At 49.4% G+C, this 57,671-nt stretch carries 56 protein-coding genes (2 of these 56 running past the window's edge); 16 read left to right on the forward strand and 40 right to left on the reverse strand.

Annotated features, from left to right (window positions below):
- The 10 genes from BTJ40_RS16285 to BTJ40_RS16330 all read right to left on the reverse strand — a co-directional run.
- Positions 1-1,168, reverse strand: the 5' portion of a protein-coding gene (locus tag BTJ40_RS16285) for an aspartate kinase (RefSeq protein WP_108734082.1). 65 nt of this gene lie to the left of the window's left edge; the window shows 1,168 of its 1,233 coding nt (coding positions 1-1,168); it begins with the start codon at positions 1,166-1,168; its stop codon lies beyond the left edge, outside the window.
- A 132-nt stretch (positions 1,169-1,300) separates the two neighbouring features.
- On the reverse strand, positions 1,301-3,910 hold the full coding sequence (gene alaS, locus BTJ40_RS16290; RefSeq protein WP_108734083.1) for an alanine--tRNA ligase: 2,610 nt from the start codon (positions 3,908-3,910) through the stop codon (positions 1,301-1,303).
- A 72-nt stretch (positions 3,911-3,982) separates the two neighbouring features.
- Positions 3,983-4,330 (reverse strand): histidine triad nucleotide-binding protein, encoded by a 348-nt coding sequence (locus tag BTJ40_RS16295; protein WP_108734084.1) that lies wholly within the window; start codon positions 4,328-4,330, stop codon positions 3,983-3,985.
- Between the two features lie 4 nt (positions 4,331-4,334).
- Positions 4,335-4,520: a Trm112 family protein gene (locus BTJ40_RS16300; RefSeq protein ID WP_108734085.1), complete on the reverse strand. Its 186-nt coding sequence runs from the start codon at positions 4,518-4,520 to the stop codon at positions 4,335-4,337.
- Between the two features lie 132 nt (positions 4,521-4,652).
- Positions 4,653-5,492 carry an alpha/beta hydrolase gene (locus BTJ40_RS16305; protein WP_157954123.1) on the reverse strand — a complete coding sequence of 280 codons (840 nt, stop codon included), beginning with the start codon at positions 5,490-5,492 and terminating at the stop codon, positions 4,653-4,655.
- A 32-nt stretch (positions 5,493-5,524) separates the two neighbouring features.
- A complete protein-coding gene (locus BTJ40_RS16310; protein ID WP_108734087.1) occupies positions 5,525-6,535 on the reverse strand; it encodes a class I fructose-bisphosphate aldolase in 1,011 nt (336 codons plus the stop codon).
- Between the two features lie 48 nt (positions 6,536-6,583).
- Positions 6,584-8,062, reverse strand: coding sequence for a glycerol kinase GlpK (gene glpK / locus BTJ40_RS16315; RefSeq protein WP_108734088.1), 1,479 nt, complete (start codon positions 8,060-8,062; stop codon positions 6,584-6,586).
- 100 nt (positions 8,063-8,162) lie between these two features.
- Positions 8,163-8,648 carry a regulatory protein RecX gene (locus BTJ40_RS16320; protein ID WP_108734089.1) on the reverse strand — a complete coding sequence of 162 codons (486 nt, stop codon included), beginning with the start codon at positions 8,646-8,648 and terminating at the stop codon, positions 8,163-8,165.
- Positions 8,649-9,683 carry a recombinase RecA gene (gene recA / locus BTJ40_RS16325; protein ID WP_108735301.1) on the reverse strand — a complete coding sequence of 345 codons (1,035 nt, stop codon included), beginning with the start codon at positions 9,681-9,683 and terminating at the stop codon, positions 8,649-8,651.
- A 173-nt stretch (positions 9,684-9,856) separates the two neighbouring features.
- Positions 9,857-10,369, reverse strand: coding sequence for a CinA family protein (locus BTJ40_RS16330; protein ID WP_238152032.1), 513 nt, complete (start codon positions 10,367-10,369; stop codon positions 9,857-9,859).
- A gap of 691 nt (positions 10,370-11,060) precedes the next feature.
- Here BTJ40_RS16330 and BTJ40_RS16335 point away from each other — a divergent pair.
- Positions 11,061-13,094 carry a glycoside hydrolase family 16 protein gene (locus tag BTJ40_RS16335; RefSeq protein WP_108734091.1) on the forward strand — a complete coding sequence of 678 codons (2,034 nt, stop codon included), beginning with the start codon at positions 11,061-11,063 and terminating at the stop codon, positions 13,092-13,094.
- Between the two features lie 531 nt (positions 13,095-13,625).
- Positions 13,626-16,340 carry a discoidin domain-containing protein gene (locus tag BTJ40_RS16340; protein ID WP_108734092.1) on the forward strand — a complete coding sequence of 905 codons (2,715 nt, stop codon included), beginning with the start codon at positions 13,626-13,628 and terminating at the stop codon, positions 16,338-16,340.
- A 147-nt stretch (positions 16,341-16,487) separates the two neighbouring features.
- On the opposite strand, the gene BTJ40_RS16345 is transcribed toward BTJ40_RS16340, so the two are convergent.
- Positions 16,488-16,922, reverse strand: a complete 435-nt coding sequence (locus BTJ40_RS16345; protein WP_108734093.1) for a GNAT family N-acetyltransferase — start codon at positions 16,920-16,922, stop codon at positions 16,488-16,490.
- 30 nt (positions 16,923-16,952) lie between these two features.
- Here BTJ40_RS16345 and BTJ40_RS16350 point away from each other — a divergent pair, with 30 nt between their 5' ends.
- Positions 16,953-17,558, forward strand: a complete 606-nt coding sequence (locus tag BTJ40_RS16350; protein WP_108734094.1) for a tRNA-uridine aminocarboxypropyltransferase — start codon at positions 16,953-16,955, stop codon at positions 17,556-17,558.
- Between the two features lie 35 nt (positions 17,559-17,593).
- Here the strand turns inward: BTJ40_RS16350 and BTJ40_RS16355 are convergent, their stop codons facing one another.
- Together BTJ40_RS16355 and BTJ40_RS16360 are read right to left on the reverse strand one after the other, a co-directional pair.
- Positions 17,594-18,364 (reverse strand): sulfite exporter TauE/SafE family protein, encoded by a 771-nt coding sequence (locus BTJ40_RS16355; RefSeq protein WP_108734095.1) that lies wholly within the window; start codon positions 18,362-18,364, stop codon positions 17,594-17,596.
- Between the two features lie 3 nt (positions 18,365-18,367).
- Complete coding sequence (locus BTJ40_RS16360) at positions 18,368-19,156, reverse strand: TauD/TfdA family dioxygenase (protein ID WP_108734096.1); 789 nt, start codon at positions 19,154-19,156, stop codon at positions 18,368-18,370.
- Positions 19,157-19,712: 556 nt separating this feature from the next.
- On the opposite strand from BTJ40_RS16360, the gene BTJ40_RS16365 reads away from it, so the two are divergent.
- A complete protein-coding gene (locus tag BTJ40_RS16365; protein ID WP_108734097.1) occupies positions 19,713-20,381 on the forward strand; it encodes a FecR family protein in 669 nt (222 codons plus the stop codon).
- A 275-nt stretch (positions 20,382-20,656) separates the two neighbouring features.
- On the opposite strand, the gene BTJ40_RS16370 is transcribed toward BTJ40_RS16365, so the two are convergent.
- From BTJ40_RS16370 to BTJ40_RS16440, 15 genes are all read right to left on the reverse strand, one after another.
- Positions 20,657-21,124, reverse strand: coding sequence for a hypothetical protein (locus tag BTJ40_RS16370; RefSeq protein WP_202862818.1), 468 nt, complete (start codon positions 21,122-21,124; stop codon positions 20,657-20,659).
- A 5-nt stretch (positions 21,125-21,129) separates the two neighbouring features.
- Positions 21,130-21,966, reverse strand: a complete 837-nt coding sequence (locus BTJ40_RS16375) for a glycoside hydrolase family 12 (protein WP_108734098.1) — start codon at positions 21,964-21,966, stop codon at positions 21,130-21,132.
- Positions 21,967-22,628: 662 nt separating this feature from the next.
- Positions 22,629-23,528, reverse strand: a complete 900-nt coding sequence (locus BTJ40_RS16380) for a hypothetical protein (RefSeq protein WP_157954124.1) — start codon at positions 23,526-23,528, stop codon at positions 22,629-22,631.
- Positions 23,521-23,913 (reverse strand): hypothetical protein, encoded by a 393-nt coding sequence (locus BTJ40_RS16385; protein ID WP_108734100.1) that lies wholly within the window; start codon positions 23,911-23,913, stop codon positions 23,521-23,523. Before BTJ40_RS16385 ends, BTJ40_RS16380 begins: the two co-directional genes overlap by 8 nt.
- 167 nt (positions 23,914-24,080) lie before the next feature.
- A complete protein-coding gene (locus BTJ40_RS22825; protein ID WP_238152033.1) occupies positions 24,081-24,977 on the reverse strand; it encodes a transposase in 897 nt (298 codons plus the stop codon).
- Complete coding sequence (locus BTJ40_RS22830) at positions 24,947-25,672, reverse strand: transposase (RefSeq protein WP_238152034.1); 726 nt, start codon at positions 25,670-25,672, stop codon at positions 24,947-24,949. The genes BTJ40_RS22825 and BTJ40_RS22830 overlap by 31 nt, the downstream gene beginning before the upstream one ends.
- A 128-nt stretch (positions 25,673-25,800) precedes the next feature.
- Positions 25,801-26,217 carry a hypothetical protein gene (locus BTJ40_RS16395; RefSeq protein ID WP_108734101.1) on the reverse strand — a complete coding sequence of 139 codons (417 nt, stop codon included), beginning with the start codon at positions 26,215-26,217 and terminating at the stop codon, positions 25,801-25,803.
- A gap of 82 nt (positions 26,218-26,299) precedes the next feature.
- Complete coding sequence (locus tag BTJ40_RS16400) at positions 26,300-26,575, reverse strand: hypothetical protein (RefSeq protein WP_108734102.1); 276 nt, start codon at positions 26,573-26,575, stop codon at positions 26,300-26,302.
- Positions 26,576-27,010: 435 nt separating this feature from the next.
- Complete coding sequence (locus BTJ40_RS16410; protein ID WP_108734104.1) at positions 27,011-27,631, reverse strand: hypothetical protein; 621 nt, start codon at positions 27,629-27,631, stop codon at positions 27,011-27,013.
- A gap of 62 nt (positions 27,632-27,693) precedes the next feature.
- Positions 27,694-28,083 (reverse strand): DUF6678 family protein, encoded by a 390-nt coding sequence (locus BTJ40_RS16415; RefSeq protein WP_108735302.1) that lies wholly within the window; start codon positions 28,081-28,083, stop codon positions 27,694-27,696.
- Between the two features lie 35 nt (positions 28,084-28,118).
- A complete protein-coding gene (locus BTJ40_RS16420; protein ID WP_108734105.1) occupies positions 28,119-28,493 on the reverse strand; it encodes a hypothetical protein in 375 nt (124 codons plus the stop codon).
- A gap of 555 nt (positions 28,494-29,048) precedes the next feature.
- Positions 29,049-29,537, reverse strand: coding sequence for a GNAT family N-acetyltransferase (locus BTJ40_RS16425; protein WP_108734106.1), 489 nt, complete (start codon positions 29,535-29,537; stop codon positions 29,049-29,051).
- 68 nt (positions 29,538-29,605) lie between these two features.
- Positions 29,606-29,962: a hypothetical protein gene (locus BTJ40_RS16430; RefSeq protein ID WP_108734107.1), complete on the reverse strand. Its 357-nt coding sequence runs from the start codon at positions 29,960-29,962 to the stop codon at positions 29,606-29,608.
- A 565-nt stretch (positions 29,963-30,527) separates the two neighbouring features.
- A complete protein-coding gene (locus BTJ40_RS22370) occupies positions 30,528-30,863 on the reverse strand; it encodes a hypothetical protein (protein WP_157954126.1) in 336 nt (111 codons plus the stop codon).
- 99 nt (positions 30,864-30,962) lie between these two features.
- The gene (locus BTJ40_RS16440) at positions 30,963-31,430 is read right to left on the reverse strand and encodes a hypothetical protein (protein ID WP_108734109.1); all 468 of its coding nucleotides are present in this window, start codon (positions 31,428-31,430) and stop codon (positions 30,963-30,965) included.
- A 330-nt stretch (positions 31,431-31,760) separates the two neighbouring features.
- On the opposite strand from BTJ40_RS16440, the gene BTJ40_RS16445 reads away from it, so the two are divergent.
- On the forward strand, positions 31,761-32,840 hold the full coding sequence (locus tag BTJ40_RS16445) for an integron integrase (RefSeq protein WP_108734110.1): 1,080 nt from the start codon (positions 31,761-31,763) through the stop codon (positions 32,838-32,840).
- Positions 32,841-32,899: 59 nt separating this feature from the next.
- On the opposite strand, the gene aroC is transcribed toward BTJ40_RS16445, so the two are convergent.
- On the reverse strand, positions 32,900-33,976 hold the full coding sequence (aroC, locus tag BTJ40_RS16450) for a chorismate synthase (protein ID WP_108734111.1): 1,077 nt from the start codon (positions 33,974-33,976) through the stop codon (positions 32,900-32,902).
- Positions 33,977-34,149: 173 nt separating this feature from the next.
- Positions 34,150-35,073 (reverse strand): 50S ribosomal protein L3 N(5)-glutamine methyltransferase, encoded by a 924-nt coding sequence (prmB, locus tag BTJ40_RS16455; protein ID WP_108734112.1) that lies wholly within the window; start codon positions 35,071-35,073, stop codon positions 34,150-34,152.
- A 380-nt stretch (positions 35,074-35,453) separates the two neighbouring features.
- Between prmB and folE the strand changes: the two genes are divergently transcribed.
- Positions 35,454-35,996 carry a GTP cyclohydrolase I FolE gene (folE, locus tag BTJ40_RS16460; RefSeq protein WP_108734113.1) on the forward strand — a complete coding sequence of 181 codons (543 nt, stop codon included), beginning with the start codon at positions 35,454-35,456 and terminating at the stop codon, positions 35,994-35,996.
- A 53-nt stretch (positions 35,997-36,049) separates the two neighbouring features.
- Positions 36,050-36,394: a 5-carboxymethyl-2-hydroxymuconate Delta-isomerase gene (locus tag BTJ40_RS16465; protein ID WP_108734114.1), complete on the forward strand. Its 345-nt coding sequence runs from the start codon at positions 36,050-36,052 to the stop codon at positions 36,392-36,394.
- Here BTJ40_RS16465 and BTJ40_RS16470 read toward each other — a convergent pair.
- The 7 genes from BTJ40_RS16470 to BTJ40_RS16500 all read right to left on the reverse strand — a co-directional run bounded on the left by BTJ40_RS16470 (position 36,391) and on the right by BTJ40_RS16500 (position 43,813).
- Positions 36,391-37,356 (reverse strand): alpha/beta fold hydrolase, encoded by a 966-nt coding sequence (locus BTJ40_RS16470; RefSeq protein ID WP_238152035.1) that lies wholly within the window; start codon positions 37,354-37,356, stop codon positions 36,391-36,393. The genes BTJ40_RS16465 and BTJ40_RS16470 overlap by 4 nt on opposite strands.
- 34 nt (positions 37,357-37,390) lie before the next feature.
- Entirely contained in the window at positions 37,391-37,843 is a 453-nt protein-coding gene (gene sixA, locus BTJ40_RS16475) for a phosphohistidine phosphatase SixA (RefSeq protein ID WP_108734115.1), read from the reverse strand.
- Positions 37,844-37,970: 127 nt separating this feature from the next.
- Positions 37,971-38,453 (reverse strand): DUF4389 domain-containing protein, encoded by a 483-nt coding sequence (locus BTJ40_RS16480; protein ID WP_108734116.1) that lies wholly within the window; start codon positions 38,451-38,453, stop codon positions 37,971-37,973.
- 13 nt (positions 38,454-38,466) lie between these two features.
- On the reverse strand, positions 38,467-39,498 hold the full coding sequence (locus BTJ40_RS16485) for an NAD(P)H-dependent glycerol-3-phosphate dehydrogenase (RefSeq protein ID WP_108734117.1): 1,032 nt from the start codon (positions 39,496-39,498) through the stop codon (positions 38,467-38,469).
- 247 nt (positions 39,499-39,745) lie between these two features.
- Positions 39,746-41,665 carry a molecular chaperone HtpG gene (gene htpG, locus BTJ40_RS16490; RefSeq protein WP_108734118.1) on the reverse strand — a complete coding sequence of 640 codons (1,920 nt, stop codon included), beginning with the start codon at positions 41,663-41,665 and terminating at the stop codon, positions 39,746-39,748.
- Positions 41,666-41,766: 101 nt separating this feature from the next.
- Positions 41,767-42,969 carry a serine hydrolase gene (locus tag BTJ40_RS16495; RefSeq protein ID WP_108734119.1) on the reverse strand — a complete coding sequence of 401 codons (1,203 nt, stop codon included), beginning with the start codon at positions 42,967-42,969 and terminating at the stop codon, positions 41,767-41,769.
- A gap of 241 nt (positions 42,970-43,210) precedes the next feature.
- A complete protein-coding gene (locus BTJ40_RS16500; RefSeq protein WP_108734120.1) occupies positions 43,211-43,813 on the reverse strand; it encodes a peroxiredoxin in 603 nt (200 codons plus the stop codon).
- 314 nt (positions 43,814-44,127) lie between these two features.
- Here BTJ40_RS16500 and BTJ40_RS16505 point away from each other — a divergent pair, with 314 nt between their 5' ends.
- Positions 44,128-44,358 carry a bacterioferritin-associated ferredoxin gene (locus tag BTJ40_RS16505; RefSeq protein WP_369974257.1) on the forward strand — a complete coding sequence of 77 codons (231 nt, stop codon included), beginning with the start codon at positions 44,128-44,130 and terminating at the stop codon, positions 44,356-44,358.
- 1,174 nt (positions 44,359-45,532) lie between these two features.
- Positions 45,533-46,024: a bacterioferritin gene (bfr, locus tag BTJ40_RS16510; RefSeq protein ID WP_020412720.1), complete on the forward strand. Its 492-nt coding sequence runs from the start codon at positions 45,533-45,535 to the stop codon at positions 46,022-46,024.
- A gap of 111 nt (positions 46,025-46,135) precedes the next feature.
- On the opposite strand, the gene grxD is transcribed toward bfr, so the two are convergent.
- The gene (gene grxD / locus BTJ40_RS16515; protein ID WP_108734122.1) at positions 46,136-46,468 is read right to left on the reverse strand and encodes a Grx4 family monothiol glutaredoxin; all 333 of its coding nucleotides are present in this window, start codon (positions 46,466-46,468) and stop codon (positions 46,136-46,138) included.
- Positions 46,469-46,784: 316 nt separating this feature from the next.
- On the opposite strand from grxD, the gene BTJ40_RS16520 reads away from it, so the two are divergent.
- The 6 genes from BTJ40_RS16520 to BTJ40_RS16540 all read left to right on the forward strand — a co-directional run bounded on the left by BTJ40_RS16520 (position 46,785) and on the right by BTJ40_RS16540 (position 55,010).
- The gene (locus BTJ40_RS16520) at positions 46,785-47,969 is read left to right on the forward strand and encodes an aspartate aminotransferase family protein (RefSeq protein WP_202862819.1); all 1,185 of its coding nucleotides are present in this window, start codon (positions 46,785-46,787) and stop codon (positions 47,967-47,969) included.
- Between the two features lie 21 nt (positions 47,970-47,990).
- Positions 47,991-48,905 carry an ornithine carbamoyltransferase gene (gene argF / locus BTJ40_RS16525; RefSeq protein WP_108734124.1) on the forward strand — a complete coding sequence of 305 codons (915 nt, stop codon included), beginning with the start codon at positions 47,991-47,993 and terminating at the stop codon, positions 48,903-48,905.
- An 807-nt stretch (positions 48,906-49,712) separates the two neighbouring features.
- Positions 49,713-52,652 carry a ribonucleoside-diphosphate reductase subunit alpha gene (locus tag BTJ40_RS16530; protein WP_108734125.1) on the forward strand — a complete coding sequence of 980 codons (2,940 nt, stop codon included), beginning with the start codon at positions 49,713-49,715 and terminating at the stop codon, positions 52,650-52,652.
- 203 nt (positions 52,653-52,855) lie between these two features.
- Positions 52,856-52,990 carry a hypothetical protein gene (locus BTJ40_RS22960; protein ID WP_255422748.1) on the forward strand — a complete coding sequence of 45 codons (135 nt, stop codon included), beginning with the start codon at positions 52,856-52,858 and terminating at the stop codon, positions 52,988-52,990.
- Between the two features lie 74 nt (positions 52,991-53,064).
- Complete coding sequence (locus BTJ40_RS16535) at positions 53,065-54,309, forward strand: ribonucleotide-diphosphate reductase subunit beta (protein ID WP_108734126.1); 1,245 nt, start codon at positions 53,065-53,067, stop codon at positions 54,307-54,309.
- A gap of 314 nt (positions 54,310-54,623) precedes the next feature.
- Positions 54,624-55,010, forward strand: a complete 387-nt coding sequence (locus BTJ40_RS16540) for a DUF2750 domain-containing protein (RefSeq protein ID WP_108735304.1) — start codon at positions 54,624-54,626, stop codon at positions 55,008-55,010.
- An 82-nt stretch (positions 55,011-55,092) separates the two neighbouring features.
- On the opposite strand, the gene BTJ40_RS16545 is transcribed toward BTJ40_RS16540, so the two are convergent.
- Complete coding sequence (locus BTJ40_RS16545; RefSeq protein WP_108735305.1) at positions 55,093-55,623, reverse strand: redoxin domain-containing protein; 531 nt, start codon at positions 55,621-55,623, stop codon at positions 55,093-55,095.
- Between the two features lie 71 nt (positions 55,624-55,694).
- On the opposite strand from BTJ40_RS16545, the gene BTJ40_RS16550 reads away from it, so the two are divergent.
- A complete protein-coding gene (locus BTJ40_RS16550) occupies positions 55,695-56,609 on the forward strand; it encodes an alpha/beta hydrolase (protein WP_108734127.1) in 915 nt (304 codons plus the stop codon).
- An 85-nt stretch (positions 56,610-56,694) separates the two neighbouring features.
- Here the strand turns inward: BTJ40_RS16550 and BTJ40_RS16555 are convergent, their stop codons facing one another.
- Positions 56,695-57,671 carry the 3' portion of a hypothetical protein gene (locus tag BTJ40_RS16555; protein WP_108734128.1) on the reverse strand. It continues 241 nt past the right edge of the window, so 977 of the gene's 1,218 nt are visible here — the last part of the coding sequence; the start codon falls outside the window, past its right edge — the gene reads right to left on this strand; it ends in the stop codon at positions 56,695-56,697.

Below are 57,671 nucleotides of genomic sequence, written 5' to 3' on the forward strand. Positions count from 1 at the left end.
GCTCATCAATAATCACCGAGATCTTAATTTCAGAAGTGGTGATCATTTGGATATTGATATTGTCTTCACCCAGGGCGCTAAACATACGACTTGCCACATTTGCATGTGAACGCATACCAACGCCAACAATGGAAACCTTCGCGATCTTGTCGTCTGTGATCACCTCTCGGGCTCCAAGTTCCGCAGAAACCCTTTCCAAAACATCGCGAGCCTTAGTCAGGTCATTGCGATGAACGGTAAAAGTGAAATCAGTCGTACCATCGACAGCACTAATATTTTGGACAATAACGTCGACTTCAATATTTTCAGCGCCAACCGGAGCCAGGATTCGGCATGCAACCCCAGGGGTATCCGGTACTCCACGAATAGTCAGTTTTGCTTCATCGCGGTTAAACGCGATACCGGATACAACAGGCTGTTCCATATCGTTATCTTCCTCATCCAGGCTAATCAGGGTTCCGTTACCCTCTTCAAAAGTTGAGAGTACGCGCAGGGGAACCTTGTACTTACCGGCGAACTCTACGGCACGGATCTGCAGCACCTTAGAGCCGAGACTGGCCATTTCCAGCATCTCCTCAAACGTGATGCGATCCAGTCTTCGCGCACTGTCGACCACGCGCGGATCAGTGGTGTAGACCCCATCCACGTCGGTATAAATCTGGCACTCGGTAGCATCTAACGCCGCAGCCAGTGCCACACCCGTCGTATCTGATCCTCCACGCCCCAAGGTGGTGATATTGCCTTCGTCATCCACCCCCTGAAAACCGGCCACAACAATGACCTTGCCTTCATCGAGATCTGTGCGCATCCGCTCCACATCGATACTTTGGATACGAGCTTTGGTATGAGCGTTGTCCGTAAGAATTTTTACTTGCCCACCGGTGTAGGAACAGGCGTCATAACCACGCTTCTTCAGGGCCATGCTCAAAAGGGCAATTGTGACCTGCTCTCCAGTGGAAACCAGAACATCCAACTCTCTGGGATCTGGTTTCTCCTGGATTTGATAAGCGAGATCAATCAAGCGATTAGTTTCACCACTCATGGCGGACAAGACGACAACCATGTCATGCCCTTGAGCGCGAAACGCGGCAACTTTATCGGCGACACCTTCAATACGCTCAATAGAGCCCACTGAAGTCCCGCCATATTTCTGCACGAACAAACTCATAACTTACTGTGTTTCCTTAGCTCCACAACAAGTACGCTTCCTGCCCAACTCGTGCAGGCGCGCACTTAATCACCAAACCACTGTGAAATCAACTTAACTACCCATTCAGGCCACTAATTTGACAAAACTTAACTAGTTTAAGGATTGCTCTATCCAATTTGGCACTTCTTTCAGCATATTAGGGAGCTCTGACACATCGGTTCCCCCGCCCTGGGCCATGTCTTTCCGACCACCGCCTTTACCGCCCAACTTACCAGCGGCGAAGCGCATAAGGTCGCCCGCTGAAAGGCGATCTGTCAGGTCTTTGGTCACTGCCGCCACCAGTGCTACTTTTTCATCTCCCGGAGCCGCCAGTAATACAACACCACTGCCGAGCTTATTCTTCATTTGATCCGCCAGATCTCGCAGCGACTTGGCGTCGGCACCATCAATAGAAGTTGCCAGCAACTTAAAGCCAGCCAAATCGATCGCCTGAGCGGAGAGGTCTCCACCAGCACCACTGGCCAGCTTGGTTTTAAGCTGGGCAATCTCTTTTTCCAGTTTGCGATTATTGAGCAAGAGCTGCTCGACCTTGTCCGCCAGCGAATCCGGGCGCGCTTTAAGTAAAGTAGCGACATGCTCCAGGCGCTGTTGAGCCTGATCGAACAGGGACATTGCGTGAGCGCCCGTTACCGCTTCGATTCGACGCTGACCGGAAGCGATGCCGCTTTCCCCAACAATACGAATCAGTCCAATATCGCCTGTGCGCTTCACGTGAGTACCGCCACACAGTTCAACGGAGAATGCCTTGTCATCGGTTTTACCCATTGAAAGTACACGCACGGTATCGCCGTACTTCTCGCCAAACAGGGCCATAGCACCCATAGCTTTTGCGGACTCAATATCGGTTTCGCGGGTTTCGACCAGGGTATTTGCGCGAATTTGGCTATTCACCAGAGATTCAATCGCGTGCAATTGCTTTGCCGTCACCGCTTCGGGGTGGGAGAAATCAAAGCGCAGGCGCTCGGAGTCCACCAGGGAGCCTTTCTGCGTTACATGCTCGCCCAGCACTTTGCGTAAAGCAGCGTGCAACAAGTGAGTTGCAGAATGGTTCAGAGCGGTGGACTGGCGAACATCTTCAGAAACGGTCGCTTCAAGGGTTTCCCCTACAGCGACACTACCCTTCAATACCTTGCCGCTGTGTAAGTGGTGGGCGCCCTGCTTGGTACAGTCGCGCACTTCAAAGCGGGCATCGCCAGCACGCAAATAGCCGCTATCGCCTACCTGACCACCGGACTCTGCGTAGAAGGGTGTCCTATCCAGTACAACTGCACCCTCTTCACCTTCTTCAAGGCGCTCGACCTGTTCGCCACCTTTGACAATAGCCAGGACTTTGCCGCTCGCCTCAGTCGTGTTGTAACCGAGAAACTCAGTGGCTCCATCCAACTCGAGGACATCTGTATAGTCCTGCTTGAATTTACCGGCGGCACGGGCTCTCTGGCGCTGGGCTTCCATTGCGGCCTCATATCCATCCATATCCAGGGACAGGCCGCGCTCACGGGCGATATCCTGGGTCAGATCTGTAGGAAAGCCATAAGTATCGTGCAGGGTAAATACCAACTCACCGGGAATCTCACTGCCCTCAAGAGAGGCCAGAGCATCCTCCAGTAGCGCCATACCCTTATCCAGGGTCTTGGCAAACTGCTCTTCCTCTTTGCGCAATGCTTTCTCGATCAGCTGCTGCTTCTCACGCAACTCGGGATAGGCATCACCCATCTGCTCGGCGAGCGCCTCTACCAGCTTGTAGAAGAAGATTTCTTTATGCCCAAGCTTGTGGCCATGGCGCACGGCGCGGCGAATAATACGGCGCAGCACAAATCCGCGCCCCTCATTGGAGGGCATAACGCCATCAGCAATCAGGAATGAACAGGAGCGGATATGGTCGGCAATCACCCGCAGGGATTTCTCTTCCAGGTTACTGCAACCGACCACTTCACCCGCAGCTTTAAGCAGCGCTTGGAACAAGTCAATTTCATAATTGGAATGTACATCCTGCATTACGGCGGCAATACGCTCCAGGCCCATGCCGGTATCCACCGATGGTTTGGGCAGTGGGTGCAGTTCACCATCAGCGGTGCGCTCATACTGCATAAATACCAGGTTCCAGATCTCAATATAGCGATCGAGGTCATCGTTATCGGAACCGGGGGGGCCGCCGGGCACATCTGCACCGTGGTCGTAGAAAATCTCAGAGCTGGGGCCGCATGGACCAGTGTCACCCATCTGCCAGAAGTTATCCTCGTCAAGGCGGGAGAAACGCTCGGCACTCACCCCCATCTCTTTCAGCCAGATATCAGCCGCTTCATCATCGCTGATATGCACAGTTACCCAGAGACGCTCTTCGGGCAGACCCAATACCTTGGTCAAGAACTCCCAGGCAAAACGAATCGCTTCGCGCTTAAAGTAATCGCCGAAGCTAAAGTTGCCAAGCATTTCAAAAAACGTGTGGTGACGTGCGGTATAACCGACATTTTCAAGGTCGTTATGCTTACCCCCGGCACGCACACAGCGCTGCGAACTGGTGGCGCGATTGTAGGAACGCTTTTCCTGCCCCAGGAAGGTGTCCTTAAACTGCACCATGCCGGCATTGGTGAATAACAGCGTCGGGTCATTGCCCGGAACCAGGGAACTCGAGGGCACAATGGCATGGCCCTGCTCAGCAAAATAATTCAGAAAGGCGTCGCGAATCTGTGCGCTTTTCATCCGGCGTAATTCCACTTCGTTAGTTGAGTTTTATTTGATTGGCATCAGTGACACGGTGTCACTTATGTTCCACTACCGTGCCAGCCCCTGTTCGGGCATTCTTTTTTGAGCAAGCAGGTGAACATGCAGGTGAAATACGGTTTGACCTGCGCTTCGACCGTTATTAACTACCAGTCGATAGCCCTCGAGTCCCAGCTTGCGCCCCAATTCTGCTGCCACCCACATAAGGTGGCCGAGCAGGGATTTATCCTCAGCCCGAGCAGCAGATAAATTCACCAGGGGTTTGCGTGGGATAATGAGGAGATGGGTCGGCGCTTGTGGCGCGCGATCCTCAATAACGACACATTGGTCGTCCTCGTAGATCATCTCAGCAGGGATATCTCCCGAGATAATTTGACTGAAAACGCTGGGTTCACCCATAGGTTTACTTTTCCAGCTTTTCCTCGGCTGTCAGCTGCCGCGCTTCCGATTCCAGCATGACCGGTATACCGTCCCGCACCGGATAGGCCAGGCCGCTGGCCTTGCAGACCAACTCCTGAGTGTCCTCCCGATATTCAAGCGGCGCTTTACTCACCGGACATACCAATAGGCTCAGCAACTTCTTATCCATGTTCCACCCCACTATTTTCCCCCAGTAATACATCCGGGGGGCAAAAATGACCGCGTATCATACAATGCTTCATACGCTTTTACACGGTATTCGCCATAGCTTCTGCTGCGCTATTTTCTGGATTTACATTTTTTACCCTTGTGTGACAGCAGTGCGCTCTGCAGACACGGAATTAAGATGACTGAGTAACAGCTCCCGAGCCAGACGCCCCTCCTCTACCTCATTAAACACCTCATGGTAGGACCTGGGGAAACAGTGTAGCTGCTTGTTTTTTGAGCTCATTCTCCCAAACCACTTGCGGCTTAGCTCTGCATCAACAATACGATCCGATTCCGGCAATAACAGCAGGCAAGGCACAGTCACCCTACCCAGCTGGCTGGATAGAAATTCCCGCTCTCGCAAAAAAGTCTCAAACCAACGAAGGGAGACACCGTGATGCACCAGATCATCACTGATGTAATTCTTAACAACCTCTGGGTCTCGGGATACCCAATGGCTATTTATTTGACTGGAAAGAACCAGCCCTGGAAACCAGCGAGCGGAAAACAGTGCGAACCATAATAAAAGCCCCCTGGGCTCGCTTTTACCGCGAAAGCCCGGTGCAGAAAGATTCAGGCTATCGACAGATTTATATCGAATAGCGCAGCCACAAGCGATAACAGCCCCCATACTATGCCCAAGCAGGTGCAAGTTAAGGCCAGGGTTTCCACTTCTTACCAGGGCAACAAATTCATTCAGATCTTCACTATAAAGAGCAAAGTCCTCAATATGACCGCGCTTTCCTTCCGACAACCCATGACCATAGTGGTCCAGGGCATAGACACTGTATCCAGCTCGATTCAGCTCCTCTGCCAACTCCCTGTAACGCCCGCTGTGCTCTCCCAACCCATGGGAAATAACAACTACACCAGATGCTTCCTCAAGCCACCAGCGCCGGTAGTGCAGCGTCACCCCCCTTGTGACAAATTCCATTGCGACCTCCTTACTCATTATTATTTTGCTTGTTACTCCAGGGTTTCACGATACCTGCCCAACATTGCCAAGTGATTCATTCGGGATCGCTTAAGTAGCGCCTCCTGGGCTGCCGCAATATTTTCCGCGCGTCCCTGCCAAGCAGCGAGCGCCGGCTCCTGTAGTGCGCGACCATATGAAAAGCTCAACTGCCAAGGTCCACCTCCCTGTTGATTCATTGCATTGAGATTTGCGGTAGCCTCTTCCGGTCCCTGCCCCCCGGAAAGAAAATTAATTCCCGGCACGGCTGCAGGCACCGCTCGCCGCAAACTGCGCAGGGTATATTCCGCCACCTGCTCGGGGTCGGCCGACTTCGCTTCCGCACCCGGAGTTACCATACTGGGTTTAAGTAACATCAACTCCAGTATTACCCCATGCTGATGAAGGGCGTGAAACACAGAGTGCCAAACCCGTTCATTAACCGCTGCACTGCGCTCTATATCATGCTCACCATCCATCAGAACTTCAGGCTCCACAATGGGTACTACCCCCTCGGTCTGGCATACGGCCGCATAACGGGCCAGCATCTCAGCATTTGCGGTAAGCCCGAGGCGCGTGGGGTTGTGATGGCCGATAGGGTAGACTTCGCGCCACTTGGCGAAGCGGGCCCCTTGTTTTTTGTATTGCTGCAAGCGCTCTGACAGCCCGTCCAGACCGTAGGTGATCATATCTCCGGGGGCTCCGGGTAAAGGCCCCTTGCCCTTGTCCACTTTAATACCCGGTAGTATTCCCTGTCCGGCTGCGATTTCGGCTAGGGGCTGACCATCAACATCCTTTTGCCCCAGGGTTTCCTCAAACAAAATAACGCCACTGATACATTCACCCAGCCCTTTACAGGACAGCAACGCAGCGCGGTAGTCGCGCCGGTTCGCCTCGGTGGAGTCCACCCCAATCGAGGCAAAACGTTTAGCGATAGTACCGCTACTCTCATCTGCAGCCAGGATACCTCTTTGGCCATCGACCAAGGCTGCTACAGTCTCCTGCAACATATCAATCTGTGACATTTCTTCCCCTCCCTTGGGTGATTACGCTAAGAGGATAGGCGGCTCTTCCTAAAAAGCTTTGCAGGCTTTCACCGCCCTCCGCCAACCGGTTAACAACTGATCCCGCTCTGCCTGAGTCATTGCCGGCATAAAATCTCTCTCAATTTCCTGCAGACATTCTGGCAATTCCTGTGGCCGCCAATTGCCACTGCCAATACCTGCCAGCAACGCAGCACCAATAGCCGTGGACTCAATCTGGCGAGGTCGCTCTACACGTAAAGAGGAAATATCTGCCTGGAATTGCATCAGAAAATTATTGGCACAAGCGCCTCCATCCACACGCATATGGGTAATCGGTAAACCCAGGGCCTGCTCCATCAAGCGGGCAAGCTCATCGCTCTGGTAAGCGATAGACTCCAAAGTTGCACGTACCACCTCAGCTCGACCAGCTCCGCGACTCAAACCACAGATAGTCCCCCGCGCCGATGGATCCCAGTGTGGCGCACCCAATCCACTAAACGCAGGTACCAGGTAAACGCCGCGGGTATGGGGAATACTCTGAGCGATAATTTCGGTATCCACCGCCTGCTGGATCATTCCCATCTCGTCGCGCAGCCACTGTATCGCGGAACCCGCCGTGAAAACTGAACCTTCTACGGCATAGGCCGGCCTGCCCTGAGCATCGCAGGCCACTGTCGCCAGCAACCCCTGGGGCAACTCCGGGCGATCCTCACCGGCAAAAGCCAGCATAAAGCAACCGGTTCCATAGGTGTTTTTGATACTACCGGGCTCGGTACAACCCTGGCCAAACAGTGCGGCCTGCTGATCCCCCGCAACGCCACAGATCGGAGCCGATGCACCGAGAAAGGCATGGGGGTCCGTATCGGTAAAGTGACCGGCCGACGGCAGGATTTTGGGGAGGATGGATTCCGGGCACTGGAAAAAATCCAGCAATTCACTATCCCAGGTTTTATCTTTTATGTTGTACAGAAGGGTGCGGCTGGCATTGGTGTGGTCAGTAAGATGAGCCTTGCCACCGCTCATTTTCCAGATCAGCCAGCTATCTACAGTACCGAAACACAGGTCGCCATTTTGCGCCCTGGTCAGTAAATCCGGGTTGCGGCGGAACAGCCAGGTCAACTTACTCGCGGAAAAGTAGGCATCCAGCAATAGGCCACTGCGCTCTCGCAACCAATCAGACCTGCCAAGCTCCCCCAACTCCCGGCATACCTCTGCCGAGCGCCGGCACTGCCATACAATTGCAGGGAAAACAGGCTCGCCGGTATATCTATCCCAGAGAATGGTGGTTTCACGCTGATTGGTAATTCCCACCGCCGTGATATCGGATGCACGGATGCCGGCGCGCTGGAGTGCTGCAGCACAGACCCGCAGAGTTACCGACCAGACCTCTTCCGCATCCTGCTCAACCCAGCCAGGCTGGGGGTAGTGGTTGGGAATTTCGGAGTAACTGCGGCCAATCAGGTTACCCTTACTATCGAAGATAAAGGCCGTAGTACCGGTGGTTCCCTGGTCAATAGACAGGATCATAGGTTTCTCGCGCTTATTCTTTTAATCTCTTACTGCGCCTGAAAAAACGGCCGAAGGCTATCGACCAGTTATCCGGGCAGCAGTCAGAGTATAAGCCCGATTAATTGCCGTCCAGCGCCCAGCCAATCGCATCTGCGGAAAAGCCCCGATAAGCCAGGTATCTCTGGCGCCGCGCCCGCTCCTTCACCCACTGATCCCGTGGAAGCTCAGCCCCCATTGGAGCCCGATATTTTCTCTGTAGTATCTCCGCTGCCAGCTCAAACCAGTCCACCTCCAGTTGATCCAGTGCCTGAGCAACCAATTCACTGCCCACACCTCGCTGTTGGAGCTCCTGGCGAATGCGCATCGGCCCCAGGCCGCGCTGGACACGGGAACGGGCAAAAACTTCGGAAAAGCGCTGGTCGGATTGGTAGTTAAGTTCCTGCAGGCGCTCAAAGAGCGTATCGAAATCGGCGCTGGGGAATTTTGCCGCGAGCTTCTGCCTCAATTCATAACGGGAGTGCTCGCGGCGGGTCAGCAGCTCAAGCGCCGCGCTGAAGAGCGCTTGAGCTGGATCAGCGGAAAAATCCGCTTTTGAGTACGGCATTTACTCTTCCGGTAATTCCGCAGCCTCTTCAGGAGTGGCCGGGACTAAATCACCGAGCAGCTGCGCGCGCAGCTGGCCTTCAATCTCATTGCGAATATCGGGGTTATCGCGCAGGAACTTGGTGGCGTTTGCCTTGCCCTGACCGATCTTATCGCCCTTGTAGCTGTACCAGGCCCCGGCTTTATCCACCAGCCCCATCTTCACACCGTAATCGACAATCTCACCAATCATGTTGATGCCTTCACCATACATGATCTGGAACTCGGTCTGTTTGAACGGAGGAGCTACCTTGTTCTTAACGACTTTCACTCGAGTTTCGTTGCCCACTACTTCATCGCCGTCTTTAACGGAACCGATACGACGGATATCCAGACGCACAGAGGAGTAGAATTTGAGGGCGTTACCACCAGTAGTGGTTTCGGGGCTGCCGAACATAACACCGATCTTCATACGGATCTGGTTGATAAAGATCGCCAGCGTATTGGTGTTCTTGATATTACCAGTGAGCTTACGCAGAGCCTGGGACATCAGGCGAGCCTGTAAGCCGACGTGGGAGTCACCCATTTCACCTTCGATCTCAGCGCGCGGGGTCAGGGCCGCTACAGAGTCCACTACCAGTACATCAACAGCACCGGAACGCACCAGCATATCAGCTACTTCCAACGCCTGCTCACCGGTATCCGGCTGGGATACGATCAGCTCATCGACATTAACACCCAGTTTTTCAGCGTAGATAGGGTCGAGGGCATGCTCAGCATCTACGAAAGCACAGGTACCGCCGTTGCGCTGGGCCTCGGCAATCACCTGCAGGGTTAGGGTGGTCTTACCGGAAGATTCAGGTCCATAGATTTCAACAATACGGCCGCGCGGCAGGCCGCCTATTCCCAGGGCCACATCCAAGCCGAGGGAGCCGGTGGAGATTGCAGGGATACGCTCGCGCTCCTTATCTCCCATACGCATCACAGTACCTTTACCGAACTGACGTTCAATCTGAGATAACGCCGCCTTTAGTGCCTTGTCTTTATTGGAATCCATGACCATTCCCGTATTTCTGAGCTGTATTGATGGTGGCAAGCTTAACGAAGGATTACTGTATAGGCAACCAGTAAATCCATAAGCTGAGTACCAGCTCCAGGCTGAGCTTGCCACCTATGGAATAGAGGTCTGTAGCTGAGATGAAAGGGGAAGAATTGCCCCAGTGGATACGCTCAAACCGGATGCTCATGGATTATCGACAACATCCCCTTCAGTGCCTTCACCACTGTCTGCGATTGCACCTCAGCTCGATTACCGTTAAATAAAAAACACTTCGCATCGATCTGCACCGGCTCCTGCCCCTCCGCATGGGCCCAGGCAATCCAAACAGTGCCGACCGGCTTCTCGGCAGTACCGCCATCGGGCCCGGCAATACCGCTTACCGCTACGGCGAGATTGGCATCCATCATCGCCAAAGCTCCACAAGCCATCTGCCGCGCAACCGGCTCGCTCACAGCACCAAATTGCTTGAGGTCATTGCTGTCGACGCCTAAAACATTGTGTTTGATGCGGTTGGCATAACTTACAATTGATCCATCAAACCAGTTAGAGGCACCGGCAATAGAGGTAATAGCCGCCGCAATCGCGCCACCAGTACAAGATTCTGCCGATGTCACTCGCCAATCCCGCTTTTCCAGCTCCCGGCCCAACTCGCCGGCAAGCCCGGTTATATCTCTGTGGTCCACTATTTCTTCCTGTTAAACCATTCCTGTGCCCTAGTTCCGACATTACAGCACAGAAGTGGGCACTTATTCTGACTGCCGACCAGCGGCAACTTACAAGTCCATTTTACCCCTGCTGCTCCACAGCCGAAAATACAACCACACCACCAATACTGAACCGTTAAGAATCCTATCGCTTCGACACACACTCTCGCAGGCACGAAAAGATAACCCCCCCAAGTAACCACACAAGCGCAGAAAAGATTTAATAGCCAAAAATTGCCAACAGGCATCAAGCCTATAAATCTGATTTTCACCGCCAACTCACCTCAGATTTAGAATTTAAATTTTAAAAGGGAGATAAATTCGACAAATAATTTCAAATGGTGAAATTAAGAGGCAACAGCAAACTAAAAAGCAAACGTGAATAAACATGGAATTGCTTTAATCCAAACCCTGCGAGTGAGTACATAAAGCAAATGATTTTTGTTTATGCGATAAGCTGGACCAGTCTTACGATGAAGAGCCCATGCTTTCGCTTTGCAACAATCGGCTTTTTGTTAGTCTGTTACTGCTGTACTAAACAAGTAAATATCAAAATAAAAAACAGAAAATCTCCAAGCCCAACAACCATTAATCATCGTGGCAAATTACAGCCACTATAAAAACATAATGAAGTTGGCATCCCCATAGATAATTAAAGAAAGACAAGACCATGAACTTAAAAAAATCAGCGATCGCGGCTGCTATTGTCGGCGCCTGCGTGTCCTCACTTGCCAATTCGAAAACACTGGTATGGGAAGATAATTTTGATGGTGACAGCATCGACAAATCCGTATGGACCTACGATGTAGGCAACTCAGGCTGGGGTAACAATGAGCTGCAAACCTACACCGATGACACTGCCAATGCCTATGTCGAAGATGGCAACCTTATCATTCAGGCACTGCAAAACGACGACGGCAGTTTTACTTCTGCCCGTCTGAAATCCCTGGGCCGCATGACTTATAAATACGGCACCATCGAAGCCCGTATTAAGTTGCCTGATCTGGATGCCGGCTTATGGCCCGCCTTCTGGCAACTGGGCGGCGACTACGGCCAGGTAGGCTGGCCCGCCTGCGGTGAACTGGATATTCTCGAAGCCGGCATGGCTGAAGCTCTTAGTGCCGGTACAGTAAACTCAGAAGTTTCCGGCGCTTTCCACTGGTGGCATGAGTCCGATGACTACACCGGCCAGGCAGACTACGGTCAATCCAAAAACCTTGTTGACGACTTCGGTTCCAGTACAGACCTCACCGAGGACTACCATATTTTCGGTATGACCTGGACACCAGACAGTATTGTCATGTGGGTCGATGATGAAGCCAACGAAGTTATCAGCATCGGGAGTGATGACCCAGCATTTGATGAATTCCGCCAGCACCATTTCCTGATTCTGAATTTGGCGGTAGGAGGTATTTTCCCGGAGATTTATGCCAATAGCGAAATCACCGCCCCGATGCCCGCCAAAATGTACGTGGACTATGTCCGCATCTACGATAACGACGACAGCAGCTACAGCACGGAAATTGCCTTGGCTGAAGACACTGCAAAAAATGGTGATGTCGGCGTATTTTCCGAAGGCAGTAACCTCTCCGAATCCCTGCAGCTTGGCACCGATACAGAAATGTATGTCTGGAATCAAAACAGCATGACAGCCACTGTCAGTGCCGAAGCCGCCGAGGGCGATGAAGCCCTGGAATTTGATATTACCGCTGGTGAATGGTTTGGCATGGGCTTCTGGATGCACTATGACCTGAATCTGATGAACTACGAGAACGGTCATCTTAACTTCAAAATGAAAACCACCAGCAGCCAGACCATCGGCATCGGTATTTCCAGTACTGGTAGCGGGGATGCATGGGTGGACCTGGTAGACGGTGACGATACCTACGGCTTGGAGCGCGATGGCGAGTGGCATCAGGTCAGTATCCCCCTAAGCAAACTGGGAGTGGACTTCAACACTATCAGCCAGGCATTTATGATTCGAGGTGATGCCGCTTCTGAAGATTTTGTTCTGGCCATTGACGATATCTACTTTAGCGAAAGTGTTGAAAAAACAGCACCGACTGGTGTCTTCTCTCTCTACACCGAAACTACAGAGGCCAATTCAACTTTCACACTGGGAACTGATGGCAACCTGTATATTTGGGGCGATACCCTGCTGGAAGCCACTCAAACTCCATTTGAAGGTGAAGAGTCACTCTCCTATTACTCCTCCGGTGCCGGCTGGTTTGGAATGGCATTTACTGCCGACAGTTACTATGACCTGTCCGCTTTCGATAATGATTCCGCAGCGCTGAATTTTGCCCTGAAAACCAGCTCAGATACCACCTTTAAAATTGGTATGAAAAGCGGTAGCGTCAGCGATATCGGCCAACAGTGGATTGAATTTACCAGCGGCTCCGATCCATACGACTTCGCACGCGATGGCGAGTGGCATCAGGTATCAATCCCCGTTTCTGATTTCAGTAGCGAGGTAGATATGTCAAATGTTATCCAGCTGTTTGAACTGTTGGGTGTTGACGGAGATATCAGCGATATCGAGATTGACGATATCTACTTCTCCGGCGGAAGCTCGGACAGTGACAATAGCGATAACTGTCGCCCGCGCTCTCACAAGTGCCATTCTCATCAGAAAAAGCACAAGCATCGCCATGGAGGCTGCACCCCACCTGCTCAATGTGCACAGAGCCCCCGCAGAAACTAAAACTACAAGAAAGGGCGCTGCCAAATGGCAGCGCCCTTTTTCTTTCTACACCACCTGACCTGTATCACCAATACCAAAACCCTCCATATCTGCCGACAGATATCTTCCTTTAAAAATATTTCTGGGCGCTATCAGCATCTAACCGGGTAAAATATACAAACAAGAAAAATGTATATTGCCAACCTGCCTGATCGGTTTAATAAAATCGAAAATAGAATTCCCTCACAAAATATTTGCAAACAAAAGCACGAAGAGAAATTTATTTTTTTGTAAAAAAATTACAAGAAATTATATTCTAAGCATATGCGGCAAGCAGGACCACAACTGGGACAAGAGGTCTGAATTAGCTTTCCTGGAGAACAATCGTTTTGCTAGGCTTTGCCCGTGAGACCCACCTGTTTTTCGAGTGAATTTTAGTCAATTGTGATTTAGATATCTGGCATTCACTGATTTCAAAAGCAGTGTCTGGAGTATCACACCATCATTATCAGGCTTTTTATTCTAATAAATAATTAACAACGAAAGAAAATTATGATTATTAAAAAATCAGCGATAGCGGCAGCTATTGTAGGCACCGTTGTGTCTTCAATGGCCAGTTCAAAAACTTTGGTCTGGGAAGATAATTTTGACGGAGACAGTATCGACACCTCCATCTGGACCTACGATGTTGGCAACTCCGGCTGGGGAAACAACGAATTACAAAACTACACCGATAATAGCGACAATACTTATATTGAAGACGGAAACCTGGTTATTCAGGCAGTACAGGAAAATGATGGCAGCTTTACTTCAGCACGACTGAAATCTCTCGGGCGACTTTCTTACAAATACGGAACTATAGAAGCCCGAATTAAATTGCCAGACTTGGATGCGGGGCTGTGGCCGGCATTCTGGCAGCTGGGAAGCGACTATGGTCAAGCGGGCTGGCCTGCCTGTGGTGAGCTGGATATTCTCGAAGCCGGAATGGCCGAGGCGCTGGAGTCCGGTGTTGTAAATTCTGAAGTTTCCGGCGCTTTCCACTGGTGGCATGAATCGGACGACTATACCGGACAGGCAGATTACGGTGTATCGCAAAACCTGGTTGAGGACTTTGGCTCCAGTTCCGATCTCACTGAGGATTACCACATCTTCGGAATGACCTGGACACCCGATAGCATCGTCATGTGGGTGGATGACGAATCCAACCAGATCGCTGCATTGACCGACACCAGTGATTCCGCATTCGATGAATTTCGCCAGCACAACTTTTTAATTCTCAACCTGGCGGTTGGCGGTATCTTCCCGCAGATCTATGACAATAGCGAAATCACCGCCCCAATGCCCGCGAAGATGTACGTTGACTACGTGCGTATCTACGATAACGATGACAACAGCTACAGCACCGATCTTTCTCTGGCTGCGGATACCGCAAAAAGCGGCAATCTGGGCGTATTCGGAGACAGCAGCAATATTTCCGAATCCCTGACGTTTGGAACCGATATTGAACTCTACGTCTGGAACAATATGGAAAGCCAATCCAGCGTCGATGAGAGCGATGCCCTTGAATTCCAAATGAATGCCGGCGAATGGTACGGCATGGGTGTCTGGATGCACTACGACCTGAATTTGATGAACTATCAAAATGGTCACCTGAACTTCCGCATGAAAACCACCAGCGACGAGACTATCGGCATCGGTATTAACAGTACCAGCGGTGGTGAGTCCTGGGTGGACCTGAGCGTGGAAGGCGATACCTTTGGCCTGGAGCGCGATGGGCAGTGGCACGAGGTGAGCATCCCCCTGAGCAAATTCGGGGTCGACTACAACACCATTAACCAGGCATTTATGGTGCGCGGCGATGGACCGGCAGAAGCCTTTTCCCTTTCTATTGACGACATTTACTTTAGTGAGAGCATCGAAAAAGCGACTCCAAGAGGAACCTTCTCCCTGTACAGTGAAACCGCCGAGGCCGACTCCAGTTTCGAACTGGGCACCGATGGCAATCTGTATATCTGGGGCGAAACCCTGATCGAGACTTCTCCTTCCCCCTACGAAGGCTCTGAATCCCTGTCCTACACCTCCGCAGGTGCTGGCTGGTTTGGTATGGCTTTCACTGCTGACTATTACTACGACATGTCAGCCTTCGATAACGATATCGCTACGCTCAATTTTGCTTTGAAAAGCAGCTCTACCACGACTTTCAAGATCGGCATGAAGAGCGGCAGCATTGACGATGTAGAACAGAAGTGGATTGATTTTGCCAATGGTGCCGACCCCTACGGCTTCGCACGCGATGGCCAGTGGCATCAGATCTCTATCCCCGTAAGCGACTTCAGTGATGAAGTGGATATGTCTAACGTGGTGCAACTATTCGAACTGCTAGGGGTAGATGGGGAGATCAGCGATATCGAGATCGACAATATCTACTTCTCTGGAGGTATTGGAGGCAGCGATGACTCCGGTAGCGATTCCGACAACGGAGACGGCGAGGGTGATAGTGGCGAAAGCGGCAGCCAGGACCTGATTGCACAGGCCACCGTCACTGCCAGCAACGAGATACAGTCCATCGCTAATGCGATTGATGGCGACAGCAGCACCCGCTGGGAGAGCGCTCATGGCGGCGACTCCGTGTGGGTACTCCTGGATCTGGGTCAAGCAGAAGCGCTCAACACCCTGAAAATCGACTGGGAAACCGCCAGCGCTGCTGCCTATACGGTACAAGGCAGCAACGACACTACCTCCTGGACCACGCTGGGCAGCTTTACTGGCGGCACCGCCGGAGAGAGAACCGATGAGCACGCCCTGAGCGGTAGCTATCGATATGTGCGTCTGTACTTCACTGAGCGCAGCACCAGCTATGGCTACTCCATCTGGGAGCTGGGCTTAACAGGTGGTGACGGCCAGGCTGCAAGCATCTCTGCAACCTCTGAACTGCAAAGTGCTGAGCTGGCAATCGACGGAGATAGCAGTACCCGCTGGGAGAGTGCTCACGGTATCGAAAATGTCAGCCTGACCTATGATCTGGGCTCTGTGCAGCCTATCAGCACCGTTAATATCGATTGGGAAACCGCCAATGCTGCTGCCTATACTCTGCTCGGCAGCAGCGACGGCAGCAATTGGACAGCTATTGAGTCATTTTCCGGAATGGGAACCGGTGAGCGCACCGACACAATTACGGTAGAGGGTAACTACCGCTACCTGCAGATTGATTGCTCCGAACGCAATACCCCGTATGGCTATTCCATCTGGGAAATTAGCACCTTCTAATATCAATTGGGGCAGTACTCTCACAGTGCTGCCCTTTCTTCAAGCCAGCTTCCAGAAAATAAGGTTCCAGCATCAGGGCTATATTAACCCCGTCACACCAGTTTATTCCTATTCAAATACGACCTGAAAAATAATTATTCTGCAGAGTCAGCGATAGACCATCGCTAAAATCGAGCGCCCCTGCTTGATATAACTGCGATACAAATCTCCCACTGGACCGCTCAAATCATCAACCTGAACCTTCTCGAAACCTAAGGAAGAGTAAAAAGGTTCTAAATAGTCATAGGGAAACGTATAGGTGTTACTATCAAAACGCTCAGCAAGTAGTGTCAACAGCCGTCTCGCAACTCCCTGCCCTTGATATTCCGGTGCAACAGCCACCCCAGCCAGTAACTTGAAGGTTTCATAGCGCCGTAAGTAGCCGCATGCAATCACCTCCCCCCGTTCACCACGTACAATCCCGCAGTCCTCATGACGTTTGGCTTTGCCACGAAATCCATGCATGCGATAAAATTTGTTCGCTAGCGGAACCTCCAGATCTGCCAGCCATTGAACAGCATAACAAGGCTGCGTTTTCGCCATAAACCTGCCTCTGTACCCCGAAGTAGAAAAATGCCCAGAGAGACCTGTAACACCTGCCTGCGCCCACCTAATGTCTGCTATTGCAGTGCACTGGTGAACCTGGCCAATACCGTAAAGGTGATGATCATACAGCACCCGCAGGAAGAGAAGCACCCATTCAATACCGGGCGTATGGCGCACCTGTGCCTGAGCAACAGTGAAATGCTCGTCTCTGAGACCCTTCCCACCAACCAGCTGGACAGGCTACTCGAAATACCCAGTGCCCTGCTCTATCCATCGCTGCAATGGCTGCCTGAAACACCCCAACTGGACAGAGGAAACACTCTCCCCAATCACCTGAATCAGCCGGTAAAGATTGAGCAGCTTATTGTTATCGATGCGACCTGGAAAAAATCCAAAAAAATCCTTCACCTCAATCCCAGGCTACAACAGCTACCAAGGGTCAACCTCAACGGGAGCCTTAAGTCCAGTTACATTATTCGCAGAACCACCGTTGCGGATGGCTTATCTACAATTGAGAGTATTGCCATGGCCATGGCGCAACTTGAAGGAAATAATGACTTCTCCAAACTTCTGCAGCCATTTGAAAAGATGATTAACCTGCAGCAGCGAAGCTACTCTCTAGAGCCAACTTAAGACAACTGGCTATCGAACGTAAGCCTCCATAAGCACTAGGCAATTACACCATCAAAAAATATCAAATTAGACACCCCCTGATAAGTCAGCACACACATAAATATAGATAATGCATACCGAATGATCGTTCGATAGCGCTCTTCATCAATCCTGGACTGAATTCTAAACCCAAGAACCAGCCCCAAATAGGCAAATACAGTAATTGTGGATAGCGACACCAATTCTAAATCATCAAAACTTAAATAAAGCGAGAGCACGGCAAGCTGTAGTAGCTTACCAATCAAAAAACAGATATTGGAAATAAGAATCACCTCTTTCGAGGACTTGGAAACTTCCAGTAAATAAATCATAAGTAGTGGAGCAATCGCATTAGTTGCCCCACCAATCACCCCCGCTAACCCGCCAACAATGACAGGAAAAAGTACTGGTCGACTGGAAAACCTGGAAAGTTGTACTCTTAAGCGGTTAGAAAACAGGTATACCAGGATTGATACTGCCAAAAACAGCTTGAGAACATCAGGGTTTGCCCAGGTCAGTAGCCATGCCCCGGAAAGACTTCCGACTGAAACCAGCAATATCACCAAACCATATTTGGTGATATCAGCCCTATAATCCCGACAGCTATAAAGACTGGAGACAATAATCAAAAGCGAAGGCAAAATAGTTAACACAACTGCCGTTTTCAAATCATAAGCAAGTGCCAATATAGGCGTAGCGAGCATCGGGAAGCCGAAACCCAATGCTCCATGAGCCATACCTGCGATTAAGATAAGTAACAACCCTGCTATAGCTATCTCTAATGCCACCCGTTAAGCAACCCTCAATGTAGCAGGCATATTAAAACGTATTCGCTTAAGATGCCTTTTTCTATCCTTTATTCCCGTTCTTGCGTGAAGGTATCGCCGGTTATCCAGCAGTAAAATCTGATTATTATTTAACCTAACCTTAAACATATTGTGAGGTAAAGATATTTTTAGCTCAAGCTCATGCAAGGCTTTCAGCTCATCTGACGAACAATACCCACGCTCGATAATATCATACCTATATCTAAAGCCATGACTTTCATCAATTAAAGAAGCCTCTATAAAATCAGATGACTTACGGAACTCTTCAGGAACACGCAGTTTAAATTTATTAGTTGATAGTATTTGGAATGTTTTATCAGAGAGACTTTCGATTATTCGATCCGCACAAACGAGAATATTTTCACCTCCCCCATGCATATCAGCATGCACAACAAAGAGACCAAAGTAGCCAGGCATCTCAGACTCAAAAGCACCGTCATTGTGCAGAAAGAATTCTCTATCACTGTGGGATATAGCCAGGGCTTCGTTACCAGTTTCACCACCAATCCTTACATCCCATATCGTGCGTCCTAAGGAATCATGCTCATGAACCAGACCGATTGTACTAACGATATCCTCCATAACTTCAGCAGAGTCGTCCGAAAACCCAAGATGGATAAGTACAATTCCCTTTTTCAACAAAGCTATCTTATAACTTTCATAATCTACATCAGAACAGTCTCCAAGTTCGAAACAACAGTAACTTGGAACTCTAAGTGGCATCGCGTGCGACGAAAAATATAGTGATGACATTTTCAGCTCCCTCGATAATCAATCCCTTTACACTTTCCAGAACAGAAACTTCTAACCACAAGCTATAAGGAGCAATCTTTATGCCAGATATTACAAACGTGCCAAACCGAAAATACCCTAATTCTGGGCAGCTAAAACTCTATTGGCACCCTAAGATACGCCCCCATTCTACAGAGAAACTGCTGACCTCATCTATTGGGTGACCATTCAGGTCTACCTTGTCTAGATCTAGACTTTTAACAAAACTTAAATAATTATCTCGGTATAAAGCAAAGATTACCTAACTTCAAGAAATTCAAAATTAATCGAAATACACGATAATCATGTTACTTCCCGCCAGGTCATGACAATTTAATAAAACCTCAATAAACAACACCCAAAAGCGAAAAGAAAACGTCGCAAAATAACCATAAATAGCGCAGTCGGATATGAACAACCAACCTAGCAAACGCGGTTGAACAACCACTCATGTGTCAATCATAAAATTATTAAAGCAGACTAAAGTCTCAAGTTTAAAGGCTGACCCTGCTTCTCAGATAGGGGGGAAGAGTTAAATATGGAAACTTCAAAGACGCGAGAGCCATTTAAGGCCAGCTATCAAACAGCCCCAAAGAAAACCGCTAAACAAGCATTACCGGATGGCAGCCAGATAAAATTGAGTGCCACAACAAACGTATCCATTAATTACTCTGAGACACGTAGACGCATACGCCTATTTAACGGGGAAGCCCGATTAACCATCCATAAGGATATAACTTGGCCTTTTATCGTAGAGTCACGACAAGCCTCAATCCGCACCCATGAGGCCACCTTCAATATTGACCAGCGGTATGGAGTGACAGAAGTTGCTGTACTTGAGGGGGCAATTACGATCAGCCCAATCAAGCAATCTAAAAACAAAGCTAAGGTCGAAAAAGGTGAAATGCTCAAAGTAACCGAGCACAGCACCGGATCAGTTAAAGTATTTGAAATTTGTGCCTATAAGGATTGGTACAGCGGTTATACTCAAGCGAACAATATAAGATTGCCAGAACTACTAGCAGCACTTAACCGCTTTACAACCACACCACTAATAACCAGAGGCCTGGATACTGGCCGTTTGCTCGTTAGTGGAACTTATGACCTGAATCATATTGAAAATAGCGTTCACTTACTGAGTAAATCTTATAACCTGAAAATCATTAGAGAAGAATCTCATATAGCCCTAGAGCTACTCCCCGAATAAAGAGCTAATTTACTCAAACACCAACAAAAGAAGCTTTATCCGCCTTTCTATATATATGAAAAACAATACTTTTCTGAAATTCTACCTGCAAATACTGTCAATATAAGTATTTCACTATTACTAACAATAGGTAATTTGCTAGCCTAGTTTATTCAGCTGGCAAGGGGTACCAGGATTTCTCTTTCTGGTCCAGAGACTCCGAACCTTGCCAGCTCTTTTTATATGCCCCCTAAATACCGCAAGCCGTATTACAATCAGGCTAACGACTGAAAATACTATTCAACTGCATCCTTATCTTCATGCCTTAAATAGCCGGCCGCATTTTCATCTTGAGCTAATTGTCCCTGCTCACTCATGGGCATTGCGCGACTCTGCTGATTAATTGCATAAATATTTGAAGTATTCTCAAGATCTCTGCTACTCGTAATAGAAGCAATGGACTCCCTATCCTTCAAAAAGCTAATCACATCATCCCTGATTTCAGATAAATCCCGTTCAGACTTATGCATTTCAAGTATATGCCTTGGATACTCCAAGTTTTTCATACCAGAGGCCGCGAATGTACTGGATACAACCCTGGCTACAATCACCCAAGGAGTAATCGAGCTTCTGACCAATACATTTTCAGAGCGGGTACTATCATGTATCCCTGTACCTGTTGAGATCTTTGACTCAGTAAATGTACCCTCACACTTAAAGTACACCAGTAGCAATTCAAATTGCATCTCTGCAAAGAAAATCAACAGCCTTACTTCTTTCCTATATTATAATTAACTGCAAAATCTTTTACCCAAGTAACTCCTGATCCGCTCATAACTTCATTTCCAAGCTCTACGTCAGCGATATACCAATCCTTGGAAATTAAACCGTCTTGAATTGCGAATTTCAGAAGTTTTAAACCAGGGATCGATACTTTTACAGAAGGTTGCTTTGCCTTAAATGATATATATACCCAGTTATTATCATTTATTCCAGACATGTCCTTCCAGTTTTTATCGTACCAAATCTCCCACACAGTACCATTAATCGAAAGTTCTCCACGCTTTCTTCCCGCAGGACTAAAGTGTCCCTCCGTAAAGTAAGTCCAAATCATAATCTCAGCAGCTATTACTGAACGATTTTGTTCACCCCCTCTATAGGCTTCTGATATGAGCCACATAGTCGTAGTTGTATTATGGTTTCCATTAGACATACTTTCTGTATGATGAAAAATATCAAGTTCAGTAAGACTAGAGATCTTCAAGGGAAATGAATCATCAAACTTAGGTTCTGGTGCCCAAGGAGAGGAACCTACTTTTATTTGCGGTTGAGCGTAAATCACTTCTCTCCCATAAGGCCAAGACCAGGACCAACCAAATTGTAATTCTCCATCTACATGTCTTTTCTCTAAGCATTGGCTCCAAGGGTCATCTTTTGCAGCATGTTTATTCCAGACATTGTTGCTCAACACACCAAACTTAGTTGGTACACTATAGTAATCTTTGCAGCTTATAGTTATTGTTTCTGGTTTAATCCACTCAATACCTTTATTAACGGAAACTGAAAAAGACGCGAGAGCGATAGAAAAAGCTAAGAAAAATCTCAAGTCACCACCTCACATTAAACAAACTGAATACTCCTACCGGACTCAAAATATGGCATGTCAAGGTAAGGAAATTTGAAAATAGAAATTATACTATCCAATAGTATAACATTTACCATCAAACAAAAAATCAATCTAACCCTAAGCAATGAGAAAATATAAAATGTAGGAAATTAAAGTTATATATTATCAACTTACTACTAAAGGCCCTCATTCATCGTCTCATAACATAGTTTTACATATTTATCAGCCTTATTTTGGATATAATTATCATCACACTTCTTTATAAGCGAAGTTAGATCAATAGGCTTATATTTAAACCCAACCGACTGTCCAATATCATCAATCAACTCATTGCAGAGCGTAGGCCCGAAGGGCCGTAGCAGCGTGCCTATGATTGTTATGAGTTGTCACCGGATCTCCGCACCAATCTATAAAAAATTCGAATTAACCAGATAATACCGTATACCAAAAGCGAGCCGACAATAAACCAAGACAAACCTATTTGCAGCCACGCCCCCCAATAAATTGTACCCTCACAATGAAACTCACATTGCGGATTATGCTACCAAGCAACATATAGGCTAAGTACCGCAATAAATAAACCCAAAATGAGTGCTGAAATAAGATTGAATTTCATTATCTAACCGATGGCTCATAACGCCTCAATCAGCCGACGCTTTAGCGGTCGGCTGGATTGACTTGTTAAATTCGTTGGTCATATACAGTTCAATTTTGGGGGGCTCAAATGGGCTTATTAGCTCAACGACCGCAACTCCCTTTGGTAAGCCGATTAAATACTTATCAGTATATTCGACGACGCTCGTTGGCCCCCATAGGTATATCCCCGACCAAAAAGCATTCCAATAAAGAATACTGAAGAAATCATCTGATACAAAATAGAGGCCATTGTCGCCCACGATCAAAAGAAAACCATCGTCAGTTATCAAAGCCTCGTTCGGGGCTTCGGGTAATAAAGTAACACGCTCAGGGTGAGAAGGGTTTTCCGCATCAGGAATCACATAGACCACACCTCTGGACATCATGTGATCGAGCCCCTCCAATATATAAAGCTTTTCCCCATAAAGTATTAACTTACGCACATTACCTTCTAATAAGGGAAAATACTCCCCTCTATAGGTGTATCCTAGCTCACCACCAAACTCACCTTTGTCTATTGAGCGATATAAAAACTCTCCGATTTCTAACTCGGTGCTCGAATGTGGGTTCCTTTCAATTTTTAATTTGAGCTTTCCGTCGGACTTATAAACAACATGCCGATCCCATTTTATTCTTAGATCTTCATAAGACTCTGGGTCGCGGTCTTGCCTCTTTATATTCTCGATTATCTCAACAGGCGTTTTAGAAAGACTCCAGCTTTCTAAAATTTTTTCTAGTTCATTTGAGCTAGCGCTGAGAGCATAGAGAATAAAGGATAGAGAGAACAGATATCTCATAATGGCACCGAGAATATAACGCCCGCAGCTGCGGCAACCGGGAGTTTTTAGGAGCGAAGCGACGTCCCGGTTGTCTGGCAGCCTGCGTTTGTTAACTGTTTCACTCACTATTGGCACCACTAACATCATGCCCCTTAGCGATGCACTCGTACACTTGGTGGTTTAAACAAAATACATAGTGGTGATAAATTTCAATGTTATTAGAAAAGCTAGCAGCCCATTGGGAATTTTTGATTTCACAAAAGCTAGATTCAAGCTGATTCCAGCCTGGATATAGTTCCCCAGCTGGTTCTGAACCAACATATCTAGATGCCACGAAGCCTGAAAAAGTTACCACAACTTCGCCGGCATTGGCTAAATAGCCGTTTTCCATTTTACTAGCGAAGTAAGTAAGACGAGATACACCTTCGCTTATCACCACTTCGAAGCAATTGTCTCCCTCTGGATTTGGATCTAAATCCAGAGGAATATCTACGGCTGTTTCTTGTGACAAAACTCATTCCTTGCTGACAGTTAACGAGGGTGTAGAAAAACAGATTGATCAAATCCCCTATCCAATCAATCATCGCCCATCTAAAATTCTAGAGATTTCTTCTGAAGAACTAGAATTATATCACTACATAGAATTTTGGCTTCTTAAGTCCATATTACACCACTCAATCAGTGGATATTGCCATATCTCATCAACTTTTCAATGTTATGTACTAAGCAAAACATCTGCCATTGGCCTTGAACCTTGTTCTTCCCTCGCAAGGAGAACCGATTCAACCCTTTATTGGTACCTATGTTCCCAAACACAGGCTCAACAACCGACATACGGTGCGCATAAATGGTTTTACCTTTTATGCTATCAACTCGCTTTTTCATCCAATCGGTAGCAGTACGCCCGTTTGTCCAAGTTAGTGATACCTGCCGACCATGTCCCTTTCTCGTATCTGCTGAATCTGGGCTTCGCATGCATTGATGTTTCAGATCACAATTTCTGCAATCCGTTAAACGCCTCTCAAAAAAGAGCTTTCTTTTACCCTCGCTAACATATTCCTCTCTTTGAAGAGACATCTCTTTACCCGCTGGGCAAATGCAGGTTTTCTTTCTTTTATTAAAGGTAAAATCTTTGGCCGATATTATCTGGGGAACTCCAACTTTTTTTCCTTGATTACGTTTACCATATTTCTCTTTTTGCTCAGAGAAGCTGCTATCTCTTGACCTGAATTTATTGTCAGGAATGTAGGCATTGATTCCATTGTCTCTCAAGTACTTATAATTGGACTCATTTGAAAACCCAGTATCAGCAGTGATAATGATATCTTTGTCTAAGATATCTTCATCAATCTCGGTATTTTTATAGCGTGTACTAATACCATTCAAAATAGGCTTCAAGGTATGGTGCTCTTGCCCATCACCAAAAGCTTGTGCTTCAACGACTATTTGATGTTTCTTATCCACTGCCGCAATACCGTTATAACCTTGAATAGTCCCCTTGCTAGTAGTCATCTTCGCTGATTCATTATCTGTGATATTGCTTTTTACTTCTTTTGGTCTTTTGCCTTGCCCCATCCTTGGGGATGACTCTTTAGGAACTGATCAATTTTTTCAAAGTGCTTTTGTAATGTGTCAGCAGCCTTAGCAACAGCCTGTTTTCGCTCCCTTTCTTGAGGTTTTCTTCCATCAAGCCTTTTGTGTTCACTGAGGCAGGATTTGATCTTCTTACGAATTTTCTCCCGCTTCTTTCTCAGCTCTTTAAAAGTGCCAGAATGCGCTTTGCTAGCATTTGATGACATTTTACAGCCATCTATCGCAAAGAGCTCATTGCCAAGAAGCCCCTGTTCACTACACACCATCAAGACCTGTTCAAATACAGACTCAATTGCATCAGGATAGCTACTAACGAAGCTCGCGATACTGGTGAAGTGTGGAGTGCTATCACATGAGAGCGCCTTAAAAATGATGCTGTGTTCACACTGCCACTGGATCTCACGGCTAGAGGTGATGCCTTTGGAGTAAGCAAATAAAATGATCTTTAGAAGAATCGCGGGATCATAAGCTGAGCGGCCACCACCATCATTTTGATACTTATCATTAAAGGCAGATAGATCTATGTGATCATTGATCAGATGGTGGAGAGTAAACTCAAAAGTTTGAGGCTGTAACTGCTCTTCGAAGTTAATTACAACCATGGCATCTTGGTTGTAATCATAGTGCTTAAAGTTGGGCATGTTGAGGATCTCAATAACGAGATCCCATTTTATCAAAAAATACTATCTTTTAAGAGTTTTTCTACAGCCTGAACGCCGGCCACAGCGGCTGGCAAAGCTGGCGTTTTTTTGTGCCCCGAAGCGCGCAAAAAGTGACAGGTTTGACAGTCCGTTGCTGGCCCTTGTTAAATGCTGCCATGCACAGACATGACATGTGGTTTGCCATAGTTTTCAAATATTAAACCTTTGCTTATATATGTGCACTTAGCAACCCGATGAAGTCCTGAACCCAGATAGCCCAAATAGATTTTTTTCTTACTGATTGAGGCTTTCTCAAGGTAGCTAAGTGCTAGCATGTGGTTTTCCTCACTCATAGGCCTTTTGTACTTAGCCCACTTTAACTTGTCATATTCACCAGAAACATAAATTTTCTCGCATTCCATATCCATCCATTTCCGCTCTTCTGAAACAGATGCTGTGAACTTAAATTTATACCCATCACCTTCATAGTAAGTGATATGAACCGGAAAATTGTCGCCTCCTGCGTAAACCGACGCAGCTAGAAATAAGGCTATGAATACTGAAATTTCTCTCATAAGCATTTAACGTTGCCAACAGGGGAGGCCGAAGCAAAGCGTAGGCCGTCCAGCCCAGCTGTCAGCTGGGCAATCCTGCTTGGCCTGGTTAAGAGGCATTTTTATTGCGATGCCACAACAAAAATAACAATATTAAAATTAATGTATAAGATATCCCCATAACAACTACACTTCCCTCCAACTTACTTTGTGAACGACCTAAACAATCATACAAAGTGAATGGCACTGCAATGGGGCTAAAAAATAAGGCCATACTTTCAAAGTGGTTTTCTGAATGCTGGATAAGACTAATAGCAACACCAGATAAATACCAGCCAAATGCTCCAACTAAGTACCAGATTACACTATATTTAATCAGTCTCAAATTTGCCTCTTAACGCTGCTAGCAAGGGCAGCCGAAGCAACGCGTAGGCTGTCCAGCCCAGCCCCGAAGGGGTTGGGCGAGCTTGCCTAGCCTGGTTATGGTTGGCGCGCTCGGGACCTACTACCAGCACTTTGCCAGCCATAGTTTGGCTGGCCGCTGCCCAATATTTACGAGGAAAGAATACCGCACTTTCCCCAACCAATTCCTATCTTACTGGCACTCCGCGAAACTGCAGCGGAATACTCATTTCTGCTGCACTTGAGCAAATACTCTAGGGGAGAAGCTGCTTGAATTTCAACCAGAGAAATTGCTCAATGCCGAGTGCAATTTAGTGGCACTAAAGCTTCAGTTACTATGAAAAATTAATAAAGCCGACCGCCACAATAACGTCAAGCTAAGCGGCGCGCGTTAGCGCGTCCTTGCTTAAGCGCCTTGTTATGCGTGTATGGCACGAAGCTCATTTACCAAGCCTTTATATTCCTTGCCAACCAGGCCAAGGTTTTGATGAAAACGAAAACCTGATTTTTTTATTTGAGCAGCGTCGAATGCTTGAGCGGCATGATTAGCTGCCTGCTCGTTTTCACCGCTTTCAGCGGAAATGATTGCCTTTGCAGCATGCCACCGAAAATGATCGACAGGAAACATTAATCGCTCCTGATGCTCATCTAGGACTTCGTTGGCAGACTGATATAAGTTAGTAAGTTTCTTCTCTACGATGAGCAGTGGATAGAGAATATATGCATCGGTTTTTAGATGTGGAAAAGCCGATTCTCGCTCTAATGCCTTGCCATAAAAATTGATTGCACTTTCGATATCATATTTGGCGATATATGCGGTTGCCATATCACAGTATGCCTGAGCATGATTGAAGTCATCGCTTAGCTCGAAGTATTGTTCTAGTAGTGAAAGTGCAACATCTGGCTCTGTACTGGCAATGGTACAAGCCTGGATTCGCAAATATTGTTCTTTTCGGCGAGCACGCTTAAGCTTCTCGAAGAATTTGCTTTCAATTTCTTCGCTCCACTCTTCGTTCCTATACCATTCTTGGCTACTCACTCAGTGCTTCCTTTACGCATAACGCCGGCCTCAACTGCCGGAGGTCAGGTTGCAGGCCCTTGTTATACGAATTCTGGATTAGAATCCGCATTAATGTAACCCCATACCCTATAGTATTTACCTTCAATAGAGTAAGGAATATTAAACTTATGGAGTACTTCAAGTATTCCACTACTTATATCAATATCCTTGTCAGATACTAAACGACCTCTGAATTCATGTTCATATGGGTCGAAATCTATCCATTCTATCGCGACGGAATAATCAAAAAGTTCATTCCACCACACCTTGCTAAAACCAAGTATTTTATCTTCGTATATCAGCTTATATCTCACTTCTGGAGATGCATCACCTTGGTCAGCGAACAATGAACACAACTCTCTCCACTTAGTCTTGTTCATTATAGAAACAAGCTGTCTTTGATCTATGACTTTAGAAAGGACTTCGTTCATTGAAAACTCGTATAGCGCCCAAAGCAAGCGCGCGTTTACGCGTCGCCTTGCCTTTTCTTGTTAAAAGGCCCGAACTTGCTGGCGGCACGAGCCATAATTTGTAGGCATAGAATACCCAGTAAACCTACCGGATAAATAATATACCAACCCATAAAAACCCCTGCCTTAACAATGACAAGCGAAGAGACAACATCCCAGGCAAACAACCCAAGGAGGCCGGCCACTAGCCAGATTATATAGGTGGGCAAATCACTTGGTCTTTTTTCTGCTACGACAGTGCCTAGAAAAAATGCCACAAAAAAACAAGCGATGTTGACCGCATGAACTTTTGCTGGAGCGTCGCTAAGGAACAATGACCCTAGGGACAAAACTACAAAGAACAGGAAACTTGTGATTATGGTTAGATTCATTTTGCCTTTTAACGCCTAAAGCACCGAGCGCACGCCTGTACGTCCGGTGCCTTTACTTGTTATAGGGATCACGCTACACAGGTTGTTTATACAACTTGCTTCTGACTCACATAAAGGCAACATAACGTCATTTTCCGCATCACAGTTTCCAATTAATGCACACGGATAAAAGTGCTTGCCCTGCCATATTTCTTGGTAGCGTGGATAATTTTTCTTTGAGATAGAATAGTTACACTCATACGGGTCATAGCTCGTATACACAAGCCTGCAATCGTGTTTCGTATTACACTGCTGCTCGTGCGCAGGAAATTCTTCGACCACACTAATCTCACCTTGCAGTAGCGAAGACGACGAGACTAGATACACAAGCGGCACAAGCAGGCTAACAGCGCCTAATATGACAATGTTCTTCGACACCTTTAAGCCCTATAACGCCCAGCGCAGGCTCAGCCAACGCGGAGCGCCTTTTGTGTTAATGTTTAAGCGACAGCGAGTAACACAAAAGGCGCGTAGTGTTGGCTGTCGCTCTGCCGCTGTTTGTTAAGTGGAATTACGCTAGGTAACCTTGGCCATGAGATGGACATCCGCGTACTCCCCGCCTCTGAAGGCGTAGGCCTTAGCAGTCCCCTCTATTTTAAAACCGAACTTCTCATACAGACCTATTGCATGCTCATTGTCGGTATAAACTTCTAACTCAATGCGGCGAATTGCCAGCCAGTTTATGGCTAGGTTTAACATAGCCTCAAGAAGACTAGAACCAACACCGATTTTCTGATGCTCCTCACATACCGCCATACCCATATTCGAGACATGTTTCCTTCGCGGGTTGGCAAACACCTCCATTCCTATTTGGCCAACCACTTTTCCATCTACGACCGCAACTAAGCTGTAGAAATTTTCGGGTACATTTCCAAGAAATTTTTCCCACTTATCAAGTGATGGATAAGGCAACTGCAGTGTTCCCGCATAGCATGATGATTGAGCATAAATATCTCGAATTTCCGGAATATCTTCTTTCTTGCTATGCCTGATTTCAACGCTCATAGTTTATTTCTCGGGACACTTAACGCCGCAATCAGCGCGGCTGCACAGCAGTCCGCTGCATTGCCTGGTTATATTCCATTCTCACCGTACTGGCTAAATTTCTCAAACCAGCCGTCCTCAGTATAAATTTCACCGTTCAATCCATCAGATAGTTCAGCTACGTTTTCATTGTCTATTAACACTGCGATGTCTTCTTTTTCTTCTTCAATAGCGAAAAGAAGATTGTGTACCCCGCTATCTATGCAGTTAGTTAGAACTTTTCGGATAACTGCTTTCTGCTCATCGGAGAACCCATCAAGCTCCTTGATAAGTTCTTGAGTACTTGGAGATTTGAGACTACCAGATTCTAGAGCCAAATATCGTTCCAATGAAGAATCTCTTAAATCCTGCGCAATGATCTTGCCGAGCTTATCTAAGTTGTTCATCGTTCTCTCAAAGGAATATAACGCCCACAGCAGGGGCGGCTTACCTTGTGCGCGTTTTGCGCAAAACTGGGAGCGTAGCGACCTGCGCAAAAGGTGCACAAGGTAAGACGTCCCGCGGAGGCCCGAAGGGCCGGAGCATATTGCCTGTGTTTGTTAGCTGCTACCTCACAAAGGCATATATACCCTTGAAGCTCGGGGCTGTTAAAACCTCTGACATACGAACTGACTCAGGGTCTGCTTGTAGCCTTGCCCGCAGTTTTCTTAGCTTTACAATTCCACGGATAGCCTGGATCAGAATTAGGCCCGAGAAAACGAGCAATATCGTATCGTAACCAATCCCACCAAGTATTGTGGAAGCGAGAGAACCAAGAAACAACACTCCCATCAGGGATGAAGTGATCCAGCAGCTCACTAAATTCGGCCCAATTTCTTCGTATATTTCCGACGCTGTATATTTTCTTCTCATAATTCTCTTTACCACAGCTAACGCCCCGCACAGGGGCAGACAAATAAGCGTAGCGTTTTGGCTGTCCCAGCGACCAAAGAGAGCGATTGCTGCGGCTTGTTATAAATCATTTGTAGAAATTGTAGCACCACAATGTATGCAACCTACCCTACCTGAAAACCAGTGGAATACAACAGACGACCAGCTTTTGTGTATAGAGGCAGGATGAACCCCATGCGTACCCTGAATGGTTAAACACTTGTTGCAAATCGGGCAACGCACCCAAAACGCCAATACGAAATGAATAATTGCAAACAAGAAAAAACCGCCAAAGATCAAATAGTAGATGGGCATCTCATAAGTAACATCGAAGTAACCAAGAACAAAGGATGCAATCATACCCCCAAGAAACAACCAAGCAATATATGTGGCTATTGCATTCAGCTTTCCGAGCACAAAAATCTCCAAGATTTATAACGCCTGCATCAGCGGCCGGAGCAAGCCACGCTTGCGGAGGTCCAGCCCAGCGCAGCTGGGCTATGCTGCATGCATTTGTTATGTATTTTTCCCGATTAACCTTCTGAAATAGCCTGCGACATATTCTTTGTAAATTTCGGGCGACTTTTCTTCTGCTTTGATACCAGACTTTAGGGCTAACTCGATGAACTCTCTTAGCTGCGGCAAATGATCAAGCCTTCCCTGCCTCAAACATTCCTGAATATTGAGAATCATATCCGTTTTTACTTCTGGATAGCCACCTTGGTCCCAAGCTTGCAGAATATAGCAAGCCATTTTTATCGCAGCCCCCTCATGAAGTAAATTTATGTCCAACCCTTCGCCACCAATAGATTCTGCTGTGCAATCTACATACGAAAACGGATCGAATTTCCCATCCTCTGTACCGAAATCGCTAAACAGGCAGCGATAATCGACGCACACATAATACATGTACAAGATATCTTTGATTGCCTCTTCAGCAAGGCAATACTTTTCAAATTCCTGCTCTTCCAATTCTTGATTCATTTCTCAAGTGCGACCACATAACAGTTAATTCAAAAGAAGCGTCTTCATATCACCCTTCTATATAATTCTACTCACTTCTTTCAAGACAATCTCAAAAACCCAATAATATCAAAAATTTATGACCTTTGACATAATTCTCAACAGGTAGATATATAGCAGGCGCTATATATCTACCTGCTTTTTCTGCTCTTTATAACATTACCAAACCTATAAAAATCAAAGAGATAGACCCTCACCCCCAGAAATAGGAGAAGCTTCTCTTGAATTCTGATATTGACAGCAGGACAAAAGAGCAAATACTGTATATAAAAACAGTTTAAGGGCAATATCATGGACGACATTCGCCATAAAATCCCAGGTAAGCCTGAACGCTTTATGGACAATCTGCGATTTCATATTCGAAAGCAAGGACTATCGTACCGAACAGAGCAAACTTACACGCACTGGGTTAAACGTTTCATTCATTTCAATAAAAAGAAGCACCCTGCTGATATGGGAGCTGTTGAGATTGAGACGTTTCTCTCTCACCTTGCAGTTCAGGGTCTTTGCTCCGCAAATACACAGCGAATAGCTCTGAACGCTTTGATATATCTGTACAAGAGATTCTTAGGTAGAGATATTCAGGCATTGGACTTTAAACTGGCAAAACAACAAAAGTACCTGCCTGTGGTTTATAGCCGTAGAGAAATATCAGCAATTTTGGATCATCTTGAAGGCACTTACAGATTACAGGTTGAACTAATGTACGGTAGCGGCCTTCGCAGTGCCGAACTGCTTTCTTTACGTATAAAGGATATAGACTTCGACAGCAATAATATTTTTGTTCGAGGTGGTAAGGGGGATAAAGATCGCACTACGATATTACCTAATGGGTTAATTGTGCAGTTACATAGGCAGGTGGAGACTGTTTCCCTATTACACCAACAAGATCTTTTGGCTGGTTTTGGTTCGGTTTATTTACCTAACGCCTTGGAAAGAAAGTATCCAAGTGCAAGCCGACAACTCGCTTGGCAATACCTTTTCCCTTCCAGCACCATCGGCCAATGTCCTCGCTCCGGTGAAAACAGAAGGCATCATATGCACGCAACAACTTTAGCGCGCCAGGTTTGTATAGCTGTCAAGCTAGCGAGAGTCAACAAACCGGCTCGTTGCCATGCATTTCGCCATAGTTTTGCGACTCACTTGCTCGAAGCGGGTTATGACTTGCGTACGATTCAGGAGCTGCTAGGGCATTCGGATGTTAGTACTACTGAAATTTATACCCATGTCGTAAATCGGGGAAATAAAGGCGTTTTAAGCCCCTCAGATCAACTGCGCAACATTAATAAAATTGAGCAGACTGAAGCTAACTATTTTTTGGGGAGCAAGGTAGGTGAAGTTCAGGAGCTTAGCTTATTGGCTGCATCTTAGCAGCGAGGAGATCGGATACCGGCTTTCGCCGGTACCGCAATAGGAAAAGGCCGATCGAATTATCCCGGTGTTACATCGCCGTTTTGCGCGCGGTGGCGCAGTGCGTGATCGATCAGAACCAGGGCCATCATGGCTTCGGCGATAGGCGTTGCTCGAATACCAACACAGGGGTCGTGGCGGCCTTTAGTAACGACTTCAATGGGATTGCCGGAGCGGTCAACGCTGCGGCCGGGAATACGCAAACTGGAAGTCGGCTTCAGGGCGATATGGGCAATGATATCCTGGCCACTAGAAATACCACCCAACACACCACCGGCATTATTCGACAGGAACCCTTCTTCCGGAGTGATTTCATCTCGGTGCTCAGTGCCCTTCTGCTCCACGCTGTCAAAGCCAGCTCCAATTTCCACGCCTTTTACCGCGTTAATACTCATTAAGCCGTGGGCCAGATCTGCATCCAGGCGATCAAAAATAGGTTCACCCAGTCCAGCAGGAACGCCGCTGGCGTGTACTGAGATACGCGCTCCGATGGAGTTCCCCTCTTTGATAAGCTCCTGCATATAGGTCTCCATTTCGGGGACCCGATCGGCATCCGGGCAAAAGAAGGGGTTTTGCTCTACCTGATCCCAATCCAGTTTTTGTACTTTAATCGGGCCCAATTGTGAGAGATAACCGCGCACTTCAATGCCGTATTTTTGTTTTAGCCATTTTTTGGCGATGGCTCCGGCGGCAACCCGCATGGCAGTCTCACGGGCGGAAGAGCGACCGCCCCCACGGTAGTCGCGAATGCCGTATTTTTGCCAATAGGTGAAATCGGCATGGGCTGGCCTTACCTGTTCAGCGATATTGCTGTAGTCCTTGGAGCGCTGGTCGGTATTTTCAATCAACAGGCCAATAGGCGTGCCGGTGGTTTTTCCCTCGAAAACACCGGAAAGGATTTTTACCTGGTCGGGCTCACGGCGCTGGGTGGTATAGCGGGAAGTGCCCGGCTTGCGGCGGTCCAGCTCTCGCTGAATTTCTTCTTCACTGATCTCCAGACCCGGAGGGCATCCATCGACGATACAGCCGAGCGCGGGGCCGTGACTTTCGCCAAAGGTGGTGACACAAAACAGCTTGCCAAAGGTATTGCCCGACATAGACGACTTTTCCAGCTAGTAGGTGGTAAAACAGGATGGCCCATAATAGGGGCGCGCATTATAAATGATCTGCCCGCCCCAGTGCGCAGACTGGGGCAAAAAGCACAAGTGTCCGCAGAACCGGGCTTGTGCCCATAACCCGGCAACCGAGATTGCCGGGGAGGCAAAAGGAATTATTCCTTTTCGAAGTAGGGTTGATAGGCGAGCAGTTCTTCCCGGCTGATGGCAAAGACACCGTGGCCGCCATCCTCAAACTCGGGCCACATAAACGGCACCTCCGGGAAGGCTTTTTCCAGGGCTTCCCAGCTATTGCCCACTTCGCAGATCAACAGGCCGTCGGGTTGTAAGTGGTTGGCGGCTTCGCGCAGCAGGCGGCGGGTAAAATCGAGACCGTCATCGCCAGAGCCCAAAGCTATATCCGGTTCGGCGTGGTATTCCTTGGGCATTTCAGCCAAATCGCGGGCATCAACATAGGGCGGGTTACAAACGATCAATTCGTAACTCATGCCATGCAGACCGGCAAAGAGGTCAGATTGTACCGCGCGCACCCGTTCGTTCAGATCGTGACGATTAATATTGATCTGCGCCACTTCGATCGCATCTTCGGAGATATCGCTCAAGTCGACTCGCGCTTCCGGGAAGGCCTCGGCACAGGCGATACCAATACAACCGCTCCCGCAACAGAGATCCAGAATCGCCAGGGGCTCAACATTGAGCCAGGGCTGGAAATTGTGGCGAATCATCTCGCCAATCGGTGAACGGGGTACCAGTACACGCTCGTCCACATAAAATGTCATATCGCAGAAGTGCGCTTCCTTGGTCAGGTAGGCCGCTGGGACCCGCTCGGTAAAACGCCGCTCCAGAATAGTAAGCACATCGCGACGCTCCTCCATGGTCAGGCGGGCCTGGAGAATTTCCGACTTGCTGTAGGGGGGCAAATGCAGGGCATGGGTTACCAGTAAAACAGCCTCGTCCCAGGCGTTATCGGTGCCATGGCCGTAGTAGAGGTCGGCCTCATTGAATCGGCTGGTCCCCCAGCGGATATAGTCCAAAACCGTGGTCAGCTCGTGGAGGCTGGATTCACGCCTTTCTATCATCGAATCTATCCTTAAGTGCTATGTATCTCGTCAGGGCCTGCTGTCACTCATTGGATGGCCTCTATTGTGGCTATAGAAGCGCCAGTCAAGGCACGGGGAGTGTAGTTTGGATATTCCAAATAAGCGACGAGTAACTCTAAACGGCAATTCTACAGCCGTAGTCCGAAGGGCCCAGGCCATTTTTACCCCCAACTTCATTATTATCTCTCGCTAGTGACTACACAGCCCTTATTCTACTCTGCTGGACAAAAATCAGTCTCCGCCGGTGGTGATCAGTTGGCATCAACAGGCCTCTGGGTCCGCGCGGATCTTTACTCTCGGGTTACAAACGCTTAGGGTAGCGCACCCGCCCTTCGGGCTGAGATGTTGGAAAGAGCAGCATGAACGAACATTACGCGCGAATTATTGAAGCAATCGGCGAAGACCCGCAACGCCCTGGGCTCAAAGACACCCCGGGGCGCGCCGCCAAAGCCATGGAATACCTGACTCGCGGCTATAAGCAGACCGTGGAAGATGTAGTCAACGATGCGCTCTTCCCGTCCGATTGCAGCGAAATGGTGCTGGTTAAGGATATCGAACTCTACTCCCTGTGTGAGCACCACCTGCTGCCGTTTATCGGCCGTGCCCACGTAGCCTATATTCCCAATGGCAAGGTCGTTGGCCTGTCCAAGGTAGCACGCATTGTCGATATGTTTGCGCGCCGCCTGCAAATTCAGGAACAGCTGACTGTAGAGATCGCCGAGACCCTGCTAAACGTTACCGGTGCCGCCGGTGTCGGCGTGATCATCGAAGCCAAACATATGTGCATGATGATGCGCGGTGTGGAAAAACAGAACTCTGTCATGAAGACTTCGGCTATGCTCGGTACTTTCCGCAGCAACCAGGCCACCCGCAATGAGTTCCTCTCCCTGCTGCGCCAATAAACGCCACAGGATCCCAGCGGCCACCAGGCCGCTTTGACCGAGGAGTGACCGCTATGCCTCACCTGATCATAGAGTATGCGAAAAATCTGGAAGAGAAGATTTCTGTCGCTGCGCTGGTCAGCTCGGCCCAGGAGGCGATGCACCGTTCCGGTTTATTCGCCTCCCACAATATCAAGACCCGCGCCAAGTCCTACGATCAGTTTATTGCCGGGGACAACGGCAGCAGCTTTATTCACGCAGAGATCCGCCTGCTTGAAGGGCGCTCCACTAGGGAAAGGGAGGCTCTAAGCTCGGCAGTGTTTAACAGCCTGTGCCAGTTCGCTGAGGGAGTTCCCGCAGTCTCTGTCGAGGTACGGGAGATGGATGCCAGCTGCTATTCCAAGCGGGTTCCCTTTTAAGCGGTCTCACCGCGCAAGAAAGGACCAAACCACTCCGCAATTGCCTGAGCGCCGCTCTCCTCCAAGTGCAAGTGGTGGCTTCCGGGCATTTCCCGCGCTTCAATGCCCGGAAAACCCTCCAACACAGGGCGCAGTCGCTTGAGCATATCCGCAATACCATCTTCAGCGAGAACCAGCTGCACTGGCATATTCAATCGGGACAGATACGCCTTGATCTGCGGCTCATTGAGCTTGGCCGTGGAAGCCGCCATCAATCGGGGATCATTACTCCACATATAACCACCTTCCACTTCCCGGGTACCGCGCTCAGTCAACACCTGCGCAGCCCACTCAGTTAATGGGAACATGCCGTTCTTGCGCGCTTCTACGGCCTCCTCGAAAGTACTGTAAATCCGCAGCTTACGGGCGGCGTAACGAGCCCTCTGGGCGATGGCTTTTGCCAGGTTCTCCGGAGCCTTTTCATCTTCAGTGGAGGGGGGCACCAGGCCGTCAATCAGTGCCAGGCGTTTTACTCGGTCGGGGAAGGCTCCGGCGGTGATCACCCCGGCAATAGCGCCACGGGAATGAGCCAGTATGGAGAACTTGCGCCAGCCGAGCGCATGCACCGCCCCCAGAATATCTTCAGCCTCTTCCCAGATGTTGTAGTTGGCGTCGAGTGAGCGGTGGTAGCTGTGACCATGGCCGGGCATATCTACCGCCACCAGGTTGATTCCTGTCAGCAGAGGGGCCAGCCGATTAAAGCTGGCGCAGTTATCCAACCAACCGTGGAGGGCAATTACCGGCTCACCCTCCGGGTCGCCCCATTGGCGCGCGGCAATCGATTTATGATCAAACTCTATGGTGAGCTCACGGGGAGTGATTTGATTTGTCGCCAAAGTGATATCCACCGGATAGTGACTAAAACAGGTGGTGAAATGGTGCGGCCCACCAACAACATCCGCAATGACAGTTGTGATCAGCACAATAGGGATTTACTGGCAGACACAACCGGAAAGACTACTCTGCGTGCTGCAACCACTCCAGGTCGGCGCAGCCATCAGCCCACACCTCCGCGCTGACGCAGGCAAGACTGGAAGTACCCATGGGATGCTCGTTACCAGTGCCACATAGGCCATTGAGCAAGCTGCCCACCAAAGGCTGGTGACTAACCAGCAGAAGCGGAAAGGTATCCTGGGTTTGCAAATGATCGAGCAGCTGCTGTGGGTGGGTATTGCCGATCAGCAGTGGTTCGGTAATAACGGGTAATCCCAGTTGGGCGGCAGCAATCTCAGCGGTTTCCTGGGTTCGCACAAACGGACTGGCCCAAATTGCTTTGACCGCCGCTAACTCCTCTGCGCGTTTTTTGCAGACCTGTGCAACCTGCCTGCGCCCGCGCTCTGTCAGGGCTCTCTCTGCATCATTGGCGAGCATGGGCTCGGCTTTACCGTGACGCAAAATAAACAGCTGCATGGGACTTCCTCAAGAGTGAATTATTACTTTGTCGATATCAGCGGGAATGGTCGTAGGGGGGGTGCAGTGGCTATTTATCCGGCGCCCCCTCAAAAGGCACCGGATAAATAAGCTGCAGGGAGAAGAATCAATTCTTGTCGACAGGCTTGTCCGCGTCGTCGGCACTCTCCTCTACAAGCTCAGGTTTTTCGCTGCTTTTCGAATCAGAGCTACCCAGGATAATAGCGTCTTCGGCTTCATCTTCAGCCTTGTCCTTCTCGTGCTTAGCTTCCTTGGAAACCACCTCCGCAGAAACTTCTTCAGCGCCTTCATAGCCGGATAAATCCTCTACGTCGGATTCAGGCCACTCAGAAAACGGAAAAGGTTTTTCGTCGGAGTTGTAGATCAGGAACTGAATCGCCTGGTAAACGTAGGAGGCGAGCTGATCGCCAAAACGGCGCAGATTATCGTTGGATTTCCCACTGATAATCGAAAACAGGAATTGCAGTATCACTACCGCCATCAGTAACCACGCGGCAACCTGAAGGCACACTGCAAACAGCACCATATAGATAAGGCGCACCCACTGGTTGCCGGAAGTAAGATTGCGCTTTAGATCGTCATTGTTCATATGAGGCTTCCATTTAAGGCTTGGCCGAGTAGGCCACATCAAAAGTTTGCGCGCCCGACATCAAATTGCGAATCACCTCAGGAATCGGTCGCTGTTCAAATAATATGGCGTGAATCGCGGAAACCAAGGGCATGTAGACACCCATTTCGTCAGCTTTCTGTTTAATCAGACGAACCGTATTCACACCTTCGGCCACCTGACCGATTTCTGCGACAGCCTGATCGAGCGGCTTGCCCTTACCGACCATATACCCCACCCGATAATTTCGGCTGAGGTCCGAGGAACAGGTCAGAATCAAGTCGCCGACACCGGCGAGGCCGATAAACGTCATGGGATCGGCACCCATCGCTTCAGCAAAACGCATCATTTCTGCCAGGGAACGGGTGATCAGTAAACTGATAGTATTTTGCCCGCGCTCCAACGCTGCAGCCATACCAGTGACTATCGCGTAGATATTTTTTAGCGCACCGGCAAGCTCCACCCCAAATACATCACTACTGGAATAAACCCGGAAAGTCTCCGAGTGCAGTGCCGATTGAATCGCTTTGCAAAGTGCCTCGTCTTCACTGGCCACCACCGTTGCAGTGTAGTGCCCCGCAACAATTTCTTTTGCAAAATTTGGTCCGCTCAAAACCCCGACACGCATATCGGTGGTTTCTTCGCGCAGAATATCGCTCATTAAGTGGAAGTTGTCGTGCTCAATCCCCTTGGTAGTTGAGATCAGCATGGTACCCGGCGCCAGCAGTGGGGCCACCTTTTTCACCACTTCGCGAAAAGACTTACTGGGTATCGCTACAAATACTATATTGCAGCCACCCACCGCCTGTTCCAGGTCACTGGTGATTTGTAATTCCGGGTGCAGGGGTACGCCGGGCAAGTATTTGTGATTCTCTCGAGTGTCGCGACACTCAGCCGCCGTTTCCGCATTACGCATCCACTGGCGGGTGTCGTGGCCGTTGCCCGCCACAATGTTCGCAATCGCGGTTCCGAAACTGCCGCCGCCCAATACGGCAATAGCGAGGGGGTTGGAAGTTTCTTTTTGCATTGTCACACCGATAAAGCTTTTTATTAAGACTTGCGGATTATAGAGCTATGACCCGCTGAGCCCAATGGGGTCAATTTGTTTTAAACTTCTGGTAATTGTGCGAAACAACACAGTAAATAGCAAAAACGGCCCTCTGCCTTGACCAACCGATAAAATACCGCTCGATCCGGCAGGGGCCGCTTCTGGGGCCAGCAAAGTCAAAAACAACTCCGCTGGCCATCGCTTAGCACCAATCAATAGCGCTGACTTAGCCGTGCATTTCCAGCAACAGCGTGTTCAGGCGGCGCACATAATCCGCCGGGTCTGCCAGCTGGTTACCCGCGGCCAGGTTAGCCTGGTCCATGAGGATATTGGTGAGATCCGCAAAGCGATCTTCATCCGCTTCCTGGTCCAGACGCTGTACCAGTGGGTGGGACGGATTGATTTCAAAGATCGGCTTGGCATCTGGCAGGGCCTGGCCGGCCTGCTCCAGAATGCGGCGCATTTGCGGGCCCATATCCTGTTCGCTCACCACCAGACACGCTGGGGAGTCCACCAGACGAGTGGTTGCGCGTACGGATTCAACGCGACCTTCCAGAACTTCCTGTACCCGCTCAACCAGGGCACCGGACTCCTGCTCGACTTTTTCGCGCTCAGCTTTGTCTTCATCGCTCTCGGCTTCACCCAGGTCCAGCGCGCCTTTGGCCACGTCCTGGAACTGCTTGCCGTCGAACTCGCTCATATGGCCCACGAACCACTCGTCCACCTGATCGGTGAGCAGCAGCACTTCGATACCCTTCTTGCGGAATACTTCCAGGTAGGGGCTGGACTTGGCCGTAGCGAAGTTGTCGGCACATACGTAGTAGATTGCCTTTTGGCCATCCTTCATGCGACCTACATAGTCTTCCAGGGACTGATCCTGCTTCTCGGTATCGGTGTGGGTGCTGGCAAAGCGCAGCAGCTTGGCAATTTTCTCTTTATTGGAGAAATCTTCAGCCGGGCCTTCTTTCAATACATTGCCGAACAGATCCCAGAACTTCTGGTACTCATCGCCATCTTTCTTCGCCAATTTATCCAGCATATCCAGAACACGCTTGGTCAGCGCACTCTTGATCGCATCGGTATTGCGATCTTTTTGCAGGATTTCACGGGATACGTTCAGCGGCAGGTCATTGGAGTCCAGAACACCTTTCACGAAACGCAGGTACAGCGGCAGGAACTGCTCCGCGTCGTCCATGATAAAGGTGCGCTGCACATACAGCTTGAGGCCGCGAGCGGCATCGCGCTGGTACAGATCGAACGGTGCGCGCGCAGGGATGTAAAGCAGGCTGGTGTAATCCTGCTTGCCCTCTACGCGATTGTGGCTCCAGGTTAAAGGATCGTCGAAATCGTGGGAGATATGCTTGTAGAACTCCTTGTACTCCTCGGATTTCACGTCGGAGCGGGGGCGAGTCCACAGGGCCTGGGCAGCATTTACTGCTTCAAACTCAGGTGCTTTCTCTTCTTTCGGCTCTTCGCCCTCTTCTGCCGCCGGCATTTCCTCTTTCAGCATTTCCACCGGAATGGCGATGTGATCGGAGTACTTTTTAATGATGGAGCGCAGGCGCCAACTATCGGCAAACTCTTTCGCTTCTTCTTTCAGGTGCAGGACCACTCGGGTGCCGCGCTGGGGCCATTCAACGGTCTCTACGGAGTATTCCGCTTCACCGTGACACTCCCAGTGCACACCCTGGTCGGTATTCAGGCCGGCGCGACGGGTGAATACGTCTACTTTATCGGCGACGATAAAGGCGGAGTAGAAGCCCACACCGAATTGGCCTATCAGGTGCGCATCTTTTTTCTGATCTCCGGTCAGCTGCTGCATAAATGCAGAGGTGCCAGAGCGGGCGATGGTACCGAGGTTTTCGATTACTTCATCACGGCTCATACCAATACCATTATCGGTAATGGTGAGTGTGCCCTCTTCCTTGTCAAACTCAATGCGAATGCGCAGGTCTGCATCTTCACCCAGTAATTCAGGCTTGGACAGCGATTCAAAACGCAGCTTGTCGGCGGCATCAGAAGCGTTGGATACCAGCTCGCGCAGGAAAATCTCCTTATTGGAGTAGAGCGAGTGGATCATCAGGTGCAGCAGCTGCTTGGCTTCCGTCTGGAATCCATGGCTCTCTTTTTGGGCCTCAACGGTCATCTATTCGGTCTCCCCGTAAACGTCAATCGGAACAGGGAGCAAATATTGGGATCAGCCAGCAGGTTTCAAGGGGGGGAGGGACAATCACTTACCAGTGGAGATCAGCGATCTCCACTGGTTTGAGCGGTAGCGAGATTGCCTTTGCCAGTAATATCGATCACGAAATTGGCAGTGAGATCTGAGATCACACGGGACTCCGCATTCATCAGAATAGCGATACCCACTTTCAACTTTTCCGAGTAGGCCACCGCCGCACGGAAGCCCGCAACCCAACCGCCGTGGTAAATAATACGATCGTCACCAATGGTATAGAGGCGCCAGCCCAGACCATAGCCTGCGTGAGACAGGTAATCTCTCCAGATACGATGGCGCATATGGCGCTGGGTAGCGACTCGCTCAGTAGTCATATCGGCGATCACTTCCGGTGACAGCACCTTCGGGTAGTAGCCCATCTGCGCTTTCAACCACTGGGCCATATCGGAGATACTGGCATTCACTCCCGCCGCCGGTGCAGCAAAGTAGTATTCCTTCTCCACTTTTACCGGACGCCAGCCGCTGCCTGTCTGAATATGGGGTGCCGCACGGTTGTCGGAGGCCATAAAGCTCTCCCAGCCGACCGATGCGTTCTGCATTTTCAGCGGGACAAAAATTCGCTTTTTCAGCTGGCTGGCAAAGGAGACCCCGGTCGCCTCAAAAATCACATCCTCAATCAGGCTGAACAACACATTCTGGTAGCCGTAGCATTTTCCCGGCGTGCAGCGCGGATCGATATTGGCAAACTTGGGCAATATCTTGCTGAGAGGCTTGTTGTCCTCAAGGTAGTTGTCGTAGGCATTTGGGGTCAGACCCGAGGAATGGCTGAGCAAGTGTTCCACCTGTAGCTGACGGGACAGCGAAGGCGTCTTAAAGCTCAGATCCGGCACATAGTTGACCACCTTGTCATCCCACTTGAAGCGATTTTCATGCTCCAACATAGTGGCCATACTGGCGGCAAAGGTCTTGGATACCGAGGCAAGACGGAACACCGTATCCCGATCCACCTTGCCGGATTTACCCCTGACCCTGACACCATAGGTGTCCATCGCGACCACCCGATTGCCATCAACAATGACATAGGCGCCGCCGGGTATGGATTTGCCCGCCATCATTTGTTTGAAGTATCGGCCAAACTGTTTGGCCCTGTCGTCTATATCAACCGCTTGCGCAGGTAGGGACAGACTCCCCAGAATCACCAGGGAGAGGAAAAAACGTGCCATATAGGCGCGCACGTCGTAGACGATATTTGAAAGAATTGCAGGTCTCATAAGCAAATCGAGCCGCCAAAGCAATCCGGTAGTTGCAGATAAGACTAGCAGCCAGCGGGCAAAAACTCTATTTAGGCGCCACGCAGGACTGACCGCTGAATTCTAGTCTGCGCTTTTCTCCAGCGCGGGGACGGCCATGCCAATCAGCGCAGATCAGCGCAACAAGGCTTGTACAAACAAAAAAACCGCCTTGCGGCGGTTCTTCTTTTGGGGCCCCGGGGACCCCAGCGCAAAAAGCGTCTTACAGCTTCTCAGCGTTCTCGCTCAGGTAAGCCGCTACACCTTCCGGAGAAGCGTTCATACCTTTGTCGCCTTCCTGCCAGCCGGCAGGGCAAACTTCACCGTGCTCCTGGTGGAACGCCAGAGCGTCAACCATGCGCAGCATTTCGTCAACGTTACGGCCCAGCGGCAGATCGTTAACTACCTGGTGACGTACAGTGCCTTCTTCGTCGATCAGGAAGGAACCGCGGAAAGCAACACCAGCGTCAGCTTCTACGTCGTACGCCTGGCAGATTTCGTGCTTAACGTCTGCAACCAGAGTGTACTTAACCGGGCCGATACCACCGTCGTTGACGGAGGTGTTACGCCATGCGTTGTGAGAGAACTGGGAATCGATGGATACACCGATTACCTCAACACCGCGCTTTTCAAACTCAGCGAAACGGTGGTCGAAAGCGATCAGCTCAGAAGGACATACGAAGGTGAAATCCAGCGGGTAGAAGAAAACTACAGCCTTCTTACCTTTGATTGCATCTTTCAGGTTAAAAGTATCGACGATCTCGCCGTTACCCAATACCGCTGCAGCGGTGAAATCCGGAGCCGGCTTGCCTACCAGAACTGCCATGAAAACCTCCTCAATCCAATGATGGGTTGTTGATGATACGTAGAGTGTTCAATTTATGAGCAACAGCTATAAATCGAATGGGAATTAATAGTGGGCCGCTATGATACACACCCACTTATTTCAGGCCCATAAATTTTTTAAATCAGGCTGATAGCAGAACGGCTATGCGTGAACTAACCCCCAAAATAGGATGAGCTACCCGCAAAAATGTACAAATAGCAAACAAAGAGGGCGAAATGCGACCATTCCGAAATCTTATTGACACTCATTCTCAATTGCAATAGGATTCCTACCTAACTACTATTGAGTAAGAGTTGAACAGAGCCACCACCATGTATGTATGTATTTGTAAGGGCATAACTGACCGCCAGATCAAAGAGGCGATCTATGATGGCTCCACTTCGGTAAAGGCTCTCAGGCGCCAGCTGGGCGTTTCCTCTCAATGTGGACGCTGTGCCGAGCAGACCAAGGAAATCATTGACGAGACCATGAGTGGTGGGATGGTGTCCTCTGCCAATACCGGTCTCTTCTACTCCGCCAGTTAACCGTCCAATATGGCCACCCTCCTCTGGTGGCCTCTATACCGCTTCGATCTGCCCAGCCCTTCAGCTATCCGTAAATTTTACAAACTTGTATAAGCCCCCCACCCCCAGTACAAAACACCCCACTCAAATCGAACTTGCTTGCACCCAATGTCTATCTCGCCGCTTTCAGCCTGAACATATATCGGCCCACCTTGGGCAGCTATACATCTCAACCTGAAAGCGCCTCTCCCGGCTTTACTTACCTGCCAAACTTTAGCCTTCTGATTTACTTATCTCTCCGATCTCACTGCAATGTCCTTTGTGGGATCGGAAAAAATCTGCATATTGAGAAAATCCGTTTTAGAGAGCTTCTAATCAATTCCGTGATGTCTTTGGTTTTTACAGTACAGAGCGGGAATCGCTATGAAAGCCTGTAGAGTGGGCCTTACAGATAGGACACTCACAGCAAGCCGCACCTAATATCCGCTACCTTCAGGAGCCCAAGAGTATTACGGATTTATTCAGACACGCCTTTGTTGATCTCTTCGTAATCCACGTGAAATTCGACAGTGATCAACCTTAATTCAGGACATGAGTCCGTTAACAAAAGATCAACCCAAACACTTTTATATCCGAGGTAGCCATTCAATGAGTCGGTTAGATGGCAAAAATTCAAAAGATGGGGTCATTTAATTTAGAGATGAAATTAATTATTCAAGCGCCATCCGAGCTAAAAAAAATTTTTGGCTCAGCTTATAGTTACTTGCGTTTCACCTGTACATATAAATAAGAAGCATTATTAATATCGAGCATGAAAATATTAGCCTCAACTAAAATACGTAACCCATCAATAAAAGGCGGTTAATATTCGAAATAAATGACTTATTATTGTATTGTTCACGCAACCTAAATGAGAATTATTTTCGTTGCCATTTTCGGCTAAATTTGCGTTAAAACCCTTGTTTTTCCTGCATTCTGCAAGAAAAATTATTTCTTGACTTGCCGCAAATCGCAACGCAAACTCAGCCCCGATTGCAGCTGAAACCCTAAAATAAAATTAGGTAAATCAGGCAGCCGCAGACTTTAGTGACTAATAATCTTTAGTAGCTAAAAATATCAACTAATCTCTAGCGACTAACAAATAGGAACCCTCTGCAAACCTTATTGAGTTGGCAGGGCTTCAGGAGCACAGGCTATGAAAGGCGACCCCAAGGTAATTGAGCATTTAAATAAAGTACTGGGTAATGAACTGGTAGCTATTAACCAGTATTTCCTGCATGCCCGCATGTACGACAACTGGGGTTTAAAAGAGCTGGGCAAACAGGAATATCACGAATCCATCGATGAAATGAAGCACGCCGATTGGCTGATCGAGCGCATTCTTTTCCTCGAAGGTATTCCAAACCTGCAGCACCTGGGCAAACTCCTGATCGGTGAAAATACCGAAGAGATGCTCAAGTGCGACCTGAAAATTGAATCAAAAGCCATTCCCGACTTGCGTGAGGCCATCGCCTACTGTGAATCTGTGCGGGATTACGGCAGCCGTGAATTGCTGGAGAAAATCCTCGAGTCTGAGGAAGAGCATGTAGATTGGCTGGAGACCCAGCTGGAACTGATCGACAAAGTTGGCATTCAAAACTACCTGCAAACTCAAATGGAAACTGCAGCCGGCCACTCTGGCAAGTAGTTTAAGCTTTCTCACAGGAATAAAAAAACCGCAGTTTCCGCTGCGGTTTTTTTTGTTCTTACAATGCGCTGCCGCTTTCGCCAGACAGCAACATTAGAACTACAGCGAAAGCTAACCCTCGTCTTCGCTCTCTGCTGATGCCTCATCGATCAGGGTTTTCAGCTCGCCGTTCTCATACATTTCCATAATGATGTCACAGCCACCGATCAACTCGCCCTTAACCCACAGCTGGGGGAACGTCGGCCAGTTTGCATATTTGGGCAGCTCGGCACGGATATCTGGATTAGCCAGGATATCAACGTAGGCAAAGCGCTTGCCGCAAGCCATCATCGCCTGGGAGGCCCGCATGGAAAAGCCGCACTGGGGGGCATTGGGGCTACCTTTCATATAGAGCAGAATGGTGTTATCAGCGATCTGCTGCTTGATGTTCTCCAGTGTATCCATAAGCGTGAAAAACCTCAGGTGGTCGAAGCAAAAAGTAAATGTGTATGCACCGCGCCGTTACTGACGCCGCACAGGGGCAGCCATTGTACCCCAGCGAGGCGCTCAATAAGTACACCCTACTGTTGATGATGGCAAAAACCCCAAATCTAACTCCCTTGGCACAATGTTGAGGATTCAGCCATACGGATAACGCACACGACATAAAGGCTGTGTTACTATTGCTCAAACCAATATAAAATGCAGATTGAAACCTAAAAACAGAATTTTCTGCGGAATAGAGATAACCCAGGCAATAAATACCTAAGGAGATGCCCCTGTGGCCACCCCGACACTCATGCAGAACTACGGCGAAAGACCCCTCACCTTGGTGCGGGGAGAGGGCAACTATGTATGGGATGATCAGGGGCGACGATACCTGGATGCCATCTCTGGAATCGCCGTATGCGGCCTCGGTCACTGCCACCCCAAGGTAACCCTGGCCCTGCACGAGCAGGCCCGAACCCTGTTGCACGTATCCAACCTTTACAATATCCCTGCGCAGGAGCGGCTGGCAGATAAACTTGTACAGATGTCCGGTATGGACAATGTATTTTTCTCCAACTCCGGCGCAGAAGCCAATGAGGCGGCCATTAAATTGGCTCGACGGTTGGGTAATAGTCGCAACCTCAGGACCCCTCAAATACTGGTAATGGAGGGAGCCTTCCACGGCCGCACCCTCGCTACCTTAACCGCAACCGGCAATGAAAAAGTGCAGGAAGGCTTCGGCCCACTGCCCGAGGGCTTCCTGCGAGTGCCTTTTAACGATACCGCAGCTATCGAGAAGCTCGCGTCTGAAAGAGATGACATTGTCGCAATTCTGGTAGAGCCGGTTCAGGGCGAAGGTGGTGTACGAGTCCCCTCCTCAAACTATCTAAGTAAATTGCGGGAACTCTGCGATCAAAATAATTGGCTCTTGATGCTGGATGAAGTGCAAACCGGCAATGGCCGCAGCGGCAAAATGTTTGCCTACCAACACGCTGGCATACTCCCCGACGTGGTGACCACAGCCAAAGGGCTGGGCAACGGCGTCCCCATAGGGGCCTGCCTGGCAAGAGGAGTGGCCGCGCAATTATTTTCTGCGGGCACCCATGGATCTACCTTTGGCGGCAACCCCCTCGCCTGCACCGCTGCCCTGGCCGTGCTCGAAACACTGGAAAATGAATGGCTAATAGAGCGTGCTGAGACCTTGGGGCAGACCTTGCTGCAACAACTTCAGCTGCAGTTATCTGATTGCGGCCAAGTTAAAGAGGTGCGCGGCCAGGGATTGATGATCGGCATCGAACTGCAGCTGCCCTGTGCCACACTGGTGGATATGGCTCGCGAGCGCAGACTCCTGATTAATATTACAGCCGGCAATGTTGTACGCCTGCTGCCCCCACTTACACTCAGCGACGACGAGTGCCATCAATTGGCAAGCGATATCAGCTCACTGATTCACCAGTTTGCACTGCAAGCAGTCTGATGCAAAAAAGGAGAACAGCTTATGGCGATCAGACATTTCCTTACCCTGACAGATTTATCTGCGGAAGAACTCACACAAATTATTGAGCGCGCTATCGAGCTTAAAACACTGCGTGCGCAGGGTATTACTACCGACTTTTTTCGCGGCAAAGTACTGGGGATGATTTTTGAGAAATCTTCTACTCGCACCCGCGTCTCTTTCGAAGCGGGAATGGCGCAGATGGGCGGCAGCGCCCTCTTCCTATCCCCTCGCGATACTCAGCTGGGACGCGGGGAACCCGTTGAGGACAGCGCCCGGGTAATTTCCAGCATGGTGGATATGGTGATGATTCGCACCTTTGGCCACCAGGTACTGGAGCGCTTTTCTGAATATTCGAAAGTACCAGTGATTAATGCCCTCTCTGACAGCTACCACCCCTGCCAGCTTCTTGCGGACATCCAAACTTTTGTAGAGCACCGAGGCAGCCCTGAGGGCAAGGTCGTGGCCTGGGTCGGAGATGGCAACAATATGTGCCATTCCTACATTAATGCTGCCCGCCTGTGCAATTTTGAGTTGCGCATAGCTTGCCCTCCCGGCTACGAACCCAACGCCAATATTCTCGCTTCGGCACCTGATCGTGTCACCCTGGTACAGAATCCGGTGGAGGCTGTTAAAGGGGCCGATTGGGTGGCCACCGATGTCTGGGCTTCCATGGGACAGGAAACTGAACAACAGATCCGCCTGAAAGCCTTTGAAAACTTCCTGGTAGATCACGAACTGATGAGCCATGCCAACAGCAACGCCGTCTTTATGCACTGCTTGCCCGCCCACCGGGGCGAGGAAGTCAGCGCCGAGCTTTTAGAGGATGACGGTATTTCCGTAGTGTGGGATGAAGCCGAAAACCGCCTTCACGCACAGAAAGCCCTGATGGAATTTCTTCAGGACCACAGTCGCTAACCATACCCAATGGTGCAGCCGCTTCAACGGCTGCGCCCTGCTGCCCAACCTCCCCTACCACAACTCCTCTGATGACACTTCTCGTGAGAAGAAATTAACGCCAAAATACTTTGTGAACAGTCGCATTTAGCAATTGGCGCCAATGATTAATTTACAGCCAGCCTGACTGTCAGAATTAAATAAACGTCACCAAACTGAACAAATGAGTACCACTTTGCTCAAAGAGCAGCCATTTGCAAATAGTTATTGCCGTTGTTAATTTACAGCGCTCAAGCTATTAAAAAAAATTGTAAGACGTTGTACCCGGTGCTCTTTACCGACCCCCCTTCCTTTACAGCCTAGAGCTGGCGGGCCCTGCCGCGAAAGTGGCTACTGACTCAGTACCTCTACCCACAATTTATCCACAAACAACTACAAAGTTATTCGCCTTGAACTGACCCGCCTACCGCATTATCTTGTAGCGCACTCGAGGCCGACCCCCTATATATTGGGGTAGAGACCTAAGAGCACCCCCAATTTGTGGGGCGAATTCCGGCGTACCACCACACTTTTTGGCGGTGGGCGTCAGGCGCTGCTTTTTTCAAAGCAGAATCAGAGGTAAGCGGGCGGAATGGAATTTCCGCCACAGGCAGCAGCTGGCAAACCTTTTCAGAGAACCGGTGACAAGCCGCCTGTTTCCAGTGTCCACAGCTGTGGATAAACACTGGCAAAGCGAAGGACACGCTCCGCCATGCCACACAGTCATGTGGCCGCCGTTCTTTTGAACGCACGCGGACAGACAACAGTACAAACCTTTCGGAGATTTACATGCACACAGAGACAGGGCGCTCTCAAGCCGTGCCTGCGGAAAAATCGGGCACCTCCAGCGACCAGGCAACTGGCGGCACCACTCTGGCCGCTACTGCACCGGGCCAGATCCGCGTAATCAAGCGCAACGGCACCGTTGTACCCTACGACGACAGCAAAATCGCCGTCGCCGTAACCAAAGCCTTTCTCGCTGTTGAAGGCGGTACTGCCGCTGCTTCCAGCCGTGTCCACGAGCAAGTTGAAGAGCTGGTCGGCCAGATCAGTGCCACTTTCAAGCGTCGCATGCCCTCTGGCGGCACTATTCACATTGAGGAAATCCAGGACCAGGTAGAACTGGCCCTGATGCGCGCCGGCGAACAGAAGGTTGCCCGCGACTACGTACTCTACCGTGAAGAACATGCCCGCCTGCGCGCAGAGAAAGAAAAAACTACCCAGGCTGCTGAGCAAACTGTCGATGCCCACCCCAGCATTCGTGTAAAGCAGGACGACGGCAGCCTTGCACCTCTGGATATGGAGCGCCTGCGCACCGTTGTCAAAGAAGCCTGCGAAGGCCTGAAAGATGTCGACAGCGCGGCAATTCTTAATGAAGCCCTGAAGAACCTGTACGACGGTGTCTCTGAAAACGATATCAACACCGCGCTGGTAATCACTGCCCGCACCCTGGTTGAGCAGGAGCCCAATTACACCTTTGCTACCGCCAGCCTGCTGCTGGACAAGCTGCGCTCCGAAGCTCTGCGCTTCCTCGGTGTTGCCGAGCGCGCCACCCAGCACGAGATGGAAAAGCTGTACGCCTCTACCCTGCCCACTTACGTGAAAAAGGGTATCGAGCTGGACCTGTTGGACCCGGCACTGGCTACCTTCGACCTGGAAAAACTCGGCAAAGCTCTAAAAGGCGAGCGCGATCACCAGTTTACTTACCTGGGCCTGCAGACTCTGTACGACCGCTACTTCCTGCACAGCGACGATATTCGTTTTGAGCTGCCGCAGATCTTCTTTATGCGCGTCGCCATGGGTCTCAGCATTAATGAAGAGAATAAAAACGAGCGCGCGGTAGAGTTCTACAACCTGTTGAGCTCCTTCGACTACATGAGCTCCACCCCAACCCTTTTCAACGCCGGCACCCTGCGCCCACAGCTGTCCTCCTGCTACCTGACTACGGTACCGGACGACCTGCACGGCATTTACGGCGCTATTCGCGATAACGCCATGCTGTCCAAGTGGGCCGGCGGTCTCGGCAATGACTGGACGCCGGTGCGTTCCCTGGGTTCCTATATCAAAGGTACCAACGGCAAGTCCCAAGGTGTTGTGCCCTTCCTGAAAGTGGCCAATGACACCGCAGTAGCGGTCAACCAGGGCGGTAAGCGCAAGGGCGCTGTCTGTGCCTACCTGGAAACCTGGCACCTGGATATCGAGGAATTCCTCGAGCTGCGCAAAAACACTGGTGACGACCGCCGCCGCACCCACGATATGAACACCGCCAACTGGGTCCCCGACCTGTTTATGAAGCGCGTGTTCGAAGACAAAGAGTGGACCCTGTTCTCCCCGGCCGATTGCCCGGACCTGCACGATCTGTTCGGCACCGCATTCGAAGAGCGCTACAACCACTACGAACAACTGGCTGCCGAAGGCAAGCTGCGTCTGTTCAAGAAAATCCGCGCACTAGACCTGTGGCGCAAGATGCTGGGCATGCTGTTCGAAACTGGCCACCCCTGGATCACCTTTAAAGACAGCTGCAACCTGCGCAGCCCTCAGCAACACGCCGGTGTGGTTCACAGCTCCAACCTGTGCACCGAGATCACTCTCAACACCAAGGCCGACGACGAAATCGCCGTGTGTAACCTGGGCTCCGTCAACCTGGCTCAACACATTGGTGAGAACGGTGAACTCGACCGCACCAAGCTGGCCAATACCGTAAAAACTGCGGTGCGTATGCTCGATAACGTTATCGACATCAACTACTACGCAGTTGAAAGTGCACGTCAGTCCAACATGCGTCACCGCCCAGTGGGCATGGGCCTGATGGGCTTCCAGGACGCGCTGTACAAAGCCGGGATCGCCTACGCCAGCGACGAAGCCGTAGCCTTTGCCGACAACACCATGGAAGCGATCAGCTTCGAAGCCATCTCCGCTTCCAGTGACCTGGCTGCCGAGCGCGGCAAGTACCAGACTTACGAAGGCTCCCTGTGGAGCAAAGGTGTTCTGCCGCTGGACTCCATCCAGATCCTGGCTGAGCAGCGCGGCCAGCAGTTTATCGAACAGGACACCAGCTCCACGCTGGACTGGGATGGCCTGCGCGAGAAAGTAAAAGCCCAAGGTATGCGTAACTCCAACGTGATGGCGATCGCTCCTACTGCGACCATTGCCAATATCACCGGAGTTTCCCAGTCAATCGAACCGACCTACCAAAACCTGTATGTGAAATCGAACCTGTCCGGCGAATTCACCGTAGTAAACCCCTACCTGGTACACGATCTGAAAGATCGCGGCCTGTGGGATCAGGTCATGGTTAACGACCTGAAATACTATGAAGGTTCTGTACAGAAAATCGATCGCGTACCGGAAGACCTGAAAGCAAAATACCGCACCGCGTTTGAAGTGGAGCCGCGCTGGATCGTGGACGCTGCCAGCCGTCGCCAGAAGTGGATCGACCAGGCCCAGTCCCTGAACCTGTATATTGCCGGCGCCGACGGCAAGAAGCTGGACCTGACCTATCGCATGGCTTGGTTCCGCGGCCTGAAAACCACTTACTACCTGCGCGCACTGGCTGCCACTACCACAGAGAAATCTACGGTAAATAGCGGCACCCTGAACGCGGTAAGTGCACACGGCGGTAGCAACGGAATAGCTGCGGCAGCACCTGCTGAGCAAGCTGCACCTGCACCGGCCGCAGTGCCTCAGGCCTGCTCACTGGACGACCCGGATTGCGAGGCCTGCCAGTAAAATTTAAGCCCCTTTTTTATAGGGGCTGCACTGACTCTCGGGGGAGAGCGTCGTAACCGCAAGTGCGGGCATGACCATGCGCAGCGACCCCGGTCCACCCATTATTTTAATAGTGGGTAATACCATAGGGACCGGGGATCGGCTGCGGCTTATTTTCCCAAGAAAACCCAGTGCAATTGCCAGCGAAAATTCAGTGCAAATAAATGCACAAAAGCGCAGCAAAAATTGATCTGGCACAGGATTTTCTGTGCCCAGGCGAGTTAAAAATACGAGCCTGTAATGAATTATCACCGGTAAAAAATATCACCGGTATGTCATCCCTGGTTGCACACAATTAGTGAGTAATACACCAGGAAGATTTAAGAATTTTTTATCGAACTTTCGATAGTGAGACCGATCAAAAGGGCCAACTATGCTGAGCTGGGACGACATCGACACCAAGCCCCAACAACCTGAAAAAGCAACCGAACCGCGACCGACGCCGGAGGCCCAGGCAAAATCCGTGCAGGAGCCCAGCGCTTCCTACACAGCCGCTCCGGCGTCGCCTGCGGCCCAAAGCGGCTCCACTGCCGTTGATGCCGCCCGTGCCGCAGTTGCTAATATGGACCCGGCTCCCGGCCTGGAAGAACTGGAAATGGGTGCGGCCCGCATCCAGGTAGATGAAAAGCGCATTATTAATTGCCGCGCTGACCTCAACCAGTTGGTTCCCTTTAAATACGACTGGGCCTGGCAAAAATACCTGGATGGCTGCGCCAACCACTGGATGCCCCAGGAAATCAACATGAACAAAGACGTGTCCATGTGGAAAGACCCCAACGGTCTGACCGAGGACGAGCGTCGCATCGTGGAATACTCCCTGGGCTATTTCTCCACCGCGGACTCCCTGGTTGCCAACAACCTGGTATTAGCGATCTACCGCCATATCACCAACCCGGAGTGCCGTCAGTACCTGCTGCGCCAGTCTTTTGAAGAAGCCATTCACACCCACGCATACCAGTACTGTGTAGAGTCTCTGGGTATGGACGAAGGTGAAGTCTTCAATATGTACCGCGAAGTGCCTGCGGTTGCCAAAAAGGCGGCCTGGAGCCTGTCCCACACCCAGGCCATCGGTGATCCCAACTTCAAAACCGGCACCGTTGAATCCGACCAGGAGCTGCTGCGCAACCTGATCGCCTTCTACGCTGTCACTGAAGGTATCTTCTTCTACTGTGGCTTCAGCCAGATCCTGTCCATGGGTCGCCGCAACAAAATGACCGGTGTTGCCGAGCAGTTCCAGTACATCCTGCGCGACGAGTCTATGCACCTGAACTTCGGCATCGACGTCATCAACCAGATTAAGCTGGAAAACCCACACCTGTGGACAGCGGAATTCCAGCAGGAAGTGACCCAGATGATTCTTGAGGGTATGGAGCTCGAAGTGGCCTACGCCCGCGACACTATGCCCCGCGGCGTACTCGGTATGAATGCGAATATGATGGAGGAGTACCTCCAGTTTATCGCCAACCGCCGCCTTAGCCAGCTGGGCCTGAAAGAGCAGTTCCCAGGCGCTCAGAATCCATTCCCATGGATGTCTGAAATTATGGACCTGCGCAAAGAGAAAAACTTCTTTGAAACCCGCGTTATCGAATATCAAACCGGCGGCGCACTGCAGTGGTAAGCGCTTCCTGGTTAGCGAATTACTAAAAAGGAGAAAGTAGTCGCTCACAGGAAGAGATGTATTGAAAACGGGCTTAATGCCCGTTTTTTTTATTTTGAGCATCCCAGTTTACTCTCTACGCCAACCGTAGACTTAAGTTCTATGGAGTTCCCCATCTCCCCTCCCTAATATTGGATATAGGATCAAACCATTTGGACAGCGACTTATATTCGCGCATAATGCCCCGCGTTTATTGGTGTAGCAGCTACACCCCGAGGTGAGCAAGCTTTGTAATATCCCTACTTGCCTATTAACCAGCTACTGTGAATTTTTATATGAGCAACCCTGATTTAAGTGAAGTAATTAATCTCAACTGCGAAGATCGCTACGAGTATTTCCTGAGCATGGCTGGAGAAGAGCGGGAAATCTGGATACTAGTCGACAGTGAAAACTGCTTTCTAAAAATACATACCGATGAAGACGGTGGTTTTGAATACCTGCCAGTATGGCCAAACGCAGAGTTTGCCCAAGGATATGCTGAGAATGAAGCAGGCCTCAGCCCTAAAAGCATTCCCTTACCACAGTTCTTAAAAAAATGGCTTCCCGGCTTAAGAAATGACGATATTGAAATCGGTGTATTTCCTGCACCGGATAAAAGCGTATGGATTACTAATTCAGAAGAGTTAGAAGCCGACCTTCGACAAGAACTAAACGTATTCTAACTAAATAATCCACATTGAAGCTATCTCCTTAAACATCCTTCTGGGAAAATCCACTCCCAGTAAGACAAACAAAGATACCTTCTTAGTACGTCCCCCTTATAGGATAACGATTTTCAGGATTGCGAATAAATTCGATACCCACCAACAATGTCTGTAAGTCTGGCCTTGCAAATGGCGCATTAGAAATATCCACTATTTGCAAGTTTCCAGATTCATTGATAACAAAAACGCCTGGTTCAGAAAAGGGCCTGTCAGTTTCTTCCGGAGAGCGCGGTTTGGAAATATATAATCCCAACTGCTGCATCTGTGGTATCGATAAGTCATAGCCGATAGAAAACCCTGGCTGAATTTTTTCCATATGCGAGGAAGCCTTTTTCTCCGTATCGGCAGAAACAGCAATCACATCAACACCCTCGGCATGATAGCGAGGTAGCAACACACTTAGCGCGCGTAAATATTTGGTACAGAGGGGGCAATGTTTGCCTCGGTAAGCCACTATCATTTGCCAGGGAAGGCTGCCCTCAGGCCTCCCCAACACCAGCTTTCCGCCACCCAACCGCTGTACTTCGATAGCAGGAAACTCGATACCTGCAGCCAGTTTTGTATTGCTCATTACCATCCCATTTGAGAACATAAGTAGAGATTTAGTCAATCAATGAATCCCCCGTTAGTATAGGAGACTCGATGAAAAAGCCCTTTGCGCGGTTTCTATCATCACTGCTAGCAGCCGGATTGCTGAGTGGTTGCTCTGCTAGCCCCCAAAGTAACAACACTACTGACCAGCAACCCCAACCGCTAGAGTTTTTACCCGCTTTAAAAGGTGACTACTTCAAACTGGATTCAGCGATTGTTGGACGCCCCTACCATATTTATACCCGCCTGCCGGAGGACTATGACCCAGACGGGAACATAGCTTACCCGGTAATTTACCTCCTCGACGGAGACTCCCTATTCCCTGTTCTGGCGACCAATCATCTATTTATGCATTTTGACGATTACGTCCCAGAAGCGATTATTGTCGGTATTGCCTATGGTTCATTTAGCCCCGAAATCAATCGTCGTAGCTTTGACTTTTCCCTACCGGATAACAGTGACACCCCCAAGTATGGTGGTGCAGTACAGTTTCTTAACTTCCTGGAACAGGAACTCTTACCGGCTGTTGAAAGCCGCTACGCGGTAAATCCTCAGCAGCGTGTGCTCTTCGGACAAAGTCGAGGGGGATATTTTGTGCTTTACACGGCATTTTCTAAGCCCGACTTGTTTAAAGGATTAATAGCCAGCAATGCCACCTTCCTACCACAACAGGAGTTTTTCTACAGGAAACCCGCGCAATCGACAAGGGAGGACCTGACTCTAGTAGTGACCAGCGGCTCCGAAGATATGCCAAACCTGCGCAACGATGCACTCTCCTGGCATAAGCACTGGAAAGAGCAAAAGAGTGCTCCCTGGAGTATCGCCTTTAAAACCATCCCAGGTGGCACTCATGCCGCAAACAGTACAGACAGCTACCGTTTTGGCATCCATGAAATTTTTCAAGAGGAAATTAATTTATCTCGCAAGGAAGCAGCGGAAAGGGCACAAGTTGTAGAGGATCATTAGAATTACAGTCTTAAAACTGTAAAAAGGTGATTCATACAAACTAAAAAGCCCGCCTGAAAGCGGGCTTTTTTAACAGCCGAGTTAATTACTCAGTACAGGCAGCGATACGACCGGCAGTGTTTTTACCGATACCGCAATCGAGACCGTCAGGAATGCCGGTATAGTCAGGAGCCATAATACCGCCATTGCGCTGGGCATCATGATCAGTATAAATGCTAGCCAGATTATAAGAGCGCGCCGTTCCCTTGTTGTCATTATCGCAGGAGAAAATAGCGCTTCCGTAAGCAATGCCCAAGAAAGTCTTGTACTCCTTCAGGTTTGACCATAGGTTGCGCTTCGCAGAACCGGAACAGTTCATCTGGGAAGCCAGGTTGATATAACCATCATCTTCACCGCCTAACAGCAAGGAACTTGCGCTTGCAATTCCCGGGAATCCAGCATAACCACCAATGGTGTAAACAGGTGCTGCCAAATTGGTGCCAACATAGTTACGAACAGTATAAACATCATTCGTTTGCAGATAACGCACGGCCGAACATTCACGGCCAATAAATAGATCGTTAATTACACTTTCAATCCAGCTACCATTACACAGGCGGTCAACAAACTCGGTACCCGTGATGGCCCCACCTGTAGTAAAGATCGCAGCGATACCACTGATTGCGGTGTCAAAGTCAACTTCAACCGCATAATCATCATTCAAGCCGGCAACATTGTATGTTTCAGTTTTGGTCTTACAGCTCTTCCAAAACCAGGCACCAGTACAAACTTTGGAGCTCTTGGTTTCAGTATTGGAATCGAACTGATTATATGCGCGATTGTAGTAAGGAGAGCCTGGTACTGCATTACCTGCCAGGTACATCATTTGCGCAGCACCCTGACTGTGGGCGATCACCCAAAAGGTATCATCAGCTGCACACTGGTTATCGTGCTCATACCCATCCCCCTCACCGCTGCGAATAGCAATGATTTGGCGGGCAATCTCACCGGCGGTTCCATCATGCCAGTAAGGCATTTCACCTTCATCGGTAGAGTCGTAACCCACTACTCCGTAATTACCGC

Origin of the sequence: Microbulbifer sp. A4B17 (assembly GCF_003076275.1) — a bacterium.
Lineage (GTDB): Bacteria > Pseudomonadota > Gammaproteobacteria > Pseudomonadales > Cellvibrionaceae > Microbulbifer.

Coding starts and splice junctions, on each gene's coding strand:
- alaS (WP_108734083.1), bottom strand. CDS start 3,910: ATGAAAAGCGCACAGATTCGCGACGCCTTTCTGAATTATTTTGCTGAG.
- BTJ40_RS16295 (WP_108734084.1), bottom strand. CDS start 4,330: ATGGGTGAACCCAGCGTTTTCAGTCAAATTATCTCGGGAGATATCCCT.
- BTJ40_RS16300 (WP_108734085.1), bottom strand. CDS start 4,520: ATGGATAAGAAGTTGCTGAGCCTATTGGTATGTCCGGTGAGTAAAGCG.
- BTJ40_RS16305 (WP_157954123.1), bottom strand. CDS start 5,492: ATGGAATTTGTCACAAGGGGGGTGACGCTGCACTACCGGCGCTGGTGG.
- BTJ40_RS16310 (WP_108734087.1), bottom strand. CDS start 6,535: ATGTCACAGATTGATATGTTGCAGGAGACTGTAGCAGCCTTGGTCGAT.
- glpK (WP_108734088.1), bottom strand. CDS start 8,062: ATGATCCTGTCTATTGACCAGGGAACCACCGGTACTACGGCCTTTATC.
- BTJ40_RS16320 (WP_108734089.1), bottom strand. CDS start 8,648: ATGCCGTACTCAAAAGCGGATTTTTCCGCTGATCCAGCTCAAGCGCTC.
- recA (WP_108735301.1), bottom strand. CDS start 9,683: ATGGATTCCAATAAAGACAAGGCACTAAAGGCGGCGTTATCTCAGATT.
- BTJ40_RS16335 (WP_108734091.1), top strand. CDS start 11,061: ATGAACTTAAAAAAATCAGCGATCGCGGCTGCTATTGTCGGCGCCTGC.
- BTJ40_RS16340 (WP_108734092.1), top strand. CDS start 13,626: ATGATTATTAAAAAATCAGCGATAGCGGCAGCTATTGTAGGCACCGTT.
- BTJ40_RS16345 (WP_108734093.1), bottom strand. CDS start 16,922: ATGGCGAAAACGCAGCCTTGTTATGCTGTTCAATGGCTGGCAGATCTG.
- BTJ40_RS16350 (WP_108734094.1), top strand. CDS start 16,953: ATGCCCAGAGAGACCTGTAACACCTGCCTGCGCCCACCTAATGTCTGC.
- BTJ40_RS16360 (WP_108734096.1), bottom strand. CDS start 19,156: ATGTCATCACTATATTTTTCGTCGCACGCGATGCCACTTAGAGTTCCA.
- BTJ40_RS16365 (WP_108734097.1), top strand. CDS start 19,713: ATGGAAACTTCAAAGACGCGAGAGCCATTTAAGGCCAGCTATCAAACA.
- BTJ40_RS22825 (WP_238152033.1), bottom strand. CDS start 24,977: ATGGGGCAAGGCAAAAGACCAAAAGAAGTAAAAAGCAATATCACAGAT.
- BTJ40_RS16395 (WP_108734101.1), bottom strand. CDS start 26,217: ATGCTTATGAGAGAAATTTCAGTATTCATAGCCTTATTTCTAGCTGCG.
- BTJ40_RS16415 (WP_108735302.1), bottom strand. CDS start 28,083: ATGAACGAAGTCCTTTCTAAAGTCATAGATCAAAGACAGCTTGTTTCT.
- BTJ40_RS16420 (WP_108734105.1), bottom strand. CDS start 28,493: ATGAATCTAACCATAATCACAAGTTTCCTGTTCTTTGTAGTTTTGTCC.
- BTJ40_RS16425 (WP_108734106.1), bottom strand. CDS start 29,537: ATGAGCGTTGAAATCAGGCATAGCAAGAAAGAAGATATTCCGGAAATT.
- BTJ40_RS16430 (WP_108734107.1), bottom strand. CDS start 29,962: ATGAACAACTTAGATAAGCTCGGCAAGATCATTGCGCAGGATTTAAGA.
- BTJ40_RS16440 (WP_108734109.1), bottom strand. CDS start 31,430: ATGAATCAAGAATTGGAAGAGCAGGAATTTGAAAAGTATTGCCTTGCT.
- BTJ40_RS16445 (WP_108734110.1), top strand. CDS start 31,761: ATGGACGACATTCGCCATAAAATCCCAGGTAAGCCTGAACGCTTTATG.
- aroC (WP_108734111.1), bottom strand. CDS start 33,976: ATGTCGGGCAATACCTTTGGCAAGCTGTTTTGTGTCACCACCTTTGGC.
- prmB (WP_108734112.1), bottom strand. CDS start 35,073: ATGATAGAAAGGCGTGAATCCAGCCTCCACGAGCTGACCACGGTTTTG.
- folE (WP_108734113.1), top strand. CDS start 35,454: ATGAACGAACATTACGCGCGAATTATTGAAGCAATCGGCGAAGACCCG.
- BTJ40_RS16465 (WP_108734114.1), top strand. CDS start 36,050: ATGCCTCACCTGATCATAGAGTATGCGAAAAATCTGGAAGAGAAGATT.
- sixA (WP_108734115.1), bottom strand. CDS start 37,843: ATGCAGCTGTTTATTTTGCGTCACGGTAAAGCCGAGCCCATGCTCGCC.
- BTJ40_RS16480 (WP_108734116.1), bottom strand. CDS start 38,453: ATGAACAATGACGATCTAAAGCGCAATCTTACTTCCGGCAACCAGTGG.
- BTJ40_RS16485 (WP_108734117.1), bottom strand. CDS start 39,498: ATGCAAAAAGAAACTTCCAACCCCCTCGCTATTGCCGTATTGGGCGGC.
- htpG (WP_108734118.1), bottom strand. CDS start 41,665: ATGACCGTTGAGGCCCAAAAAGAGAGCCATGGATTCCAGACGGAAGCC.
- BTJ40_RS16495 (WP_108734119.1), bottom strand. CDS start 42,969: ATGAGACCTGCAATTCTTTCAAATATCGTCTACGACGTGCGCGCCTAT.
- BTJ40_RS16500 (WP_108734120.1), bottom strand. CDS start 43,813: ATGGCAGTTCTGGTAGGCAAGCCGGCTCCGGATTTCACCGCTGCAGCG.
- bfr (WP_020412720.1), top strand. CDS start 45,533: ATGAAAGGCGACCCCAAGGTAATTGAGCATTTAAATAAAGTACTGGGT.
- grxD (WP_108734122.1), bottom strand. CDS start 46,468: ATGGATACACTGGAGAACATCAAGCAGCAGATCGCTGATAACACCATT.
- argF (WP_108734124.1), top strand. CDS start 47,991: ATGGCGATCAGACATTTCCTTACCCTGACAGATTTATCTGCGGAAGAA.
- BTJ40_RS16530 (WP_108734125.1), top strand. CDS start 49,713: ATGCACACAGAGACAGGGCGCTCTCAAGCCGTGCCTGCGGAAAAATCG.
- BTJ40_RS22960 (WP_255422748.1), top strand. CDS start 52,856: ATGCACAAAAGCGCAGCAAAAATTGATCTGGCACAGGATTTTCTGTGC.
- BTJ40_RS16535 (WP_108734126.1), top strand. CDS start 53,065: ATGCTGAGCTGGGACGACATCGACACCAAGCCCCAACAACCTGAAAAA.
- BTJ40_RS16540 (WP_108735304.1), top strand. CDS start 54,624: ATGAGCAACCCTGATTTAAGTGAAGTAATTAATCTCAACTGCGAAGAT.
- BTJ40_RS16545 (WP_108735305.1), bottom strand. CDS start 55,623: ATGAGCAATACAAAACTGGCTGCAGGTATCGAGTTTCCTGCTATCGAA.
- BTJ40_RS16550 (WP_108734127.1), top strand. CDS start 55,695: ATGAAAAAGCCCTTTGCGCGGTTTCTATCATCACTGCTAGCAGCCGGA.